The sequence below is a fragment of the Aquiflexum sp. genome (assembly GCF_041749095.1).
Lineage (GTDB): Bacteria > Bacteroidota > Bacteroidia > Cytophagales > Cyclobacteriaceae > Aquiflexum.
In genome coordinates this window covers 1-57,671 of record NZ_JBGTCA010000101.1, presented here as the reverse complement: position 1 = coordinate 57,671, position 57,671 = coordinate 1, and the positions used below count along the sequence as shown (strand labels likewise).

General features: G+C 39.3%; 56 protein-coding genes and 1 pseudogene (1 of these 57 running past the window's edge). 21 read left to right on the top strand and 36 right to left on the bottom strand.

Translation table 11 applies throughout. The features are described from left to right. A protein-coding gene (locus ACEW8O_RS05610; protein WP_373493641.1) for a DUF3127 domain-containing protein crosses the window boundary here: on the top strand, nt 1–132 show its 3' portion. The gene continues 219 nt to the left of window position 1, outside the view; 132 of the gene's 351 nt are visible here — the last part of the coding sequence; the start codon falls outside the window, past its left edge; the stop codon is at nt 130–132. Between the two features lie 97 nt (nt 133–229). Then, a complete protein-coding gene (locus ACEW8O_RS05605) occupies nt 230–685 on the top strand; it encodes a hypothetical protein (RefSeq protein ID WP_373493640.1) in 456 nt (151 codons plus the stop codon). Here the strand turns inward: ACEW8O_RS05605 and ACEW8O_RS05600 are convergent. The 5 genes from ACEW8O_RS05600 to ACEW8O_RS05580 all read right to left on the bottom strand — a co-directional run bounded on the left by ACEW8O_RS05600 (nt 682) and on the right by ACEW8O_RS05580 (nt 4,701). Continuing rightward, complete coding sequence (locus ACEW8O_RS05600) at nt 682–831, bottom strand: hypothetical protein (protein ID WP_373493639.1); 150 nt, start codon at nt 829–831, stop codon at nt 682–684. The two genes, ACEW8O_RS05605 and ACEW8O_RS05600, sit on opposite strands and share 4 nt — an antisense overlap. Before the next feature lie 127 nt (nt 832–958). Continuing rightward, nucleotides 959–1,465, bottom strand: a complete 507-nt coding sequence (gene purE / locus ACEW8O_RS05595) for a 5-(carboxyamino)imidazole ribonucleotide mutase (protein WP_373493638.1) — start codon at nt 1,463–1,465, stop codon at nt 959–961. Nucleotides 1,466–1,468: 3 nt separating this feature from the next. Continuing rightward, the gene (locus ACEW8O_RS05590) at nt 1,469–2,608 is read right to left on the bottom strand and encodes a 5-(carboxyamino)imidazole ribonucleotide synthase (protein WP_373493637.1); all 1,140 of its coding nucleotides are present in this window, start codon (nt 2,606–2,608) and stop codon (nt 1,469–1,471) included. 111 nt (nt 2,609–2,719) lie between these two features. Continuing rightward, nucleotides 2,720–2,872, bottom strand: coding sequence for a lmo0937 family membrane protein (locus ACEW8O_RS05585; protein WP_373493636.1), 153 nt, complete (start codon nt 2,870–2,872; stop codon nt 2,720–2,722). A gap of 65 nt (nt 2,873–2,937) precedes the next feature. Next, a complete protein-coding gene (locus tag ACEW8O_RS05580; RefSeq protein WP_373493635.1) occupies nt 2,938–4,701 on the bottom strand; it encodes a MutS-related protein in 1,764 nt (587 codons plus the stop codon). Between the two features lie 188 nt (nt 4,702–4,889). Between ACEW8O_RS05580 and ACEW8O_RS05575 the strand changes: the two genes are divergently transcribed. The 3 genes from ACEW8O_RS05575 (at nt 4,890) to ACEW8O_RS05565 (ending at nt 6,567) form a co-directional block, all read left to right on the top strand. After that, complete coding sequence (locus ACEW8O_RS05575; RefSeq protein ID WP_373493634.1) at nt 4,890–5,333, top strand: hypothetical protein; 444 nt, start codon at nt 4,890–4,892, stop codon at nt 5,331–5,333. Nucleotides 5,334–5,503: 170 nt separating this feature from the next. Then, nucleotides 5,504–5,668 carry a hypothetical protein gene (locus tag ACEW8O_RS05570; protein ID WP_373493633.1) on the top strand — a complete coding sequence of 55 codons (165 nt, stop codon included), beginning with the start codon at nt 5,504–5,506 and terminating at the stop codon, nt 5,666–5,668. Nucleotides 5,669–5,727: 59 nt separating this feature from the next. Continuing rightward, nucleotides 5,728–6,567: a hypothetical protein gene (locus ACEW8O_RS05565; RefSeq protein WP_373493632.1), complete on the top strand. Its 840-nt coding sequence runs from the start codon at nt 5,728–5,730 to the stop codon at nt 6,565–6,567. Between the two features lie 35 nt (nt 6,568–6,602). On the opposite strand, the gene ACEW8O_RS05560 is transcribed toward ACEW8O_RS05565, so the two are convergent. The 3 genes from ACEW8O_RS05560 to ACEW8O_RS05550 form a co-directional block, all read right to left on the bottom strand. After that, a complete protein-coding gene (locus tag ACEW8O_RS05560; RefSeq protein ID WP_373493651.1) occupies nt 6,603–7,391 on the bottom strand; it encodes a mechanosensitive ion channel family protein in 789 nt (262 codons plus the stop codon). 91 nt (nt 7,392–7,482) lie between these two features. Further along, on the bottom strand, nt 7,483–8,190 hold the full coding sequence (locus ACEW8O_RS05555) for a methyltransferase domain-containing protein (protein ID WP_373493631.1): 708 nt from the start codon (nt 8,188–8,190) through the stop codon (nt 7,483–7,485). Then, nucleotides 8,190–9,266, bottom strand: a complete 1,077-nt coding sequence (locus ACEW8O_RS05550; protein ID WP_373493630.1) for a type III polyketide synthase — start codon at nt 9,264–9,266, stop codon at nt 8,190–8,192. The genes ACEW8O_RS05555 and ACEW8O_RS05550 overlap by 1 nt, the downstream gene beginning before the upstream one ends. An 86-nt stretch (nt 9,267–9,352) precedes the next feature. On the opposite strand from ACEW8O_RS05550, the gene ACEW8O_RS05545 reads away from it, so the two are divergent. After that, complete coding sequence (locus ACEW8O_RS05545; protein WP_373493629.1) at nt 9,353–10,246, top strand: UbiA family prenyltransferase; 894 nt, start codon at nt 9,353–9,355, stop codon at nt 10,244–10,246. A 76-nt stretch (nt 10,247–10,322) separates the two neighbouring features. On the opposite strand, the gene ACEW8O_RS05540 is transcribed toward ACEW8O_RS05545, so the two are convergent. Then, nucleotides 10,323–11,435, bottom strand: a complete 1,113-nt coding sequence (locus ACEW8O_RS05540) for an NAD(P)/FAD-dependent oxidoreductase (protein WP_373493628.1) — start codon at nt 11,433–11,435, stop codon at nt 10,323–10,325. Between the two features lie 210 nt (nt 11,436–11,645). Here ACEW8O_RS05540 and ACEW8O_RS05535 point away from each other — a divergent pair, with 210 nt between their 5' ends. Next, on the top strand, nt 11,646–12,068 hold the full coding sequence (locus tag ACEW8O_RS05535; RefSeq protein ID WP_373493627.1) for a Fur family transcriptional regulator: 423 nt from the start codon (nt 11,646–11,648) through the stop codon (nt 12,066–12,068). On the opposite strand, the gene ACEW8O_RS05530 is transcribed toward ACEW8O_RS05535, so the two are convergent. Next, nucleotides 12,069–12,299, bottom strand: a complete 231-nt coding sequence (locus ACEW8O_RS05530) for a hypothetical protein (RefSeq protein WP_373493626.1) — start codon at nt 12,297–12,299, stop codon at nt 12,069–12,071. A 167-nt stretch (nt 12,300–12,466) separates the two neighbouring features. On the opposite strand from ACEW8O_RS05530, the gene ACEW8O_RS05525 reads away from it, so the two are divergent. Continuing rightward, nucleotides 12,467–12,946, top strand: coding sequence for a YcxB family protein (locus ACEW8O_RS05525; protein ID WP_373493625.1), 480 nt, complete (start codon nt 12,467–12,469; stop codon nt 12,944–12,946). Nucleotides 12,947–13,006: 60 nt separating this feature from the next. On the opposite strand, the gene ACEW8O_RS05520 is transcribed toward ACEW8O_RS05525, so the two are convergent. From ACEW8O_RS05520 to ACEW8O_RS05440, 17 genes are all read right to left on the bottom strand, one after another. Continuing rightward, a complete protein-coding gene (locus ACEW8O_RS05520) occupies nt 13,007–13,507 on the bottom strand; it encodes a fasciclin domain-containing protein (RefSeq protein WP_373493624.1) in 501 nt (166 codons plus the stop codon). A gap of 139 nt (nt 13,508–13,646) precedes the next feature. Then, the gene (locus ACEW8O_RS05515) at nt 13,647–14,549 is read right to left on the bottom strand and encodes a hypothetical protein (protein WP_373493623.1); all 903 of its coding nucleotides are present in this window, start codon (nt 14,547–14,549) and stop codon (nt 13,647–13,649) included. A gap of 527 nt (nt 14,550–15,076) precedes the next feature. Further along, complete coding sequence (locus ACEW8O_RS05510) at nt 15,077–15,241, bottom strand: hypothetical protein (protein ID WP_373493622.1); 165 nt, start codon at nt 15,239–15,241, stop codon at nt 15,077–15,079. 266 nt (nt 15,242–15,507) lie between these two features. Beyond that, entirely contained in the window at nt 15,508–15,990 is a 483-nt protein-coding gene (locus tag ACEW8O_RS05505) for a hypothetical protein (RefSeq protein WP_373493621.1), read from the bottom strand. A 48-nt stretch (nt 15,991–16,038) separates the two neighbouring features. Beyond that, nucleotides 16,039–16,818, bottom strand: coding sequence for an SDR family NAD(P)-dependent oxidoreductase (locus ACEW8O_RS05500; RefSeq protein ID WP_373493620.1), 780 nt, complete (start codon nt 16,816–16,818; stop codon nt 16,039–16,041). 11 nt (nt 16,819–16,829) lie between these two features. After that, nucleotides 16,830–18,425: an aldehyde dehydrogenase family protein gene (locus tag ACEW8O_RS05495; protein WP_373493619.1), complete on the bottom strand. Its 1,596-nt coding sequence runs from the start codon at nt 18,423–18,425 to the stop codon at nt 16,830–16,832. Nucleotides 18,426–18,516: 91 nt separating this feature from the next. Then, nucleotides 18,517–19,419: a helix-turn-helix domain-containing protein gene (locus ACEW8O_RS05490; RefSeq protein ID WP_373493618.1), complete on the bottom strand. Its 903-nt coding sequence runs from the start codon at nt 19,417–19,419 to the stop codon at nt 18,517–18,519. A 163-nt stretch (nt 19,420–19,582) separates the two neighbouring features. Next, the gene (locus ACEW8O_RS05485) at nt 19,583–20,041 is read right to left on the bottom strand and encodes a hypothetical protein (protein WP_373493617.1); all 459 of its coding nucleotides are present in this window, start codon (nt 20,039–20,041) and stop codon (nt 19,583–19,585) included. 243 nt (nt 20,042–20,284) lie between these two features. Beyond that, a complete protein-coding gene (locus ACEW8O_RS05480) occupies nt 20,285–20,455 on the bottom strand; it encodes an SDR family NAD(P)-dependent oxidoreductase (protein ID WP_373493616.1) in 171 nt (56 codons plus the stop codon). Nucleotides 20,456–20,460: 5 nt separating this feature from the next. Further along, nucleotides 20,461–21,381 carry a helix-turn-helix domain-containing protein gene (locus ACEW8O_RS05475; RefSeq protein ID WP_373493615.1) on the bottom strand — a complete coding sequence of 307 codons (921 nt, stop codon included), beginning with the start codon at nt 21,379–21,381 and terminating at the stop codon, nt 20,461–20,463. Nucleotides 21,382–21,400: 19 nt separating this feature from the next. Continuing rightward, nucleotides 21,401–21,817 carry a hypothetical protein gene (locus tag ACEW8O_RS05470; RefSeq protein ID WP_373493614.1) on the bottom strand — a complete coding sequence of 139 codons (417 nt, stop codon included), beginning with the start codon at nt 21,815–21,817 and terminating at the stop codon, nt 21,401–21,403. Next, entirely contained in the window at nt 21,814–22,851 is a 1,038-nt protein-coding gene (locus ACEW8O_RS05465; RefSeq protein WP_373493613.1) for an NAD(P)-dependent alcohol dehydrogenase, read from the bottom strand. Before ACEW8O_RS05465 ends, ACEW8O_RS05470 begins: the two co-directional genes overlap by 4 nt. 340 nt (nt 22,852–23,191) lie before the next feature. Continuing rightward, nucleotides 23,192–24,160: a zinc-binding alcohol dehydrogenase family protein gene (locus ACEW8O_RS05460; RefSeq protein WP_373493612.1), complete on the bottom strand. Its 969-nt coding sequence runs from the start codon at nt 24,158–24,160 to the stop codon at nt 23,192–23,194. 2 nt (nt 24,161–24,162) lie between these two features. Beyond that, entirely contained in the window at nt 24,163–24,708 is a 546-nt protein-coding gene (locus tag ACEW8O_RS05455) for an SgcJ/EcaC family oxidoreductase (protein ID WP_373493611.1), read from the bottom strand. 41 nt (nt 24,709–24,749) lie between these two features. Next, the gene (locus ACEW8O_RS05450; protein WP_373493610.1) at nt 24,750–25,331 is read right to left on the bottom strand and encodes a Crp/Fnr family transcriptional regulator; all 582 of its coding nucleotides are present in this window, start codon (nt 25,329–25,331) and stop codon (nt 24,750–24,752) included. Between the two features lie 158 nt (nt 25,332–25,489). Beyond that, nucleotides 25,490–25,903, bottom strand: a complete 414-nt coding sequence (locus ACEW8O_RS05445) for a VOC family protein (protein ID WP_373493609.1) — start codon at nt 25,901–25,903, stop codon at nt 25,490–25,492. Between the two features lie 381 nt (nt 25,904–26,284). Beyond that, on the bottom strand, nt 26,285–26,737 hold the full coding sequence (locus ACEW8O_RS05440; protein ID WP_373493608.1) for a hypothetical protein: 453 nt from the start codon (nt 26,735–26,737) through the stop codon (nt 26,285–26,287). A gap of 247 nt (nt 26,738–26,984) precedes the next feature. On the opposite strand from ACEW8O_RS05440, the gene rlmH reads away from it, so the two are divergent. Together rlmH and ACEW8O_RS05430 are read left to right on the top strand one after the other, a co-directional pair. After that, on the top strand, nt 26,985–27,458 hold the full coding sequence (gene rlmH, locus ACEW8O_RS05435) for a 23S rRNA (pseudouridine(1915)-N(3))-methyltransferase RlmH (RefSeq protein ID WP_373493607.1): 474 nt from the start codon (nt 26,985–26,987) through the stop codon (nt 27,456–27,458). A 552-nt stretch (nt 27,459–28,010) separates the two neighbouring features. Continuing rightward, on the top strand, nt 28,011–28,838 hold the full coding sequence (locus ACEW8O_RS05430; RefSeq protein WP_373493606.1) for a hypothetical protein: 828 nt from the start codon (nt 28,011–28,013) through the stop codon (nt 28,836–28,838). A gap of 292 nt (nt 28,839–29,130) precedes the next feature. Here ACEW8O_RS05430 and ACEW8O_RS05425 read toward each other — a convergent pair whose 3' ends face one another. The 3 genes from ACEW8O_RS05425 to ACEW8O_RS05415 are packed head-to-tail and all read right to left on the bottom strand — an operon-like array spanning nt 29,131 to nt 32,761. Continuing rightward, a complete protein-coding gene (locus ACEW8O_RS05425) occupies nt 29,131–30,321 on the bottom strand; it encodes an exo-alpha-sialidase (protein ID WP_373493605.1) in 1,191 nt (396 codons plus the stop codon). A 38-nt stretch (nt 30,322–30,359) separates the two neighbouring features. Beyond that, on the bottom strand, nt 30,360–31,052 hold the full coding sequence (locus ACEW8O_RS05420) for a response regulator transcription factor (protein ID WP_373493604.1): 693 nt from the start codon (nt 31,050–31,052) through the stop codon (nt 30,360–30,362). Further along, entirely contained in the window at nt 31,049–32,761 is a 1,713-nt protein-coding gene (locus ACEW8O_RS05415; protein ID WP_373493603.1) for a sensor histidine kinase, read from the bottom strand. Before ACEW8O_RS05415 ends, ACEW8O_RS05420 begins: the two co-directional genes overlap by 4 nt. 215 nt (nt 32,762–32,976) lie before the next feature. Here ACEW8O_RS05415 and lysA point away from each other — a divergent pair, with 215 nt between their 5' ends. From lysA to ACEW8O_RS05400, 3 genes are all read left to right on the top strand, one after another. Continuing rightward, nucleotides 32,977–34,212 carry a diaminopimelate decarboxylase gene (gene lysA / locus ACEW8O_RS05410; RefSeq protein ID WP_373493602.1) on the top strand — a complete coding sequence of 412 codons (1,236 nt, stop codon included), beginning with the start codon at nt 32,977–32,979 and terminating at the stop codon, nt 34,210–34,212. Between the two features lie 538 nt (nt 34,213–34,750). Then, nucleotides 34,751–36,634, top strand: coding sequence for a gliding motility-associated C-terminal domain-containing protein (locus ACEW8O_RS05405; protein ID WP_373493601.1), 1,884 nt, complete (start codon nt 34,751–34,753; stop codon nt 36,632–36,634). Between the two features lie 47 nt (nt 36,635–36,681). Continuing rightward, nucleotides 36,682–38,211, top strand: coding sequence for a cryptochrome/photolyase family protein (locus tag ACEW8O_RS05400; protein WP_373493600.1), 1,530 nt, complete (start codon nt 36,682–36,684; stop codon nt 38,209–38,211). Between the two features lie 9 nt (nt 38,212–38,220). Here the strand turns inward: ACEW8O_RS05400 and ACEW8O_RS05395 are convergent, their stop codons facing one another. Together ACEW8O_RS05395 and ACEW8O_RS05390 are read right to left on the bottom strand one after the other, a co-directional pair. Next, nucleotides 38,221–39,321: a P1 family peptidase gene (locus ACEW8O_RS05395; protein ID WP_373493599.1), complete on the bottom strand. Its 1,101-nt coding sequence runs from the start codon at nt 39,319–39,321 to the stop codon at nt 38,221–38,223. 246 nt (nt 39,322–39,567) lie between these two features. Then, nucleotides 39,568–40,998: an aldehyde dehydrogenase family protein gene (locus ACEW8O_RS05390; RefSeq protein ID WP_373493598.1), complete on the bottom strand. Its 1,431-nt coding sequence runs from the start codon at nt 40,996–40,998 to the stop codon at nt 39,568–39,570. Between the two features lie 610 nt (nt 40,999–41,608). Between ACEW8O_RS05390 and ACEW8O_RS05385 the strand changes: the two genes are divergently transcribed. Genes ACEW8O_RS05385 through ACEW8O_RS05370 form a run of 4 tightly spaced genes read left to right on the top strand, consistent with a single transcriptional unit; the run spans nt 41,609 to nt 49,800 of the window. Continuing rightward, complete coding sequence (locus tag ACEW8O_RS05385) at nt 41,609–42,130, top strand: hypothetical protein (protein ID WP_373493597.1); 522 nt, start codon at nt 41,609–41,611, stop codon at nt 42,128–42,130. An 18-nt stretch (nt 42,131–42,148) separates the two neighbouring features. Beyond that, nucleotides 42,149–46,447, top strand: coding sequence for a gliding motility-associated C-terminal domain-containing protein (locus tag ACEW8O_RS05380; protein WP_373493596.1), 4,299 nt, complete (start codon nt 42,149–42,151; stop codon nt 46,445–46,447). A 12-nt stretch (nt 46,448–46,459) separates the two neighbouring features. Further along, nucleotides 46,460–47,434: a type IX secretion system membrane protein PorP/SprF gene (locus ACEW8O_RS05375; RefSeq protein ID WP_373493595.1), complete on the top strand. Its 975-nt coding sequence runs from the start codon at nt 46,460–46,462 to the stop codon at nt 47,432–47,434. A 2-nt stretch (nt 47,435–47,436) separates the two neighbouring features. After that, nucleotides 47,437–49,800 (top strand): OmpA family protein, encoded by a 2,364-nt coding sequence (locus tag ACEW8O_RS05370; RefSeq protein ID WP_373493594.1) that lies wholly within the window; start codon nt 47,437–47,439, stop codon nt 49,798–49,800. A gap of 177 nt (nt 49,801–49,977) precedes the next feature. Here ACEW8O_RS05370 and ACEW8O_RS05365 read toward each other — a convergent pair whose 3' ends face one another. Beyond that, nucleotides 49,978–51,099 carry an ATP-binding protein gene (locus ACEW8O_RS05365; RefSeq protein WP_373493593.1) on the bottom strand — a complete coding sequence of 374 codons (1,122 nt, stop codon included), beginning with the start codon at nt 51,097–51,099 and terminating at the stop codon, nt 49,978–49,980. 179 nt (nt 51,100–51,278) lie between these two features. Here ACEW8O_RS05365 and ACEW8O_RS05360 point away from each other — a divergent pair. From ACEW8O_RS05360 to ACEW8O_RS05350, 3 genes and pseudogenes are all read left to right on the top strand, one after another. Then, nucleotides 51,279–51,578 (top strand): annotated as a pseudogene (locus ACEW8O_RS05360) (hypothetical protein); the annotation flags it as partial. Between the two features lie 113 nt (nt 51,579–51,691). Further along, entirely contained in the window at nt 51,692–52,033 is a 342-nt protein-coding gene (locus ACEW8O_RS05355; protein ID WP_373493592.1) for a DUF6787 family protein, read from the top strand. A gap of 185 nt (nt 52,034–52,218) precedes the next feature. Continuing rightward, complete coding sequence (locus tag ACEW8O_RS05350) at nt 52,219–54,009, top strand: ABC transporter ATP-binding protein (protein ID WP_373493591.1); 1,791 nt, start codon at nt 52,219–52,221, stop codon at nt 54,007–54,009. A 57-nt stretch (nt 54,010–54,066) separates the two neighbouring features. Here the strand turns inward: ACEW8O_RS05350 and ACEW8O_RS05345 are convergent, their stop codons facing one another. The 3 genes from ACEW8O_RS05345 to ACEW8O_RS05335 form a co-directional block, all read right to left on the bottom strand. Then, nucleotides 54,067–55,209 (bottom strand): cysteine desulfurase family protein, encoded by a 1,143-nt coding sequence (locus tag ACEW8O_RS05345; protein ID WP_373493590.1) that lies wholly within the window; start codon nt 55,207–55,209, stop codon nt 54,067–54,069. Between the two features lie 77 nt (nt 55,210–55,286). After that, complete coding sequence (gene glmM / locus ACEW8O_RS05340; protein ID WP_373493589.1) at nt 55,287–56,678, bottom strand: phosphoglucosamine mutase; 1,392 nt, start codon at nt 56,676–56,678, stop codon at nt 55,287–55,289. Nucleotides 56,679–56,736: 58 nt separating this feature from the next. Then, complete coding sequence (locus tag ACEW8O_RS05335; protein ID WP_373493588.1) at nt 56,737–56,967, bottom strand: hypothetical protein; 231 nt, start codon at nt 56,965–56,967, stop codon at nt 56,737–56,739. 71 nt (nt 56,968–57,038) lie between these two features. Between ACEW8O_RS05335 and mazG the strand changes: the two genes are divergently transcribed. Continuing rightward, on the top strand, nt 57,039–57,671 hold a 633-nt coding region (gene mazG / locus ACEW8O_RS05330; protein WP_373493587.1), incomplete at its 3' end, for a nucleoside triphosphate pyrophosphohydrolase.

Genomic DNA, 57,671 nt, shown 5'->3' with positions numbered 1-57,671 from the left:
AGGTGGTACACTGATGTCAAGGCCTGGAAAGTGGAGAAAAGTAATCAATCAAAAAGTAATTCACCTATGAGTAATGCCCCTGATGTGACTACTTTTTCTGAGGAAAGCGGGGATGATGTATTGCCCTTTTAACGGCAGTGATAAAATTAAAAAATTCAGTAGAATTGCCTCATTTATCTATCATGGGGCAGTTTTATAGTTTATATGTTTTTTTAAATCAGATATTACCATGTGGGACGACGATGATGATGAAGGTTGGGACGAAAATGATGAAGAGGATTTCCGAAAAGAAAATGAGAGGATTGACAAACATCCTTTGATGAAAAAAGGAATGGATATCTTTGAACTTACCCGGGCGTTGGTAGGCTCTTTGGATGAAGCCCGGATGGAGCTATATGGAGGATTGATGCTTGAAAGTGCGGGTGTTTTGCCGGCTAAGTTTGCCGGAGCTGAGAGTGTTGATGACTATATTCTCAAAATGGAAAATGCCGTACTCATGAAAATCCATGCAAGAAGCCTGTATTCGATGACTTATCAGTTGGCGTTGGAAGGGACACACGCAGAGGAACATCTTCAGTTGTTAAGGGATGCCATAAGGGAATTTAAATCCATGTTTGTGGATTGGGTTAAGGAATTTGATCCCAAGCAAAAAAACATCGATGGGTGGGGAATATTTGAGGATTAATTGATGTTTTGGCCAAAACGGAATCCCATGTAAGCCCCCACTATTATCATTGCCAATGATATGCCCAAAAGTAAAAGCAATATACCCAAAGGCATTTCCCAATTTTCGCTTCCGATTTTGAATCGTATATTTTTTTTGAGGTCCATTGGCCAAATATCGTATTTCTAATCATTTATATTCAACTGCAACAAAAAAAAGAAGCGAGGCATAAGTGCCTCGCTTCTCCAAGAAAATTAAAAGTAATTAAACTTTAATTTATAAGCCTAGTTGTTTTTACGTGTCCCTCCATCCCTTTGTTTCAATTTCTTTTGCAGAGATCTCAACTTTTTCTTTCAGGGATTCCTTGAAAGCGGATAATTTAGCAGAAACCTCCTCATTAAAGGCCCCTACAATTGATGCGGCAAGGATTCCGGCATTTCGTGCACCGTTCAAAGCCAAGGTAGCGACAGGAATTCCTGAAGGCATCTGAAGGATAGAAAGTACACTGTCCCAACCGTCTATGGAATTAGAGGATTTGATGGGAACGCCCAAAACGGGAAGTGTGGTTAGAGAAGCCACCATTCCCGGTAAATGGGCTGCGCCACCTGCTCCGGCTATGATTACTTTTAGCCCTCTTTTTTTGGCTGACTCTGCATATTCTATCATCCTGTGGGGAGTCCGATGTGCTGAGACTACAGACAATTCATATTCTACACCCAATTCTTCCAAAACTATTGCTGCTTCAGACATGATATGCAAATCGGATTTACTGCCCATGATGATTCCTACTTGTATGGCCATTGCTCAAGCTTTTATTTTTATGATTTCTTTGATTTCCATTGCACGGTTTTTCAATACTGAAACATCTTCATCCAAAATGGTGACATGTCCCATTTTACGAAATGGTTTGGTGATTTTTTTCCCATATAAGTGGACATAGACTCCTTTTTGGGAAATAGCTCTATCCATTCCTTCCACAAGGGCGTCACCTGTAAAACCATCTTCCCCCAGTAGGTTTACCATGGCAGCAGGACATCTTAACTCAGTATTGCCCAAAGGCATGTTCAAGACAGACCTTAGGTGTTGTTCAAATTGTGAGGTGAAATTGGCTTCAATGGTATGATGCCCACTGTTATGTGGCCTTGGAGCAATTTCATTGACAAGTATTTCTCCTGATTTGGTAACAAACATTTCGACGGCCAGTATTCCTACCATTCCCAGCTTTTCAATTACCTGAAACGCTAATGATTTTGCTTTCTCCTCAGTTTCGGTTGAGATATTGGCAGGTGCAAATAGAAATTCCACCAAATTGGCGGTGGGATGAAAGGAACATTCCACTGCCGGAAAAGCCACAGTTTCACCCTTTTTGTTTCTGGCCACAATCACTGACAATTCCTGTTCAAAGTCTATAAGTTTCTCTAAAATTCCCGGAGCATCAAATGCTTTTTCAAGATCTTCTGTGGATTTTAAAACTTGTACCCCTCTTCCATCATAACCCTCTCTTCCCAGTTTATTGACTGCAGGCAAAAAAACGGAATTTGCTTTAACTTCTTCCTTGTTGGCTGTCAGGATAAAGTCAGCTGTTGGAATATTATTGTTTTTGTAAAATTCTTTTTGGAACCGCTTGTCCTGTATCATTTTGATGATATGGGGCTGCGGAAAAACCTCTTTTCCCTCATCTGCAAGTTTTTGAAGTGCCTCTGTATTTACATTTTCAATTTCAATGGTAATGACATTACAGTTTTTTCCAAAATGATACACTGTATCAAAATCAGTTAACTTACCTTGGATAAAATTCTGACAGATATCCTTACAAGGGGCATTGGGGTCAGGATCTAAAATATGGATGTCTATATTGTAATTGATAGCGGATTGGATTACCATCCGGCCTAACTGACCGCCTCCTAAAATCCCTAAAATCTTTTGTTGATAGTTAACTTGCACCTTATCGCTTTTGATTGCCCAAAAATAAGAGAAAAATGCAGGATATCGAAAAACGGATTTTTTTAAAAATAAAGCCCTTGTAAAAAGGGCTTTAATATTCGGTTTGAAAGATTAAACGGATCTGCCGCCTATCAGTCTCAATAGCACTGCAACGACAGCCAACACAAGCAATATGTGGATTATACCGCCTGCACTGTAAACAAAGAATCCGAAGATCCATCCGATAATCAATATGACAGCGATCAAATATAATAAAGAACTCATGATATAGAGGGTTTAGTTAAAGAATTGATTATTACCCTAGAATTCCAATTATCATGCCACAAAATTTATTTACTAAATCTAATACCCATTAACTCCATGAGTTTGTGGGCATTAAAGCTTGGACAAGGTCCGGACTTTATCTTGTAATCAAAGTGGATTTCATCATCTGTAATCTCACTGTGGAAGCTTTTATTTTCAAGATAATCAAGCGAGTTTTCCAATTGGCTGAGTTCAATATCATGGGTTGAAATTATCCCTTTGCAGTTGGAGTTAGCCAATTGTCTGATTAGGGATTCGCTGCCCATGATGCGGTCCACGGTATTGGTTCCTTTGAGAATTTCATCCAAAAGGAATAAAACCGGTTCCCCATTTTCAGCCATAGTGAGCAATTGCTTGATCCTTGCCAACTCTGCATAAAATGAACTCACACTTTCACCAAGATTATCTGTATTTCTCATGCTGGTGAAAAGCTGAAAAGATCCTGTTGTGAAAGTAGTTGCTAGGGGAGACAGCCCTAAATTGGCAAGGACAAGATTGATTCCCACTGTTCTCATAAAAGTCGTTTTTCCGGACATATTGGAACCTGTCAGCAAAACGACTTTAGTTTTTTCAGTGAGGGAAAAATCATTGCCTACAGCCTCATTGGGATTTAAAAGAGGATGCACCAAATTCTTTGTTTCCAATATTTTCCCGCTTGTCCAATCCACATGGCAGTTCAGATCTTCTTCATTACTAAAGGCAGCCAAAGAAACCAAAGCCTGCCATTTATCGAAAAAGCCTTCCCAATTAGCCAAATGTCCCGCAAATCTCTCTTTCCATTTTACTGTTCTCCAAAAGAGGAAAAAATCAATCCAAAAAAGCATGTTGAAAATCAAATACATCAGGTTGAACCTGTTCTGAAGCATAAAGGATTTCTGTTCCAATGACCTTAAAATTGCAGAGGCATCAAAATTTTGGTTTTTAAAAGGCTTTTGAATATGTTTTAAAAATTCTCCATTTAATTGCATCCCTTCAATCTGTGCGGCCCATTTGCTAAAAGTCTTGATATCTCCCTGATTGGGCATGATAGAGGAAGCCTGCTGAAGATTTTTGAAAATCAGGGATAAGAAGACTATTCCGATAATTATCCAGGCACCAACCCAAGCCGGGGCTAGCAATCCAAATACCGCGGCCAGAATGATTGTGATGCCTCCAATCGGGCCTAGGATGAGAGGTATGTAGTATAAGGACTTCCAATTTTCCTGTTGTTTTAGCCAGGCATAAAATTTTGTTTTTGGTTTTTCATTTTTCATGAAAGCACGGCCATGTGCTTCAAAGGATGCCAAAAAGCTCTTATTTGTTCGAAGTTCTAGAAGAGCCTCTGCTTTCTGTTTGGCTACATCAGGATTGATTTTTTCTTTCATCCAATCAGCAAGGAGAGTTTTCCCACTTTTACTGACGGTATGGTTGATCAATTGAAAAAGTGAATGCTCGCCAAAAAGATCCAGGTCATTCGAATAGGGGTGTAGCTTATCTATAAATTCAGAACCTGAATCCAGGTCCTTTAGATTTCTTGATTTCCTTTTGGCTTTCTCTAAATCCATTTCAATCAATTGCGTAAAAAAATCAATCCAATCTTTATTGGTATTGTATTGAATGATAAGGTAAATGAAGAAAACCGAAGAAATCAGGAAAGAAAGGATAAAGACCGGCTTATCAGTTAGGCCAATAATCAGGGAAGCTATCATGAATAAAAAAAGGAAAAACCTGCCCGTGGCAAGTCCAAATCCTTTTCTTTTACATCTTTTGAGAGCATCTTTTATGTCGGTGGTTCCGTATTCAAATTCCATGGATCAAAGATATTAAAAGATTCAGGAGACGACACTAAAATTATAAATGCAATATTGTTTCATTATGTATTTATTAAGACATTTGAATTATCTCATTCTTATAGTGTACTCTTCATTAGAATGATGGTGGTTGACAGCAAGACTCCGGTTCGTCCGGAGTCTTCATTCATTATTAGAGAACGACATATATGAAAAGATTAACATTGGTGTTTTTACTGGCATTTTCCTTAGGATCAGGAGCGACGGTACAGAGTCCTGACATATGGGCTTTATTATCAAAGACAAGGTTTATTGAAAAGTTGAACAGAGAGCATGGGATGTATTTTCTCTACCCCATTTTCCCGGATGAACTTAAGGAACTGGAAGGGAAGTCAGTTCAGGTCACGGGGTTTTATATTCCTTTGGATGTAAGTACCTCTGACTTTGCAGTACTCAGCAAATTCCCCAATGCGGAATGTTTCTTTTGTGGAGGTGCCGGTCCGGAAAGTATTGTGGTGGCCTACCTCAAGAAAAAACCTTCCAAGAGAATCAAAGTGGATGAAATCATCACCATCAAAGGAAAACTTAAACTCAACGATACAGATATCGATGATTTGAATTTCATCCTATTGGATGCAGAAATAGTGGATTAACCTGTATGTTTATCCGCCTGTCTCCAAGTAGTGTAAGTTTTCTATAAAATTGGCTGGAAGACAGAAGACGGAAGACGGATCTTGATAGCTATCGGGATTAATTTTAGAGTTTAACAAACTATCCGTGGGGTTCTAACGGTTAACTGTTAATAGCAAATAATTATATTGATATGGGGAAAAAAACAGAGAAAAAAGGCCTTGAAGAGAAGATGGTTTCAGAAATTGATTTTTCTGAAGGATTCGGTGGTATATCCGAAAATGTATCTCTTACCAAGAATATTGGATGTGCCTCAGATTCAAAGCCTAAGGAGAAAAAAAATCAAAAAAATGAGTAACTAACTTTATGCTTAATCCGATTTTTTTCTTTTACTTTCGTGGATAAAACTTAATCCATATGAAAGTAAATCACCCACAAAACCCTACTTTCCTGTTTGCATTAGGACTCCTGATTTTTATGGTTTCCTGTGAAAAAACAGATGAACAATTGCCCCAACAAGACAGTGTGGTCTTGCAGGAGCAAGCTCAGGTAAATGACTCATTTGAAGATGCAGATTTTCTCACATTTTCTGCCATGCAAAGCAATGGACTTAGTTCCAGAACAAATCTGGATGTCGGCACTGATTTATGTGAAAACACCAAAGTTGATTTTTTCCCAAACAACAAATCAATTGTTATCAATTTTGGGGAAGGCTGTACAAGTCCAAAAGGAATCACCAGAAAAGGAAAAATCATGATTTTTTACTCAGGATTTACTTTTGATGCCAATTCTGAAATCACCATTTCTTTTGATGCCTATGAGGTAAATGGTCTGAAAATTGAAGGACGGCGAAAATTAATCCACAGAGGATTTAATGCGGAAGGAAAATATTTTCTATTCGAGACAGTGATTTCTGCCGGTAAAGTGACTTGGTCAGATGGAACATTTGCCACCATTGAAGGAGAATTTGAAAAGAAGTTTTTTCTTTCAACCAATTCAGAAGGAATTAAATTGAAAGTGACCGGGGGATCCGGAGGAAAAACAAGATTGGGGATTCCATATATGTCATTGATAGGAGAAGATCTGCTATTTATCCAATCATGTACAGACAAGGGAAATTGGATTCCCTCTTCAGGGAAAGTTGAGATAACCCTTGATTCAAGTCAGAAGTTTTTGATTGATTACGGTAATGGTGCCTGTGACAAATTGGCCTCAGTTTCTCATAATGGAAAAACGGTTCCTATCAAATTTGATTAATAAAAAAAGGCCGGATATAAATTCCGGCCTTTTTTTTATTCTTTTTTCTCTTCGGGGTAATAATGATGAACATCTCTTTGAGGGAATGGAACCTCGATTTCATGTTCTTCAAGAGCCTCTTTGATGTTTTCCATGTTGTCCCAAAAAACTGGCCAAAGATTTCCAGCATCTGTCCAGGCTCTAACTGTTAGGTCAAGAGAACTGTCTCCAAAGCTGGTGAATAAAACAACTGGTGCAGGTTCCTCGTGAATTCTTTCATCCAGTTTAAGCACGTCCAGAATTACTTTTCGGGTTTTCTTCAAGTCAGTTCCATAAGCTACCCCAACGTTGATATCAACTCGCCGTGTAGGTTTCTGTGAAAAATTGGTAATTGAATTATTGGCAAGTGCACCATTTGGAACGGTAACGACTTTATTGTCGAAATTCCTGATTTTGGTATATAAAATATCGATGGTTTCCACTGAACCTAGGGTTCCTTGGGCTTCAATAGTATCACCTATACGGAAGGGTTTGAAAATTAAAATCAGGACTCCTCCGGCAAAGTTGGATAAAGAACCCTGCAATGCAAGACCCACTGCAAGACCTGCGGCACCTATGATGGCAATAAATGAGGTCATTTCCAGTCCCAGGGTAGTGGCTACACTGATTATCAGCAACACCCACAATATGGCGTTTAAAAAACTCTTTAAGAAAGTAGCCAAAGATGGGTCTATCTCATATTTTTCAAGTGTTTTGCCAAATACTCTCAAAATTAGCCTGATGACATATCGACCAACCAAAAGTAGGATAATCGACTTCAACAGCACAGGGCCAAGCTGAAACATCAGGTCAACGGCTCTTGCTTTAAAATCGGCAATAGTTTCTAAATCAAAATTGAAATCCATAAATAAATTTTTGAAGTTAAAGAATACAAAACTAAAGTATATAACCAATTACTCTCCATCGGAAAGCCCATTTCCATTTGATTTCGTATTGGGTAATACCAGAGGATTTTAAGATGTTTGCCAGTTCGGATTTATGGAAACTTCTTAATACTGATAATGGGCCATCATTTTTGACCATGGTAGATTTGGAAAAAAGACCGGTCAAAATCTTGATGCTATAATATGCAATCGGGTGGCGATGCAGGTCATTGATGACTACTCCCAGTTTTGCTTTCTTTTTAAAAGAGGATAACAGTAAAAATAGTTCCTCATCTGTAAAATGATGAGTAAAAAGTGTGCAGGTAACGATATCCACTTTTTCGTCCAAAAATGCTTCATCAAAAACGTTCCGGGTTTCAAGAGCAACATTGCTGATATCTGCAAGATTTATTTTCGCCAAATTGATAATATTTGGGTTGGCATCTATTCCTGTAAACCGACAATTAAGTTTGTTTTTTTTGGCCCAATCTGACATTACCCGTATCATATCCCCACCTCCACAGCCAATGTCTGCTATAGAATAGTTATCCTGTGGATATTTTGTCATGATCTGCTTCAGGCTTGATGTGGTCACATGATTTCCCCCCAAAAGTTTATTGATGATTTTGAGCTCCTTTAAGGTCACCTCCATCAATTCCCCCCCGGCATCAAGGTCGTCCATTATTTCTTTTTGATAGCTTCTTTGGCTGAATTTCCCCATTATTTTTCAAGTAGCAGAGTTTCCAATGTTAATCCTGGTCCAAACCCCATAGCCAATAAGTCCCCTTTTGGATGAGGGTCAAGCAACCATTTTTTCAAAACAAAAAGGATGGTGGCCGAAGACATATTGCCGAAGCCTTGTAAGATTTCATGAGAGGGAAGATTCTGCGATTTTCCAATTCCAAAAGCCTCTTCTACTTTTTGAAGAATCTGTTTCCCTCCTGGATGGATGGCAAAATATTTGATTTTTGACAATTGAAATTTTTCTTCAAGATAATCATGGATTTCAAAAAGGCCTTTGCTGAGCAATTCAGGCACATATTTACTCAACCGCATTTCAAAACCAAAATCTCCGATCGACCAGGCCATGTCTTTTTCTCCTTCTTTGAATACCCTGCTGTGATATTTCTTGATGGCAAGACCTCCCTCCTCCCTACTGACCAATGCAGCAGCCGCACCATCTCCAAATAGCGCATTTGCCAAAAGATTGTCTTCAGTATATTTTTTCTGAAAGTGAATGGTACATAGTTCCACAGATAGTATAAGAACTTTGGCATTTGGATCACTGTCACATATTCTATCCGCCAATTTAATACCATTGAATGCAGCATAGCATCCCATGAAATGTATGGCATATCGTTCAATATCTTTCCGAAAATCCATGGCATGCATGATTTCCAGCTCTAGTCCCGGTGCAAACATGCCTGTGCAGGAAACCAAAATCAGATGTGTAATATCTGAGGCTTTATATTTGGTTTTCCTTAAACACTCAAGAATTGCAGTTTTTGCCAATGCAAATCCTGATTTTTCAAAAAGTCCCATTCTCTTTTTCGTGCCGGGAAACGGCTCCAATGCTTTATTGGAAGGGAAAAAGCTGAATTTTTCAGGATTTTCATACCTAAAATCTTCAATGACACTGTACCGGTTTTCTATTCCTGTATGTCGGTAAACAAAATTTAGCTTTCGCGCTTCCTGCGAATCCAGTCCATGTGCCATTTTCATAAACTCACCGATTTGGGTCTGTAAAATGGGTTTTCCCGGATTGGCAGTACCAATACTAACAATATGGTTGTTCATCTACTTAAGTTAAGCTTATTTTTTCTAACTTCGATACTGAAGGTAAAACATCTCCCGATGTTAAAAGTTAAAAACAAAATCGATTTATGTTCAAGCTGTCTAATTGGAAGCATTTAAGAATCCTATTCTCTTTTTATTTGCTGCCTATTTTCATTTTTGCATTGGCTTTTACTCCCAACCTAAATGGAGATAGATTACTGATAGTCTTTATTTCTCTTCATCTTTTTTTGTATCCTTCGAGCAACGGTTATAACAGCTACTTCGATAAAGATGAAAAAAGCATAGGAGGATTGCGTAATCCGCCGAAAGTTACTAAAGGATTGTATTATCTTTCCTTGATTTTTTTTGCAATTTCACTGATTTTGGGATTCAGGATCAACTGGCAGTTCAGCAGCATGCTGCTGGTCTATAGTCTGGTATCCATGGCCTATAGTCATCCCTCAATAAGATTGAAAAAATACCCCTACCTCAGTTGGATTACAGCAGGGTTTTTTCAGGGATGTTTTACTTTTGGGATGGCGTATGCGGGATTGAGTGTTTTTGGTTGGGAAGTATTTACCAAGATTCATGTCCTGATTCCCGGGTTATTGACCAGTCTGATGCTTTGGGGCTCATATCCGCTGACCCAGGTTTATCAACATGAAGAAGATGCCAAAAGAGGAGATATTACCTTAAGTCTGAAGTTGGGTAAAAAAGGAACCTTTTTGTTTTCAAGTATCTGGTTTTTGGTAACAGGGATTTGCTTTAGTTGGTTTTTCCTTGACAGAAATCAGGAAAGTGCCTTTTTCGGCTTTTTGCTTACAATGCTGCCTGTTGTCCTCTACTTTCTTATCTGGTTTTCATTTGTACGAAAAGATGAGGAAAAATATACCAGCTACACATGGGCGATGTGGATGAACAGAATTTCAGCCATTGCATTGAATATTTTCTTTGTGTGGTATTTTCTGGAAAACACCCAAGTGATGCAGGTTTTCGGTTGATATCTAAACCAAGGTATCGGGACTATAAACTTTTCCGAGCTTTCGAGATTTAAATCTAAAATCTGAAATCTAAAATTTAAAACATCTCTCCATGAGTCCTTTTCATAATCTGAGTAGCGGCAAAATTTGAATTTTTGATAAGTCCCACTGAGAATTCTGAAATCGCTTTTGAACCAAAAAGCCACTGTACTTTTCTACCAATCCAAAGACGGTTTTTGAAAAGATGACCCCATTGGGAAGTATATTGTTTTTCAATAGAAGTTCGATCCTTGTTTTGGAGAATGGCATCTGCGGCCAATTTTCCGGTATGAATTGCTATGGCCATCCCGTTTCCGCATAATGGTGTAATCAGACCTGCTGCATCTCCGACCATCAGAATACGGTTTTCCACAGGTTTTTTTGGGGAAAAGTTGATTTCGTTGATTACCTCAGGTTTTTCAAAAATAAATTCACTGTTTTGAAAGAGATTTTTAAGATGGGGATTTTTTTGAAGCACCGCTTTCTCCATTTCAGGAATGTTCCCGTAGTGACGAAGCTGCTCCTTTGAACCCAAATAGCAAAGGTTAGAAATACCGTTTTCCACCTGGATGATACCACAGTAGCCTCCTTCGAAATTATGCAGGGCAATAGTCTGCGGGTCAAAATCCGTTTTGATGTGGTATTTGACTCCAATAAATTGACTTCTCTGTTGCATAAAAGATCGGTTCATGGATTTGTCCACTTTGGATCTTTTGCCAAAAGCACCGATGACATGATCAGCAGTAAATGAATTTCCCTTATTTATTTTGAGTACAAACTTGTTTTCGTTGGATTCATATTCCACCTCTTCCACTTGGGATTGCAGTAAAAATTTCACTCCTATTGCTTCTGCTTTTTGATATAGAAAATAATCATAGGCATACCTGCTGATACCAAAGCCTCCCAAATCCAAAGCCATTTTTGCTTCATTTCCTTTGATGGATGTCAGGAGGAATTTGGTGATTTGAGAGGGTCCGATTTCGTCGGGGTATAATTCTTCTTTGTTCAGAAATTCTTTGACTTCATTGGAAATGTATTCCCCACAAACACGGTGAAAAGGGTAAGTTTTTTTTTCAATAAGCAAAACTTCCTTTCCGTTTTTTGATAATTGATGCGCAGCAATAAGGCCCGCAAGCCCACCTCCGATGATAATGATGTTCACATGCTTCATGGATTGGAGTTGATTAAAAAAGGTGAATTGTTTTATTTGTGAGAATTTTGATAGATGCCTATGTTTATGCGATCTTAAACAATCAAACTACAAAATTTGTGAATAGGTTTTCGGTAATACCTGATTTTATTTAGTTGTTTCGGCTGTTTTTGTCTTTTTTTGTGTTATTGCTTTATATCCCTAATTTTACTTTGATCGAACGGAAAAGAAATGTCAGTAAATCCATTACAAATACTTCAGGAACACAACTTAAGAATTACAAATTGTAGAAAAGAAGTGTTAAAACTTTTTTTGGTCAGGCAGTCTGCATTATCCCATTCAGATTTGGAAGGAGAGCTTGACCGGGATTTTGACCGTGTCACACTTTACAGGACACTTAAGACATTTTTGGACAATGACCTTATTCACAAGGTGCTAGATGACAGTGGTGCTGCTAAATATGCCTTATGTTCTCATAATGGACATGAAAGTAAACAGAGTCATGACCATGAACATGTACATTTCAAATGTGAAAAATGTGGAAAAACCATTTGCATAGAAGAAGTAAGTCTGCCAAAAATCAATCTTCCTGCAGGATATATAAACAAAGAAATAAGTTTGCTGGTGCAGGGGGTTTGTGACAAATGTAATTGATCAGGCTTCTACGGGGTCTTTTGGAGATTTACTTTTCGGACCGGCGGAAGGCCATATCACTCCCGGTGGCAGATCAATTTTTGGTGGAGTAAAATCCTCGATCCCACCATCTCCATCGTCGTCATTGTTTTGACTTCTACCCATTTTTGATTTTGTCATTGTAGCAACAAAATAAATCAAGACCACATAGGCTATTCCACACAACATTAAATCAACGGCTAAGCTACTCATAACAAAGAAATTTTGTATAATTTACTACAAAAGGATGTAGAAGTCAATTAATTAACACTTCTGTAACGATTTTGATTAAATAAAATCTGAAAATATTAACAGTATTTCCGATTAGCTTGTGAAATAAGCCATATCATTAGATATTTGCGCTCTGAAAAATAAAGGTAATGATAGTAAAAACAAAAAAATATAAATTAGAGACCGGTACTTATATCAAAGCAGGCTTGGCAAATATTTTAAGAGAGCAATGGTGGGTGGTATTGATTGCAATAGCAATTGGCTGTGGCTATTTTTGGATTGCATCTTGGTGGTGGATCAGCATGGCGATTTTAGCTTATGCATTATACTGGCTTTTTTGGGTCATCCAATTTGCAGGTGTTACCCAAATGGAACAGAATAAAGTGATTTTTGAAAAAATGTCCTATGAAATTGATAGCAGACAGATTTTGATGAAATTAAATGCCAAGCAAGGCATGCCCATCAAATGGGATATGATCAAAAAGGCAGAGATAAAGAAAGATGCTTTTATACTTACCATGTCAAAAGCGCAGTTTATACACCTCCCTTTCAAGATTTTTAATTCCGAAAATGATAAAAAATTCGTGGAGTCGATTCTCAAAAGAAAGAATTATCTACAGAAGAACTAGCTACAACAAAAAGCCCCATCATATTTGAAGGGGCTTTTTAGTAACTAAAGTCAGATAAAATTACATTGTAGGTAGAATCACAGTATCGATCACGTGTACTACACCATTGGAAGCTTCAATATCTGCCGTAGATACAGTGGCATTATTTACCATTGCTTTTCCATCTTTTAGTGAGATGGTTACATCAGAACCTTGAACAGTTTTTGCCTTCATTCCATTTTTCAGATCTTTGGAATAAACTTTTCCGGGCACAACATGGTAGGTCAGTACTGCTACCAATTGCGCTTTGTTTTCTGGCTTCAAAAGGTTTTCAACAGTTCCGGCAGGTAACTTTGCAAATGCCTCATTGGTTGGGGCAAAGACAGTGAAGGGACCATCACCTTTCAATACATCGACCAAATCTCCAGCCTTTACAGCAGCTACCAAAGTGGACAGAAATTCTGTCTGTACAGCCAGGTCTACAATGTCTGCATCAGGATTGATTGTAGCGTTTTTGTTTACAGTGAATGCGGAGGTTACAAAAAATGCAACCAGGACCGCAAAAGTCAATAATTTTTTCATTGTTATAATAGTTTTGGTTTGTATGGGAATAAGTCCAAAACCTATTGTATTGTTTATCAAAAAGTTATAAATATTTTTAGTATGATTTTTGTTTACAGTATCAGCCCATTGATACCCACCTATGAAAGGTTTCCTTTAATTAATAACAATCCGGACCATTCCCATTTGGATCATTGAGACCAATATTAAAGTATCTTTCCCCGTTCAAAATTGTATTGCCTTTATCATTGATCCCAAGACTATACTCCCATACCCTGCCATCCTGAAAGCGAAGTACAAGTTTGGCCCCTGCCGGGCCATCATTTTCAACATTCCAAGATCCGGAACCGGAATCTTTGCTGGAAGAGTTGCCAAATGCTCCTCCTACATCAATATTGATACTTGAGCTGGAAGAATAGGAAAATTGGCCATTGCCGCAAAGACTTATTTTTCTCCTTGCGGAGGTACCACCATAACCCCTCGAATCATTGCTGTTGTAGGAACTCATGTAATTGAGGGCCCGATTATTCAATTTTTGTTTCCACTCCTCCAACAGGGAAGAGGTGTCAATTTCTGAAAATTTTAAACTATTGGCAATTTGATGGGAAATTTTCCTGTATTCCTCCGAATAATTTTCCGGGTTGGTTGCAGCCATGATAGTTACCCCATATCCTTTTGGATTTAGAATTCCTATTACATAGGCTTTTGCATCATATCCCTCAAGTTTGCCGGCATACGGCAAGCCTATAATATGGCTGTCAATTTCTTCGATGTCTCCTGCAGGTCTGAGTTCTGTGCCTGAATTATCAGAAAAACCAATAGTAGCTTCGGATTTCATCTCTCCTACAGTCTTATATTCATGAAGTGAAAGTATAATCATTCCTGGTACGGTGTGGCTCCCTAGTAATATGACCCCATTATTCTCCTGTCCTACCCAACCTTCCGGTATTGAAAATTCCAATCCGAGGTCTTTTTTGATAACAGTACCTGTCAATTGAGCCATAGATGTATTGACGGAAATCAAAAAGAAACCCAAAAACCCTAAAAGTAAACTAACTTTCATCTTAATTTTATTTAAGTAGTTAAATATTCATAGTCAGTAAGTTACATAAAATCAGATTATTTTCGGTATGGATTGAAAAATTATAGGTAGAATGCGTGATTTTTTTAAAAGATAAGCGCCTCCCGGAGGACAGGAAAGCGATGCTACAAAATCCGGTACTGACGAACAGTGCATGCCCCGATTAATCGGGGAACCATATACGGAGGCCATTATGGAGGGTGAGTAAGCACGACTTGTCCCGGAAAGCGGGATCTTTGCGAAGCCCCTGACCAACATCTCTATCTGGTGGATGCCGCAGGAATCAGGGTTTAGCACCGAAGTGCGAAAGAGTCAGGTTGTGCAGTGGCAAATTTATCCTTATCCCGTTGTCACGGGACAGGCCCTGGGGAGATCCTACGAGTGAAGACTGAAAAGTCAGCAGAGGCCATAGTAGCCAATTGGCTCAGGTCGGGCTACTCGAATTTCGGTTCGGGTTACTTTTACTTTACTGGAAATTCAGTTATTTTGAATTTCATTTTTTCTGTTAGTCAGGCGAAGTAGTCAATAAAATATTTGTTTTTAAACAACAATGCCAAAATCACTATGTATGTCACAAGTTCTGTAATCATAGCAAGATACCTTGTTTGACTTGTCATAATTCCAAAAGTCTCGATGACGCAGATTGTGAACAGCATAGTATATGATGCAAGCATAAACTCAGGGGTTTTGCTCCACCCGGTAAAATAGCCAATTAAGAATCCTGTAAAAGTGATTATTAATGAACCCCAATGAATTGGAAGTAACCATTTTGGAAAATCAAGGTTTGTATATGGGGTCCAAGGTACTTTAGAAGAAAAGAATTCTATCATCCCTCCTGTCGACCAAAAGAGTAAAAAAATGTGGATTTAAACTAAAACGTATCCAAAGTATACCATTTTTTTTTTAGTTTATTGCAAGGTTAGCGATACGTGTTTTTAGCTTAAAGAGAGTTCAGAAATTCAAAATAAATTTTCCCCCTTGATTGTGCAAAATGGTCAAAGCCGTATAGCATTATGCCCTGTATAATAAGCCCAAATCCAATACCTTTTAGGAGGTCATTTTTCCACATCACAAGTAATAGTAAGATCCCCACAATGATAATCCCAATCTCTACTTTTTTAACTACAGGAAAGGTTTTCATTACTTTCTCCATACGAGGTATTTCTTCCGTTTGTATTTTGTTTGGTTCACTTTCATAATAGCTACTCACTCTTTTTATATCTTTTGGTGTACGTATTACGACTCCCACGCAAATAGCTAGTAGCAATAGCGAAAGTGGAATAAAGGCAAAAGCAATTCCTTTATAAACCTCTTTATTTAGATAAACAAAATAAATAGAGAGCGCCAGGCCAGTTATCCCAATTAATATTCCAATGCTGCACTGCAGTTTTTCACCAGAAAAGTATTTTACGATATTGTCCATAATTATTTCTTTGTTTACATTATCATAGGTTTTTTGTTGAATTTTAAACTACTTCAACTCCTGCATCTTCCTGATTTGTTGAAGAATCATTTTTTTAGGCATGAAGGGCATCAATGCAGTTGAAATCCTTTGAGATAAGGGAAAACCAGAGATTACATTTAATTTCCCTTTTATCATGGCTTTGTAGCCATCCTGCGCTACACTCCTTGGATTTACTGTACTTTTAAATAAATCTGTGCCTTCCAAGCCCGATGTTTTAGCAAATTCTGTTTTGGTAGCTCCTGGCATCAAAGCGGTTACAGTAATATTCGTATCGTGTAATTCTTCAGCCACGGCATTGCTAATTGATGTCACATAAGATTTGGTGGCAAAATATACCGCTTGTAGCGGGCCAGGCATCAAGGAAGCCGTTGACGAAATGTTCAGGATTTTACCACTATTTCTATTGACCATTTCTGGTAAAAACAAATACATCAACTCCGTTAAAGCAATCATATTGAGATTGATCATTTCTATTTGGCGCTCCCAAGGTAATTCGTGGAATTTACCTCTGAGCCCAAAACCCGCATTATTGATGAGATAATCTACCTGAATGTTTTTGATTTTTATCTCATCAAAAAGCTCTTTGGCAGCCCCCGACACGCCTAAGTCTTTATCAATTGGTACGACCTGAATCTTATGTATACCTTCAAGTTCTTTTTGGAGTTCTTCAAGTTTTTCCAGTCTTCTGGCCACAATGATTAAGTTGTCACCTTTTTCTGCGTGTATGTGGGCAAACTCTTTGCCAATGCCACTGCTTGCTCCTGTGATTAATGCCGTTTTTTTCATAATTATTTTTATTAAAAATCTTTACTTTTAAAATTGTCGATAGTCATTTGTCCTGCCAGTTTTGCAAAGTGAGCCCAACTCTGATCAATGGTGAAATAAGACAAATTTTCAAGTAGATGTTCTACTCGTTTTTTATGGGTCAATTCAAAGCTGGTTGAATAGAAATCATTAATGATCACAGATTTCTTCACGTTTTCGTAGCTAAATGGATTACCAAAATTTCCCACTCCTGATACAAAATCAGATTTTTTCTCATTACAGCCACCCCAGGTCAGATAACCATTAAGCCAGATATTGGGAGGAATATCATTTACAGAAATACCACCATAATTGAGTTCTCTGATCGCTTGCATGATGCGTGTCTCCTTATGCTTTAAGGTATCATTATCTACTAAAATCATACACCCTAAAGTGCCCAATAACTTGGTATTACAGAATTCCGTTGCTTTTGTGAGGAATTCATCCGTATCGGTCGTTGTATCCAGTGGAATTTCGCTGAAAACCTGACAGAAAGCTTCGTTTGTTACCGCGAAATCATCTTCAGAAACATTGGGAATCAGAATGAAGTCACTTTTAACCTGTTTACTTGATTTCGGTCTTAGAATTTCCGCCGTTGGCTGATTTTCAAGAAATGCCTTCTTTGTCTCATGTACCCCGGGATAATGCTCTGAGACTGCAAATGTTTCTTCTGCAATGGCCTTTCGCAGTGCAGATAGGAATTGATCCCGTTGTTTCCACTTTTTCGACGTTACAATTGTTTGGGGGCGCCCGCATGCGGCTCCACCATTTAATTTTCCAGCTGAGGCTAATTGTATCGCTTGCCTCTTAATGTCATTATCTGTCCACTCTCCTGGTACAATGATACAAGGGTTATTGCCTCCACATTCTGAAACTACCGGGGCACTTGCTGCATCTTGTATAGCGTGCGCAACACCGGTTGAACCTGTGAAATAAATAGCATAAAGCCCTTTAAGTTGAGACAATTCACGGCCCTGGTCCGCATCACAAAAAGCAACCGCTTTAAGGTCGATCAATGGGGCAAATATTTTTTCCCAAACAAGGTCGGTAGCCTCATTCAATTGGTGGGGTTTGTGCACCACTGCTTTATTTTCCAGAAATAAGGCCATCGCCATTTCTAAGGAAGAGCTGTAATTACCGGCGCCTGATATGGCAATGATCCCGGAAGGTTTATCCAAAGGGTTGCTTTGTCTCGGGCTTCCTTCCACGTGCAGATATCCTTTTTGTTTGCCGGCTACCAATTTGTCCATTTTATAGATAGGAAATACCTGAATCTCATATAGTTCATCACTGGTTTCCTTTACAGATAGTGGCTCAGGCATTTTTCCTTTTGCCAGCGCTTCATAAAGGTTTTTTATCCCCATCAGTGTATTAGCCATGGGTATGACCGATCCGGCTATTCCATCAGCTATACTCACCACTTCTTTCCCAATCAACTCGTTTTTCATTTTAGCATCAGCCTCACCGAGTGATTTGGCATATGTTTGTAAGTTTTTTTGAATTTGTTTTAAAAGGCTTAATCGCTCTTTAACATTAGTATTTACCCACTTTTTTGGGTCTAGGTGATTGTATGCTTCTTGTGCGGTCATGATTTTATTTCAGTTTGTACATTACAAAAGTGAATAATATCAATGATCTACAATCGCACGAATTGCAGGATGAACAACACAAAATGCAGAATTAATTCAGCTTGCGATATGCTACGGGAGTATGTCCCACCTTTGATTTAAATAGGCGGGTGAAATAATGTGGGTAGTTGAAACCTAATTGGTAAGCGATCTCACTCACGGATTGCTCTGATCCCACCAATAGATTTTTAGCCAGATCAATTACAAAATCATTGATGTGGTCTTTGGGAGTCCTACCGGTTTCTTTCTTGACCAGATCGCCAAAATAGTGAGGAGAAAGATGGACGATCTCAGCAAAGTACTGAATGCCGGGCATACCTAAATCAAGGTTTTTTTCTGTATTAAAGTAATTTTTAAGCTCTTTTTCAAACAGGGCAATGATATCTCTACTTTGACTAGCCCGGGTGTTAAACTGCCTTTCATAATACCTTAGGCTATAATTTAAAAGAAGTTCAAGATTCGAAACAAGTACACGCTGACTGTGATTGTCAATACGCTGTTGATATTCCTCCATTATATTGGCGACTGTGGCATTCATGGTTTTTTCTTCATCTGCAGACAAATGCAGGGCTTCAAAAACCTCATAGTTAAAGAAAGAGTACTCATTTATTTGTTTACCTAAATGGGTATTTCGAATCAAATCGGGATGGAAGAAGAGCATCCAGCCGCTTATTTCCCCGGGTTTGAAAGCTTTGGTAAAGGTGTACACCTGTCCAGGAGCTGTAAAGATCATCACGCCTTCATCAAAGTCGAAAGTGTTTCTGCCATATTCGATTCCACAGCTTTTATCCTTTAGCGACACCATGTAAAAGTCGAAAATCACCTTGACATTAACCTGTTCTTCCGTCACCTGGATTTTTGACACATCTACCAATGAAATAAGGGGGTGTTGCGGTTTTGGCAAACCCATTAACTGATGTAATTGGCTGATGGAAGCTACTTTGAGAAAGGACATTTTTACACGCTGTTAAAAATCAATCATAAAGATCAGTAATATAAAATGCTTTGTCTAACACAAAACGCAGAATGCTTAGCATAAAATATGGTTTGTAATATTTGGTTATCGTTACGCTTTCTAGCTTGCAGAGAACGTTCAAGTATAAGCTTGTAAAGAATTTTTATTCCCAATTCTGTTTCAGTCGATAAACTTTCCCTGATTCTTCCAGTTCAGCGTCCAAATTGTCATCATATTTGAAATTCTGAACTTGCCATTTGTCCTTAGGTTTGTAGAAAACAAGGGTAAATCGAACAGGTTGTCGGTCATACCTCATCATATAACTTATGAGCTTAAAACTTTCACCAATACTTTTTTCAGTTATTTTTTCATAGCCATAATAGTCGCCAACTAATCCAAGAAAGCTTTGCAATTGAGTTTTTACATTTTCAATTCCATCTTTATTTCTTTCCATCATCCATTTGTTTGTGCTGAAAATAAAGTCAACAGCGTTTTGAGGTGATTCTTCATAAGTTATAAAAAATTCATCCGTAATTTCCTTAACTGTCGATTGTGCTTTTAATTCATTAGTCGAAAAGAGGACTAAGAATGATAGGGTAATTCGTTGGGTATATCTATTCATCATTTTGGTTTGTTTAAATTACTTACAACGTCGTGTGCGCCCAGCATGGGCATCAGGTATCGAAGATAATAAATTATTCCAGAGGGATAAATAGTGAGAGCCTCAAAATGAGCCAATTGGCTTAGGTCGGGCTATTCGATTGTACCACGTCATTCTTTCAATCGGTTGTATTTTTTTAAAGTCTCAATGAGCAAATCGTGTGGTAGAGCATGAGCTTTATTTCCATTAATTCCTTCCATTGTTTCAGCAGCAACCATTGGTGCGATTGGCTTTATCCATGCTTCGGCAAGCCAAGATTACTTTTGCCCCTTTCCTGGCTAATGCTAAGGTTGTTTCGTAACCAAGCCCCGAGTTGGCACCTGTTACAACTATGTTTCGTCCTTCCTGATTTGGCAGGTTGTTTATGTTTTCCATTTTTTTTAATTGTGGTTTCTAAATTCACTTGGACTGTAACCTGTTTTTGATTTGAAAAGATTGCTAAAATGTTGCGGATACTCAAAGCCTAATTCATACCCAATCTCACTAATCGATTTAGCCGAATTGAGTAAGCTGTTTTTGGCTTTGTTAATGATGAATAAATGTATTTGTTCCTTGGCTGTCATGCCTGTTTCTTTCTTGAGCAGGTCACTTAGATAATGGGGCGATACGTTCATTGCCTTACCAAAATAACCCACAGTGGGCATGCCATGTTCTTTAAGGCTATCTGACTGATAATGCGAAATGAGTAATTTTTCAAACTTCGAAACAATATCGCTATTGAAATTGGTTCGGGTGTAAAACTGTCTATCGTAAAATCGCAAGCAATAATCCAGAAGTAGCTCTATATTCGAAATGATTAGATGCTGACTGTGCTGATCCAGGTTTTGACTGTACTCTACTACAACTTTCTCTATGAGCTCCTCTATAATCCTTCGCTCATTATCAGAAAGATGCAGCGCTTCGGTGACATCATAATTGAAAAACGAGTATTGACTGATTTTTTTAGATAACGGATGCTTTCTAATCAAGTCAGGATGAAATGCCAAAGTCCATCCTTTGATGGCATCTACAGGTTCAGGTTCAGTCTCAGATCCATATTCCATCACCTGCCCCGGGGCAGAAAAAATTAAAGTGCCTTCCTCATAATCGTATGAGTTTCTGCCGTACTTTATATACCCTTTGTAGTTTGATGATTTCAAGGTAATTCGGTACATATCCATCACTACCTTAATCTCTTTGAAAACTGGCTGCCCCTCATAAGCTTGGGCATCTATAACAGTAACCAAAGGATGCTTAGGTGCAGCCAGGCCCAATAATTTATGAGTCTGAGTTACGGACTTTATTTCCAAAGTTTTCTGCATGACTGATTGTTTGTTTCGGCTATCTATTAAGTAGTATACTCAAAAATGGTTTATTCAATGCCCGCTGAACCAATACAATGGTAATTATACCAATTACCAGGTCAGCAATGGCAAGCTGAACAGCAAAAGAGCCCACGGTATCGCCATATCCTTTGGCAAAACAGAAAATCGTAAAGGTGAACCTCAGTACACTGTTCCACATTGGGATAATGGCAAATTTCTCAATATCGAGTGCGGAGATCCACAGCGTGAGATTTGCATAGATGGCCAAGAGAAGGGGCAACTCTCTCCAAAAAGTGGAATATGGTTCCTGAACGCCCAGAGATTCCATCACTCCGGGAATCAGAAAGATAACCAGGACAGAACCATTAATTGCAGCTACAACCTTTAAAAAGGTGCTTGCCGTTGATACTCTTTTGTTTTTGCTAGAATTCATAATTTACTAGAATATTTTTGGTTAATTTTCATGACTAGTTTTCCTTTGCTTCGATTAGACATGCTGGCCTCCATCATGGCATGCAATGACTCGGTAGTCAGCTCAAATGAGCGCGGAACGATAACGGGTTTGACTTGTTCTGCTTCTACCAATTCCGTAAGTATTTTCATGTCTTGAGCTACATCTGGCGGAGATGTTTTGACCCTAAAAAAAGTATAATGTATCCCCAGCCCCAACTTGTATTTGAGGTAACGCCAGCCCCAGTTTTTAATTAAATTAAAGATACTATGGTCACAGTCTCCGGCAGTTGTGACATATTTCCCACCTTTTTTGAGACCTCCTTCCTGCGCAGCTTTCCATTGGTCTATGCCACCCACCGTATCAAAAATAATATCGAATTGTTTGCCTTTAAGTGCATCAAAAACAGACTCTTCTTTGTAATTAATCACATAGTCTGCGCCCAGCGCCTTGATAAATTCCACCGAGCTGCCTGTGGCCCAAATTTCTGATGCTCCCATGGTTTTTGCCACCTGAATGGCTATGGATCCAACACCCCCTGAACCCCCGGTAATGCAGACTTTGTGTCCAGGCTTTAACTTGCCACTCTTTAATAGACCCTGAATGGCACTTAAGCCCACCGCGGGCAGGGAAGCGGCTTGCACAAAGTTCAGGTTTCTCGGAATTCTAGCAGCATTATCTGCCCGTATGCGCATGTACTCTGCAAAACTACCCGGGTTTGTTTCACCCGGATCGCCATACACTTTATCGCCTACTTTTAGATCAGTTTTGGTACCTTCTGCAATTTTTTCCACTGTGCCACTCGCATCAACACCCACCAGCCCGGACTTACGCAAAGGAAAAATTCCGAGAATTACTTTCCAGTCCAAGGGATTGATAGCAGATGCGGCAACCTTGATTAGAATTTCACCCTTGCGAAGCGTTGGGATCGGAACATCATCTTTTACCAACAACACCTTATCAGAGGTTGGAGAGCCTTTCCTAAGCTGAACAGCTGCTTTCATTTTATCCTTCACCGTATTTCTTTTTTAAGTTTGATCAAATCAAAACATAAAAGTAATGCTGTGCAAATAGGGTTATTAATGGATTTTAGCGAAAGACTAAAGGATATTGCTGAAGAAAGCTTCCATTAAAAGACGCTTTACTGATATAGTTCTACTTGGGGCATCATGAAGCTTTTCGTTTTGATTCATCTTTTGGCGTAGTTTTTTAAGCTGCTGCAACGGTCAAGTATTAGAGCAATAGCGGATTAAATGCACTTACTTTTCAAATGGCAGGATACTTAATTCACACAAAAACAGTTTACGTTCGCACCCAAACCGATACTGCTTTTATACAGTTTTGTAGCGGTTTTTTTTAAACCTTGACTACTAATTTCCCTTTTGCTTTATTGTTTTCCATGTACTCATGAGCTTTTGCAAGCTGATCCAAATGAAAGACTTTGTCAATATTTAATTTGACACTTCCATTTTCTACTTCAACAATAAATTCCTGAAGCAATTCTTTAGAGAGATTGTTTGATTCCCCCATATATACAGTGAGTCTGCCTAATGATGGAATGTCTCCCATAGGGGTGAACGCTTTCATTGTCCATTCGCTCCCTAATATTCCTGTCATGCAGACCATCCCTTTTAGGGCAATACATTTCAAAGAATCCTTTAACGTCCTGGTTCCTATCAATTCAAGAACCTTATTCACTCCCATTGGGTATATTTTCCTGACTTCTTCTTTTACAGTTCCATTATCGATAATAACATGGTCGGCTCCATTATCAAGTAACGCTTGTGTCTTCTCTGAATTTCTGGTAGTTGAAAGCACGGTCAATCCTTTAGCTTTGGCAAGTTGACAAGACAACATTCCTATTGAAGAAGTGCCTCCCCTTATTAACAATGTTTCATCCTTTTCAATTTCCAATGCCTGATAGATTGAGCCAGACACAGTTTGAAACATTTCTGGAATTGCTCCAAGTATCTCCCAATCTAAAGTGCTTTCAAAAGGAAATATGATCTCTAAGGGCGCCAAAGTGTATTCCGCATAACCACCATCAAAGAATCTCCCCATTCCGCCCATTATAGCTGCTACTTGCTGTCCTTTCTTATAAGTGTTTGATGGGTCTTCTTCCACAATCCCAACGCATTCAATGCCTTGTATTCTAGGAAACTCAACACCTGGAGAATCCCCTTTCCTGGTGAAAAGCTCCGATCTGTTGAGTCCGAATGCTTTGACCTTTATTAGCACCCAATCTGATTCAACAATTGGTATGGGCACTTCCTGAAATTTTATGACATCAGGATTGCCTGTATGAACTGTTACAGCTGCTTTCATAGTTATTGCTTCGGTTCAGTCTTGTTGAACATGTACCGGGCAATATTCCATTCTCCGTTTACTTTTTCGAATACGAAAAGTTCTCTGTTTGCTTCTGGTGCTTCAACACCGTTTGCAAGGATTTTAACCGTTCCCTTTGAACTGGTTACTGCAAAAGCCATGTTTCCTTCTACTTCAATTTCTTCAATGAAAAATTCTATATTCAATTGAATTTGAGAAAATACGAATTCATAAGACTTAAGAATGCCTTCAGAACCTATACCCGAAGGAGCCTCGGTTGGCATGAATACCCCATCCTTGGTGTAGAGGCTTTGGGCAAGTTTCGCATCTGATGTATTCAATGATTTTTTGTACTCACCCAATAATGCTTCTATTTTTTGCTTTTCTATTTTTTGCATGACTTCTGTTTTTTCAGTTAAACTTTGATTTGACTCTTGATTGCTATTTTGACCACATGATGTCATTAGAAAAATGGCAACTATGGGCATTAAACATTTCTTCATTTCTTTTCGATTTTGTTTGAAACAAAGGTCAAGAAATAGAATCATGCGTACCTATAAGATACATTAAGAAATAAACCTAAAGTAGATTAAGATTTGACTAACCTTTTGCGAATGGTGCTCAGGAATTCAGGAGTTACTCCAAGGTAAGATGCAATTTGAACGTTGGAAATGCGATTAAAGAAATGGGGATAACGTTCCATAAAATCAAGATAGCGTTCTTCGGCTGTAGAACTGATATTCTGCAAAACTCTACGTTGGGTACTTACCAAAGCATTTTCGGTTAACACTCTAAAAATTCGATTGAATTTAGGGTACTCAACAAACAATTTCAGTTGGTCTTCTTTGTTGATTTGAAGAATCACTGAATTTTCGATGGCTTCAATATATAGTTTGCTCGGCTGTTCAGTATGAAAGCTACCTACATCACCTATCCACCAATTTTCTATCGCAAATTGAAGATTATGTTCTTTACCGTTTGTATCAACCATGTACATCTTGAAGCACCCTTCAACCACAAAAGTGTTGATTTTACTGACATCACCTTCCTGCAGAATAAATTGCCTCCGTTTTATCTTACGTTCTTTGAAAAAAGCTTCCACAGCGAACTTTTCCTCTTTGTCTAATGGAAGAAGTTTGTTGAAATAGTCTATTAACGGTTCTGTCGTCATTTTTTAATTCGCTACAACGGTCCTTGGCTATGGCAAGTGTGGGATTTCGGAGCTGCCTTCTTTTCTGCCTACCGTGATTTTATTTAGTTGCAATATCTTCATTTTTAAGCAGTCAACCCGCATTTGCTATAGCCTGTTGGTAATAGTTTGGTTCTTTGTTATTTATTGTATTCACTTATCTCAAATAAATGACCATCCGGATCTCGAAAAAAACATCTAGTCTCTGACCCTCTTTCAAATGGTGGTGTAATAAATTCAGCTCCCTTCTCTATTAATATTCCGTAAGACTTAATGCAGTCTCTTACTCTAATGGTAAAAGCATGGCTAACTTTATTCTTCACTACTGGAACAACAAAATGAGTATCAGGCTTGTCTTCTGTTGGGCCTCCTGGGGTAACCAAGAGAAGCCAATTTCCCATAAACTGCAAAACCAATGAGTCACCGCCATATTCGCGAAATATTTTTGCTCCTAGGACGTCAGTATAAAACGTTTTGGATTTAGCCATATCTGACACCACCAATATTGTAGTTAATGCTGAGTCTTCAAATGGGTTGTTTTGATTGTCTTTCATATCTGTAAATTATTTTGTGTGTGCCCAGCATGGGCATCTGGTATCGAAGATACCAAATTATTCCAGAGGGTGAAATGCCTGTGCCGACGAATGACGGCATCCCTTGCAGGCGAGTTGGTGAAGGGCCGAACCCCGAAGAAGTCGGGGCAGGCTGTATTGTGAATTGAAAACCTGCCTGACGGCAAGGCAGGTTCGATAAGGAGTGCCGATAGCTATCGGCATAGCCTTATCTTAAAAGTAACGGAAAGAGGTTGTTGGTGTAAAGAGCGGCGGCCTAATGCTTTACGAACCGCTGTATACGAGACCCGTACGTATAGTGGTGTGAGAGGCGAACCGTGAGCTTATGGCTCACGGCCGTCTACTCGATTGGTGGCTGTGCTTTCACTCCTCTTTATAATAGGAGTCCCAAAATGTCATTATAGTTTTTGCTACGTCCTCAAAGTCCATTATTTGTCCGTCTTTCATTTCAACTTTTAAAAGGGAGATGTTAAATGCTTTTGAAAAACCTCTACTAAATGTTCCGCCTTTTAATTTAGTGTTCTCCGTCTTTGGATTATGTTTCCATAATTTATAATGTTTTCCTCCTGTTGCAATGTCATGCACAATTTGCATTTCGGGGCATTTGTCCTTTATCTCTTGTCTAAAGTCGTTTAATGTCTTTGGTTTAGTTTCATTGTCGTCATGGTAAATCCATTCAATTAAATGATATGCTGTCATTGAGAAATTAATTGCATGTCTTGACGAGAGAGGTTGATTTAAGAAGTCCTTATATTCTTCAATTAGTTTTTTATAGAAGTCCTTATGAGTCTGTATTTCAAATGTCAGTTTGTTCATTTTATTTGTCAGTCTACGTCTATGTAATTGTCAACTGTCTTTTTTTTAAAGCAATACCACCAACAGCTATTTGTTCCATATGGCATACATAGCGCAATAGTTGCGGATATATTTGAATTATCTAAACTTAGAACCAAAATCCTAAATATCCAATCTGTCTTTCATCCAAATCAAACGATACAATTTTTTTCCTAATAAAATCCACCTTATCAAGATTTTTTCGGAGAAGCTTTAATTATTTTGCAGGATGCAGATCAGACTTATCGCCGTCGGCAAAACAGACCATGCTGCCATTCAGTCCCTTTTGGATGAGTATATCAAGCGTTTGGGGTTTTATATCAAGTTTGAAATGGAAATCATTCCGGATCTCAAAAATGCCAAAAACCTTTCAGAGACAGCCCAAAAGGAAAAGGAAGGTGAGCTGATTCTGAAAAAAGTACAGACCTCAGATGAATTGGTTTTGCTTGATGAACAGGGAAAGCAATATTCCTCCGTGGATTTTTCGGACTATCTCCAAAAGAAAATGAATGCAGGCTTGAAGCAATTGATTTTTGTAATTGGGGGACCTTACGGATTTTCTGAAGGTGTGTACCAAAGGGCAAATGGTAAGATGTCCCTGTCCAGAATGACTTTTTCACATCAGATGGTAAGGGTATTTTTTACCGAGCAATTGTATAGGGCTTTTACCATTTTGAAAAACGAGCCCTATCATCATCAGTGAATATTTGCGATTTTTTTAAGGTAGGAGCCTTAATTTGAGATTCCTGGATTATCCGTAACCGATGACAAAATCTTTGGAGTCGAATTTGGAATATTGAACCTTTTGGTAGAAGTATACTTTGACGCTGATTCTGGCGATAGACATCTCTCCCGTACTGCTGTCGGGATACCAATGACGTAATTCGGAGCAGCCGTCACCCTGATCCCGATGGCTATCGGGAGAAGAGTCTCATAAGGATCCGAAAATGCAAATTATAAACATAAATTGATCCTCAGGAGATTCCTCGTACCTCGGAATGACGCCTGCCTGCCGTAGGTAGGAGTAACCTGATTTCATTACCAATTCTGAACATTTCCAAAAATGTTATTATTCGGGATGACGATTAACCTGATGTCATCTCCTTTGTAAAACACAATTTTCATTACTCAGGGAGACATTTTTTTTCATTCCCAATGTTAACTTAATATTAACATTTTCATGAAATGTTTTGTCAATGTTAATTTAATGTTAACTTTGGGTTAACCAAAAGTTATCATATGCCTTCTGTCAGTCATGAAAAAGTTATTGAGCATTCTGATATTGATCTTATTTTTGGGCTTTCATGCAAAGTCGCAGGATGATTATGTGGAGATTAAACTGACACTTTTTGATACAAATCTGGAAAAGAAATATTTCACCCAACACCAAAATGATCCCTTTCTGCTGCTTCAGGCCCTTCAACCTGAAGAAGATCCGGATTTCAGGAATTGGGAAAAACTTTTGAAAGTATTGGATAAAAGAGCTCAAAGGAAAAATGTAGATGTTCAATTGCTGTCGGATATCTTTTATAAAACCCAAAAAAAACTATTAAAGACTTATGCCCCACATTCCTTTTTTTCGGGAACTCTGAAAAATGGTGTCTTTGATTGCGTTACGGGTTCAGGTGCTTACGCACTGCTTTTAGAGCGATACGGTATTCCTTACATCTTGATTGAAACAGATGAGCATATTTATCTGAAAGGTCAATTTGAAGGAATACCTTTTATTATTGAAAGTACATTTGCCCTGAACGGACTTATTCTTGGAGCAAATGATATCAAACAGTTTGAAGAGAAATTTATTTCTTCTGTAAAGTCTACAAATCCGGATCAGCCTCTGGTTTTGGGTAGAAACGTTAACACTATAAAACAGAACAGGACATTTGAGCTTATTGGGCTAAAAGAATTGGCGGGATTGCAATATTATAATAACGCCATTAAAAAGTTTGACGAACAAGACTACCAAGGCAGTTTTGTTCAGTTGATCAAAGCGGAAGTTCTTTACCCATCCTCTAGAATAGTTGATCTGAAAGAAAAAATGGAAATTCTATTGGGGATTGTGGATAATGTGGAGATTCAATAAGATGCTCTCCTTAGGATATTGATATAGAAAATCCCTACTTTTTTGTATAGTCGAGTATTCCTGATTTAATTTTCCAAAACCCAAAATAAATTGTACTCCATGTCCCTTTAGGGACAAAATATGGGTAGAACAGATTTTATAAATTAGGTTACCGTGCCTTTAGGTACGGAATGTATTTTGTACCTAAAGGCACAACAACCAATCAAAATTTGAATTTTTCTACCAATATAATGTCCCTAAAAGGACAGAAAATTTGGTTAACCTTTTATTGATTTATTTAATCAAAAAGCTTTTAAAGTATCATTTTAGAGACTTTTATTTTTTTCCTTTCAGAAGTATCATCAGTCCATGCAACCCAAACTTCATCTCCGTTGACGGTCATTTGAGGGAATCCACTTGATCGCTTTTCGGTAGTTTCTGCAATAAGAATCGGTTGACCCAATTTTCCATCAAGGGTAACTGTCCTTGCCAATATCTTCCCTTCTTCCATCCAAGTGACCATTGCCAGACCCTCTTTGATCCAATCGATATCAACTCTTCCTATGGTTTTGCCCAAATCTATCCGTGACGTTAAGTCAAATGTTTTTCCTGCATTACCCGAAATTGCGACTTTTACTTCAGGGCTGTCTTTTGCAGCAGTGTACCATGCAACAGCTACCTGATTTTCTTTGGCAGAAACCCTTGGCCCGTTTACAGGACAGGCGGCTATTTGCCATAGATCCATATTAACCGGATTCGTTTCTGACCATTTTTCGCCAAGCCACCTGATGATTCCCAAATCCCTGATTTCAGTTTCGGAGCGGTCCCTGAATACGATGACCGGTCCATTGGACGACATGGAAATATTCGTTTGGCAACAATCACATACCCTGTCATCCAGTTCCCATTCGTCCAGTTTATTTCCTTTTGAATCTAAAAGGGCAGCCCTCAATGTCATCTGACCTTGGTGGCCATGATGATGGTCATCATGGCCGCTATTCCCTGTATTTCTTCCGTCAAGCCATGCGATAAGCATATTCTCCCCCCAGGCTGCCATAGAAACAAAACCATGTTCGGTTTGGGTATTGTCATCATGAAGTACAAAAGGAGAAGACCAATAAACCCCATCCGCAGATAAAGTTACTTTGACGTCATAGGCAAAAGTGCCCTGACCGCTTTTTTCCAAAAAGAAGGCAATCAATGTCCCGTCTTCAAATGACGCCATTTGCGGATAATCTGCCCAATTGACAAACCAGTTTGATCCTTCAGCAATCAGTTTGGGATCTGACCAAGCATTGTCATTCAAAACGGAGTACTTAAAATAGTTTAGGTCATCCGACTTTTCTATCCAGGATAGGTATGTCTGACCTTTGCTAGAGGTATATAAAAAAGGCTCTTCAAAATGGTAGTCCTCTGACTCCAGTATTTCTACCAGCTCAATGTTTGGCAGATTACTTTCGATGGTTTTTTCAGAACAAGTAAAAAAGCCCGTTACAATTAACATAGTGATGGACAGGGGCCTTATTTTTTCAAAAATGGGAATCATTCTGCTACGACCATCTTGAAGCCTTCACCGTGAATAGTGATGATCTGAACCTTTGGATCCTCCTTGAGTATTTTTCGGATTTTGCTGAGGTAAACATCCATGCTCCGGGCATTGAAATAGGAATCATCTCCCCAGATCTGTTTCAGCGCATGGCTTCTGTTGACCAATTTGTTCATTTCAGAAGCTAAAAGCCTGATCAGTTCATTTTCTTTGGAAGTCAACTTGTGCGTACCGGAAGGACTGATTATATACTGTTCATCATAATGAAGTTCAAAAGCACCAAAATTGTAAACCTTGAGAGTATTGACCTCTTCTGATTTTTGGGTCCTTCGGAGAATGGCCGCGATTCTCAAAAGTAGTTCCTCCATGCTGAAAGGTTTGGTGATATAATCATCTGCGCCGATTTTAAGCCCTTCGATGATATCCTCTTTGAGATTTTTTGCGGTGAGGTATATGATTGGAAGGTCTTCCTGAACTTTTTTGATTTCTTTGCCCAAGGTGAATCCATCTTTTTTGGGCATCATGATATCCAGAATGGCGAGTCCAAACTTATCTTTCTTAAACTTTGACCATCCTTCTTCACCATCTCTGCACAGGGTGGTTTCATATCCTTTCATGGTCAGGTATTCCTGCAGGATGTCTCCCAAGTTGGGATCGTCTTCTACTACCAATAGTTTGGCTTTGCTCATTGTGTTTTGGGGAGTTTAAGGGTGAATATACTTCCTTTTCCTGGTTCACTGCTCACTTTTATTTCTCCTTTGTGGGCTTCTGTCATGGTTTTGACATACGCCAAACCCAATCCAAATCCTTTTACATCATGGAGGTTTCCTGTGGGAACCCGATAAAATTTATCAAATATTTTTTTTATAGACTCTTTCGACATGCCGATTCCATGGTCTTGGACCGAAACAAAGATGCTTCCGTTTTCATCCCATGACCTGATTTTGATGTCCGGTTTGTCTTTTGAATACTTGATGGCATTGTCCAGGAGGTTGTTGAAGATATGCGAAAGATGGAAAGTGTCTGCTTCGAGATATGGCTCTTGCATTCTGTTTTCCAATTCAATTTTGCCTCCTTTATTTTCTATCTGAAGATCAATTTGTTTTTTGGCACTTTTAAGAATTTCGGTAATGTCCAGCTTTTCAAATTTGAGCTTGAATTCTTTTTTGTCCAATGCAGCGGACTGAAGAACCTTTTCCACTTGGCCTCCCAACCGCTTGTTTTCATCCTTAATGATACTCAGGTACCTGTTGCGAAAGGAATCCTGACTCATCAAATCAGGATCCTGCAAAGCCTCTATCGCCAAACTGACCGTTGCAATTGGTGTTTTAAATTCATGGGTCATGTTATTGATGAAGTCATTTTTGATATCCGAAAGGTTTTTTTGTCGGATGATAACCCTAATGGCGTACACAAAACAGAAAATAACGATCCCGATAAAAAGCAAAGAACTCAGTACGGGCAGCCAGATTTGTCTGAATATATAGGCGTTCTTGCTGGGAAAATGTACCACAAGGTAATTTTCTTTGCCTAATATATCGCTTGGGAAAAGTCTGGCCTGAAGATCACTTGCAGCAATCTTGGTTGAATCAAAAATCCCTGAGATGGGGAAAAGGGCTCCTCTGTCGTCCCGGATACCGAGATCAAACGGTTCCGCTATACCCCTTTCTTTTAGGTTGTTTTTGAAAATCCCCTTCACCTGTTCTGTATCTATTCTGGACATGACATCCTTTTGACCTTCCAAAAGTTCCTGCCAAGCCCTGTTCATGAATTCTATTTTAAGATTGGCACTCCTGATTTTATCCAGGGCATCTCCCGGAATATTGTATTCCTCTATAAAATCAATATCTCTGCTGATTCCATACCTTCTCCGGAATTGGGTTTCGGCCTGATTAAGGTATTGGTACTGTCTTTGCCGCTCCTCCAAAAGGATTTCCATTTCATCGGGAGTGAAAAGACTTGAAGCTATTTCCGGGGTCAGATTTGTGAAAAAATTATCAAGATCAGCAAACAACGACAGATCCATTCCTCTTGATTCAATCAGTCTTTTGAAGCTTTGGCTGATCTGGGGAATTGGCTGCAGCAACAAAGAATCCATGACAGACGGCCTCCTCCTTTCTGTGGGTCTTTGCCTGACCTGTACAACGATAGGTTCAATCCTTTGGAACAATGACTGCTGCAACAAGGTATCTTTGGCAAGATAGCTGAGAAAAATATCACTTGTTTCACCCTTTTCAATCTGTGTCACTGTGGCAGAGAGAGATTGGTAAACTGTTTGTTCAAATCTTTCCTCATTGATCCTAAGGGCATTGCTTACCCAATAGTACTGAAATCCGATCAAGCCTAAGCTTGCTATGGACATCAGCATGATGATCAATTTCATTTTAGACTTGGACATGCTGCAAATTTATACCTTATTGAACGGGATGGTAAATACTTAACGTTTTTTAACCGAACTAGAATTCTCAATTCTCAAGTTTTTGATCTGAAATTGAGAATATTCTGATCGGTTGAGTTCATTAGAGGAAATAAAAGTACACAAAACAAGACCGAAGTTCCACCCTTTTTTATTGTGGGTCAATCCTTATCTTTGCGGTTCAAAATTTTAAATTCATGAATATCGAAGATCAGCAATTTAGGATTCAGGGCGTTTCTCTGATTGATTTGGCCAAGACCTATGGTACACCATTATATGTATATGATGGACAAAAAATTCTGGAAAAAGTTTCGGTTCTACAGAAAGCGTTTTCAAGTGTTAAATTGAAAATCAAATACGCAACCAAGGCCCTCTCCAATATCAATATCCTTAAGCTGATGAAAAAAGCCGGGACAGGCGTTGATGCGGTGTCCATTGAAGAAGTTCACCTTTGTTTGCATGCAGGGTTTGAACCACAAGAAATCATGTACACCCCAAATTCTGTTTCTTTTGAGGAAATCAAAGCAGCGGTGGATCTTGGCGTAATGATCAATATTGACAATATCCCGATGCTGGAGCACTTTGGAACATATTATGGCAATCAGCTACCCATTTGTATTCGACTCAATCCACATATTCTCGCGGGAGGCAATGCAAAGATCTCAGTGGGGCATATTGACAGTAAATTCGGGATATCCATTCTTCAATTGAAACATGTGCTGAAAGTAATACATGCCTATGACCTCAATGTCATCGGGCTTCATATACACACCGGATCAGATATATTGGATGCGGAGGTATTCCTGAAGGGTGCAGAAATCCTTTTTGATGCGGCAAGGGAATTTAAAGGGTTGAAGTTTCTGGATTTTGGAGGTGGTTTTAAGGTAGCATACAAGCTGGGAGATATTTCCACTGATATGATGGAAGTAGGGGAAAAAGTTTCTGCTGCTTTTAAGAAATTTTGCAAGGAATATGGGACCGACCTTGAAATATGGTTTGAACCAGGGAAATTTCTCGTTTCTGAATCCGGTCACTTGTTGGTTAAAGTGAATGTGGTGAAATCAACTCCCGCATCCACATTCGTTGGAGTGGATTCCGGTCTAAACCATCTTATCCGTCCCATGATGTATGATGCCTATCATGATGTCGTTAACATCTCAAAGCTTGAAGGTCCTGAAAGGGTTTATACCATAGTAGGTTACATATGTGAGACAGACACAATCGCCGCTGACCGAAAGTTGAAAGAAATTAAGGAAGGGGATATCCTGGCCATAAAAAATGCCGGAGCTTATGGTTTCAGCATGTCTTCCAATTATAACTCAAGATTGAAGCCTGCTGAGATTTTGATTTTGGACGGGAAAGCGCATTTGATCCGTGAAAGAGAAACCTTCGCCGACATTCTAAAAAATCAAGTGGATATTGGTATCAATTGAACTCAACAGAATTTAAAAATCCCGGCCTAAAATGTCGGGATTTTTTTATTTAATTTTTGACAATAAAGGATTCTCTTGGCCTAAAAAATTTTCTTAAAATAGACAAATCGATTTTATCCTCCAGTCGAATTACAAACCAACATCATTCTCAAATATTGAATGAGTTTTCTCATTTAATCTTAAATTAACCAACATTATCAAAAAATATTTTAATTTTTTTTTCATCCACCGGAAGCATCCATTTTTTCTTTCATATCACAAAAAAAGCAAATCCTCTTCCCGAATTTGAAATTGGAATTAAAACACCTCCATGCGTGGGTTTTTTGGGCGTTTTCAGGTAAAAAATCTTTTGTACCAGTTTTTGTTTTTTTGGTATAAAATTTCTTTTATTAATCATTCACCCGATTATTTAGAAATATCATTTTGATGAATACCAATTACATAAAATAATATTTCTATTTACCAAAAGCAAAATTTTGCTTTTCAATGACAGATTTTCCTAGAGCAACAAGGCTATTGTTTAAAAATAGTTTTTAAAATGAAAAGGCACATTTTTACATTAAAAGTACTGGTTTTCCTGATTCTGAGTCAGGGGTTACAGGCTATTGTTTACTCCCAAAGTACCGGATTTTTTGACCTTTCTTTTGCTTCCAAAATAGAATCTGTAAAAGATAAGAACCTTGATACCCATGCAAGGGTAAATGCCGGACCTGGCGAAGCCATCATGAGTATCAATGTGAGTGGCCAATTGGCTTTATGTTCACATTCAGATATGGGGCACATTATATTGGACATCAATGGTGGCGTTGCACCATACACTTTTAGATGGAACAACTTGGAAACAGTTCAGAACAGGTATAATCTTTTGGCGGGCACATATACAGTATGGGTCAAAGATAGTTTGGGCTATGAAATCCAGGAAAGAATCGTTGTTCAGCCTCCTTTTCCGCTCGTAATAGAAATGGCCAATACAAAAGATGCAAGTTGTATCAGCAGCAATGATGGAGAGGCAAAAATAAATATCAAAAAAGGAAGAGGAGAGCCTTATAAAGTTGAATGGAGCAATGGCTTGAGAAATCAGCTTCATGCAAAAGGCCTGACACCGGGTACCTATTCAGTTAAGGTATCAGATCAGTTTGATTGCAATCAGACGATTTATTTTGAAATCAAATCAAGCCATGCTGAAATGCAGATTTCTGAAGAGCTTAAAAATGTGTCCTGCTCAAATGGTGATGATGGTTCAATTTCGGTTCAGGTCACAGGTGGCAAATTACCTTACAAATATCAGTGGTCAAACGGAGTGACAACAAAATCGAATAAAGGGCTTAAAGCGGGAGATTACGATGTGTTGGTAACGGATGCATCCGGCTGTTCGATCTCCAAAACATTCCAAGTGACCGCCTCAAGTCCAATTGAAATCTCCGGAGAGGTCAAATCAGACTTGTTGTGTTTTCATTCCGAAGAGGGATTCATTTCTTTAAAAGTAGAGGGTGGCAAATCACCATATACTTACTTGTGGTCCAATGGAGGCAAGACAAATAAAATCCAGAATCTTGGTCCCGGAGATTACGAAGTGAAAGTCACTGATGCCAATGGATGTTCAGTTGAAAGACAGTTTAAAATTGTCGGTCCTGAGAAACTGACTGCAAAAATCGAAACAGCCCTTGATATCAACTGTGAGCTTGGAGAGGCAAAAGGCGTGGCATGGGTAACCATAAAAGGAGGAAAGGCTCCTTACAAGGTAAATTGGCAAAACAGGTCAGATGATGTCAGGGAAATCCAAATAGCCGATGAGAAAGAGATTGCTGTAGAGGTAACTGATGCTTTTGGATGTTCAGTAATAGAAACCATGAGAGTGGATTTCTCAAATATAGCTGCAGAGGACAGATTGGAGTTCAACTATAGAAAACTTGATCTGGACTTTGAGGAGGAGATATTGGTGGATGACGCTTTGCTTTTCGAAAGTGCCATTGCAGAAGATTTTATTGCATGGGAATGGGATTTTGGGGATGGTACAAAATCACATGAAAAAGACCCCATTCACGTATTTAAAAATCCCGGTGAGTTCGAAGTTGTTTTAAGGGCATTTGATATGTTTGGATGTTCTTCTGTACTGACTGAAGAAGTCAGGATAAAACAGCATGAGGAGTTTTTTGTGATGCCAAATGCTTTTTCACCAAACGCTGATGGACTTAACGATAGATTTCATCCGGTGATGAAGGGTGTGGCAGATTATAATATGGATATTTTTAACAGTTGGGGTGAGCATTTGTACTCGAGTGCAGGAAGAGGCGCTGAAGGATGGGATGGATTTTTGAACGGTCAGTTGCTGCCCAATGGCAATTATGTTTATAAGGTAAATTATACTACCTCCAAAGGAGAACAAATTCAAAAAACAGGGACAGTTACCTTGATCAGGTAAAACAAATTGTCTATAATAAGCTTTTCAATAGGAGATAACAGATTCTTATGGGAAAGACTTTAAGGCTTTTATTGGGAGACCAATTAAACCTACAACATTCATGGTTTGAAAATTCAGATTCGGATATACTATATCTGATGATGGAAATGAAGCAGGAGACAGGCTATGTGAGGCACCATATCCAAAAAGTGGTGGGATTCTTTCTGGCCATGAGAAATTTTTCGGAGGAGCTCCAAAACTTGGGCCATGAGGTCTTGTATTGGAACCTTGATCACGAAAACAACACCCAAAATCTATCCGATAACCTCTCTTTCATAATCAAGGAAAATCAGATCACCCATTTTGAATATCAACTTCCGGACGAGTATAGGCTTGATGTCCAATTGGAAGATTTTTGTAAGAATCTTGATATCTCATTCAAAGTGTTTGATTCTGAGCATTTTTTAACTGAAAGGGAATTTCTGGCTGATTTTTTCAAGGGAAAAAAAACCTATCTCATGGAGACTTTTTACAGAGAAATGAGAAAGAAATATAAGATACTGATGGATGGGCAGGAGCCGTTGACCGGAAAATGGAACTATGACCAAGAGAATAGAAACAAACTCAAAGATCCATCATTGCTGAAAAGCCCAAAGGTTTTTCCAAAAAATGTTTCTTCAATTTTAAAATTGTTGGAGAAAATGGAGGTTGAAACGATTGGATCCATTGATGAGAGCAAATTCGACTGGCCTGTGTCGAGAGAAGATAGTCTTGAAGTGCTCGACTATTTCTGTGAGCATTTGCTTTCCAAATTTGGGGAATACCAGGATGCAATGTACAGCGGGGATGAATTCTTATTTCATAGCAGACTTAGTTTTAGCCTTAATACCAAAATGCTTTCACCATTAGAAGTGGTAAGTGAAGTAGAAAAATATTTTGAATCCCATCAGGATTCGGTTTCGATTGCGCAGGTGGAGGGATTTATCCGGCAGATAATAGGTTGGAGGGAATACATGCGTGGGATTTACTGGGCAAAAATGCCGGACTTTGCTTCCTTGAATTATTTCGGGCATGATCGGAAACTCCCATGGTTCTTTTGGACAGGCAAAACCAAAATGAACTGCCTCAAACACAGTATAGGACAATCCCTCAAATCGGCCTACGCCCATCACATTCAAAGATTGATGGTTATTGGTAATTTCGCTTTGTTGGCAGGCATAGACCCGGATGAAGTGGATCAATGGTATTTGGGAATATACATTGATGCCATTGAATGGGTGGAAATCACAAATACCCGGGGCATGAGTCAATTTGCAGATGGTGGGATAGTTGGGACGAAACCCTATGTGTCCTCTGCCAATTATATTGATAAAATGAGCGATTACTGTCAGGGATGTCACTATGACAAAAAACTAAAAGTAGGTGAAAAGGCCTGTCCTTTCAATAGCCTATATTGGCATTTTTATAGTAGAAACACAGATTTATTATCCAAAAACCCGAGGATAGGAATGATGTACAGAACCTGGGAAAAAATGAAAGGAAAATCTGATATATTAGACCAAGCGGAGTATTATTTGGAACACTTGGACGAACTCTAGGAATTCAGATCATTGGATTTTTACCTTGTTATATTTTTTCATAATGGAGATCACTTCTTCTACAGGTATTGCTTTAATTTGGTTTCCATCTTTGCCAATCATATCATTTGCAGCAAACAATGAATTGATGATAGCTTCCTCAGTCGCTTCGATGGTTGCCAAAAACAGGGGGCTCATGTCGTCGTTTCTGAGGTAATTTTTTTGCTCCATATATAAAGGAGGTCTTTGATGTTTGATCCTGTTTTCGGAATTAGTCGAAAAAGCGATGACATAATCCCCAGATCCATTGGATGCAATTCCTCCTGTTTTGGCAAGTCCCATCATTGCCCTTTGTGCCATTCTTTTGAGGTTCCTCTCATTCATTGGTGCATCTGTGGCCACTACAATCATGCAGGAACCGTCCACCGAAGCCAAGTGGTTCATATAACTGTATTTTCCCAGTTCAACACCAACAGGCACACCGTCAATCTGTAAAATTCCGCCAAAATTTGATTGGACCAAAACCCCCACCGTATATCCTCCAAGGGATTCGGGCAGTTTTCTGGAAGATGTTCCGATTCCGCCTTTGAATCCAAAACATACTGTCCCCGTCCCGGCACCAACATTTCCTTCCTCAACCATTCCCTCCTTTGCATTTTCTAGGGCAAAAAGCACCTCTTCCTTGCTGATATGCTGTCCCCTGATATGATTCAAAGTTCCATCGTTGGTTTCTCCCACAATCCCATTGACAGATTGCACTTTTTCATTCCCAGGTTGATTTAGGGTAAATTCAATGATTCCCTGCAAACCGGCAGCCACACTAAGAGTATTGGTTAGAACAATCGGGCTTTCAATGTTGCCGAGTTCTTCTATTTGGGTGCTTCCGGCCAGTTTTCCAAAACCATTCCCAACAAACACCGCAGCAGGTACTTTTTCCTGAAACAGATTTCCCTGATGGGGAAGTATTGCCGTGACTCCTGTTCTTATTGACGGACCTTCATTTTTTGTAAATTGACCTACACTTACTCCTTCCACATCTGTAATGGCATTGTTTTCTCCAACTTGAAGTACCCCAATGTTAATTCCTAAATCTCTTGCTCTATTCTGTGCGTGAGTTGAATTTGTAGTCATTATAAACAAGATTGCAGTTAAATGGATAAATTTGGATTTGATCATCTTTTAAAGGATAATAGGGTGTGTTTGAATTCTGGTGACTATTACTTTATTCATGCCATGATGCCAATAAAATAGTATTTTAAATTAATTTTTGGTTCGAGACTGAAATGAGTCAACATCGGTCATCCGTCATCGGACATTTTAGGAGAATTTTAGGTTGCTGGCAAGGAATAAATGACCAAATTAATTCATGTCAAACCTCTAAAACCATTTCAGCAATCCATCAATGATTTTTCTTCCCATGATGCCATAGGGTGGATGTAAAGGCTTGGTCAAAGTCTTACCGATTCTTTGCTTCATAACAGATTTTTCATTGCTGAATGCCAAAAAGCCATGATAGCCATGTGCTTTGCCAATCCCACTTGAGTTGACCCCGCCAAATGGCAATTCATTTTGGAGAAAATGGAGGGCACAGTCATTGATGACTGCACTGCCGGAAGAGGTTTCCTTTAATACCCTTTTTTGGGCATCCTTGTCAGTTGTGAAGAGATATAGTGCCAATGGTTTTGGCTTTAAATTGATATAGGTGATTGCCTCTTCAAGATCGGAAAACCCAAGCACCGGTAGGATGGGTCCGAATATCTCCTCCTGCATAATATCCATATCTTCTTTCAGATCGGTAATGATGGTGGGCTCAAAATATTCTTCAGGCCCATTATCTCCACCCGAATAAAGTACTGCCCCCTTCATTTCTGCGTCAGAAAGTAAATTTTTGATTTTTTTGAGGTGTTTCGCATTGACCAATCTGGCGTAATCTTTTGAATGTTCAATCCCCTTTTTTTTGGGATCATACATTTTCCCGATTTGTTCTTTGAGTAAGCCTAAAAAGTATTCTTTGACCGATTCATGCACCAGCACATAGTCAGGGGCAATGCAGGTTTGTCCACAATTCAGGAATTTGGCATAGATGACCTTTTCGGCAGCATCTTTTAGATCCGCTTTTTTGTCAATGATCGTTGGTGATTTTCCTCCCAGTTCCAGGGTAACTGAACTGAGGTTTTCTGCAGCAGCTTTCATGATTATTTTCCCAACGGCCGGACTGCCCGTAAAAAAAATATGGTCAAAGGGTTTTGAGAGCAACATCTGCGAAACTTCTTTTTCTCCTTCAAATACCGCTACCAAGCTTTTGTCAAATGTCTCCACGACAAGCCTTCTTACCAAAGCCGAGCTATGTGGAGTCATTTCTGATGGTTTGATGATGGCGGTACATCCTGCAGCTAAAGCAGACACCAATGGACCAATGGCTAGATTGAAAGGGTAATTCCAGGGTGCAATAATCAGTGTGGTCCCTTTGGGTTCAAATTGAATATGGGATTTGGCCCCGAGCATTGTCATAGGGGTAGGAACTTTCTTTGGTTTCATCCAGCCTTCCAAATGCTTGATGGCATGGTTGATTTCACTGTTTACCGCATAAATTTCGCTGATATTAATTTCAGGGTATGGCTTTTTGAAATCAGCATGCACAGCCCTTCTGATATCCTCTTGATTGAGTTTGATCCAATCAAGTAGTTTTTTCAAAAGTGCGATTCTCAATAATGAAGTACTGTTTCGCATTTTTAAAGCCTGGATTTTTTGGGCTGAAAAAACCTCATCAATTTGTTCTTGGATTTTGGAATTACTTGGGTTTTGCATAATGTAATGTAGTATTTTTTGTAGTAGGAATTATCACTATAATATTTGTAACCAAATTTAATACTGAATTCCGTTTATTCAGATACTGGGATTATCTGGCAGCCATGTCTGATTGGATAGTTATTGATATGTAAACTTATGAAATATAAAAATTTCAATGTCATCGGCATGATAGCGGGTAATCATAAAAAACAATTGGTTTGAATTCACGTTCTTCCTCTATTCACCTTAACAAAATAATTTTATGAATTGGAGTTTGGAAAGGATTATTCCCCAAAGATTATTGGGAGATAATCAAAGATTGAGATTAATTAAAGAATATCTCAAACAATTAAAGAAAGAAAATGTAAGAAAAATCAAAAAGGCTTGAGAAAGCCTTTTTTTATTTCAAAAACACTCATATATTACGTGGTTTTGCGTTGACAAAAATCAAGATAAATGCATAAAAATGCATTTTATATAAAATTTTTTGATAAATGTTTGGAAATGAAAAACATTTAAATGTATTTTTACACCTGATAATTGTATTTCACCTTTCAATCATCACCCAGTAGAAATTTAAGGCCTTTATCTATCTCACCCGCCTTAATAACATTTTAATAATTTTGATATGACTAACTATCTACTCCTCGCTGATAGAAAAATCTGTAACAGATTGTTTCTAAGATTAATGTTTATTTGTGCAGTCCTCGGTCTTTCATTGACCAAACTACAGGCCCAAAATCCCATACTTCTTGAAAAGTATTTATTAGAAGAGGGAATGGAAAATACCGAATACCTTCAGACATTATTGTATGATAATGTTCCTGCCATTGTTATAAGCGGTGAGGGTATTCAGGAAGTAAGATCCGGATATCCGCAAAGGGCTACAATAGACGCTTCACAAATTGGTTCTGTTTCCAATCCTGATGATCTTTTTCGGACTGTCAAACTCTTACAGGTCAATCTTACCAAGGAGCAGGACAAAGCTGCACTGAGATTGAATCCTGAATTGCTCAGGAATTTCTTCAACTTATACTATGTACTCATCAATTCCACAGTTCCTTTGACCCAGGCAGAAGTTTCTTCCATTGTCTCGGGATTTGAAGAAGGTCAGTACATATTTCTTTTTACAGTTAACTCGATCATGTAATTTTTAAACAGAAGAAAAATGAAAAAGCTACAGATCAATTTCATCAACAGCGCATTTATTACCCACCTTTTTTTAGTAATAGCCTTATTATTTGCAAGTACGGTTTCTTTTGCGCAAAGTGACAACAGGGTGCCATTTACTCACAGAGTTGGAAATCCTGCACCCCAGAACAATATCTTTAAGATCAGAGGAGATTTCGCAATCATAGGAAATACCAACCTGACCTTACTTGACATTAGTCAGGTGAACAACTCCAATAATGAGATGATATATGTGGATATTGACGGAGATGAGTCCACGCTGAATTCGTCTGCTGCCACATTGGTTTTATCGCAGGAGAATGGTGCAGACCCAAACTGTTCTGAAATCATTTATGCCGGATTATACTGGTCAGGAAGGGCCAAGCCAAGAGTTGGATTACAGTTTGACGTAATCACCAGTTCAGAACCCGGCAACCAATCGGAGACTGTTTCTGATCAGGAACAAATTGTTTATCATTTAGAGGATGTGAATTTTTCCTCATACTCCATGTCAATTTCAAGAGCTGGTTCTGAAAACAATAGGTTTCCTAGGTTCAATTTTGTTTCAAATGCCGGCGGAGATTCTTTTTCTTTTGAATTCAGAAACCTTGAAACAAACCCGGGAAGGTATAGAATTGGAAACGGTAATTGGATAACCCTTACCAATCAGGCAGTAGAAACTTTTGCAGAATATTCAATAGTAACTTTTGATCCTGTAACCATTACTGATGGTGACATCACCTTGACCATTGATAAAATGAGGAAAATCAATGAAACAAATGCTTTTGTTGAATTTTACAGAAGATCAAATAATAATATCAGATTAACTGCAAATGGAGTCCATATTCCGGACATTGTCACTACGGTAAGTTTTGATAAAAGAAAAGTGAAATTGAAAGGTCCTGCTTCTTCTACATATACAGAAGTAATAGCCTCAACCAATAATATTTTATATCCTTTCAATGAATTGGAGGATATGTACGCCGGGTATGCCGATGTAACCCAGTATGTAAAAGAAAATGGAATAGGAGAATATACAGTGGCTGACATTGCACTGACAGAGGGTAATGGTGGTCCTGTCGGGTTTTTTGGTCATTGGGGAATAATTGTTGTTTACGAAAATTCCAAGATGAATTGGAGAGATGTAACTGTCTTTGATGGATATTCATTCAATCTTTCTCCCAATAATATAGATACAGTTACCGGCGAGTTGCTTATTGAAGGATTTAATGCTGTTCAGAATGGAGATGTAAACTTGAAGTTGGGGGTGATGGCCGGTGAAGGAGATAGGGGTGTAAATGGTGATTTTCTTGAAATCAGAAATGCCATAGATACAGAATGGGTAAGGTTAAGTCATCCATTGAATTCTGCCAATAACTTTTTCAATTCCTCCATTTATACACCTGTGAGAAACAGTTTGGGAGAATTGGTAGCAAATCCCCGAAACCCCAATATTTTAAATAATACAGGTATTGACATTGCCATGTGGGATGTATCAAACCCCAATAACTCTATTATCGCAAATGGACAGATATCTACGGCATTTAGGTATGGAACCAACCGGGATGTATATAATATTTATGCTTTTGCTTTTTCAGTGGACTCTCATGTTCCTGAAATACAAGGATTCAATGAAATTGCAACTATAGGAGGAGAAAATCCAGGTGAAAACGCAACGGTTCGCCCGGCTGAAGAAATAGGATATTCATTGGAAATCAAAAATTTGGGCACAGAAGCCATTGTAGATGGTAAGGTAGTCATTCCAATTCCGTTTACTACTACTTTTGTAAGTGCTGATTTTGAGGTGTTTTTCAACCCAAACACAGCAACTGCACCTTATTTTGATCCTGAATTGGGACCTAATGGTTCCATTGTTTGGGAGATTGGAGATATACCATTATTGGAAAATATCAATGATGTTTTTGCCAAGCTTACTTATATACTAAAAGGTACTGAAGACTGTTTCATTTTAACAAATGATGACTGTGAACCTTTTGTTTCAGTAAACGGTAGTCTGTCAGGTAAGGGTCAAATTTCAGAAACCGAATTCAGTGGAATTCAATTGACGCAAGGGTTTTTGGATGGAGATTGTGAAGGCGAACCTATTCAGGAGGCATTAATTTTGAATTTCTCTGGAGTAGCAGAGTTTGTTCAGGCCAATTGCGGCGACTTCGATCTCTTTTTGGATTTCGCATTTTGCAATATAGATGTGGAAAATGGTGTGGCCGTTTCTGAAATCAGGGATTCATTTCCATCAGGCATCAGATTTTTTGATGGGCCCGATGCTACCAAGGACAGGGAATTTGATGATAATAATCCTTTTCCCGCTGTTTCAGGTACATACTATGCCATTCCTGCAAATTCCAGTGATTGCATTTACGTATTCAACATTGAGGTTTCTATCATAACCACTAGTCCAATCCAAGTTGGGGCTGACCTGTTTGAATTTTGTCTTGGTGCTGATATTCCAAACCTGAATACCCTGATTTTGCCAAGCAATCTAGGTGAAGAGGGAGAATACACAGTATTTTTCTTTACAGAAGAAGATGGAGAAAATGCGCTATCAGGATTTGAAATTGATGCTAATTCCTCCGGAACTTATACTATTTGGGTGGCCGAAGGATTGACATCTGATTGTACAGGTCCATTGGTTCCGGTTACCATAACAGTTAACAATTGCAGTTTCGAATTTGAAAAATCAGGTACACTTGTAGATGAAGATGGAAACGGAATAACCAATGCCGGTGATAAGATTGTTTACACCTTTACAATCACCAATACCGGTGATGTGACTTTGACAAATATTACCATAGATGATCCTTTGGTTGAGATCATCGGAGGTCCATTGGAAACCTTGGCCCCCGGAGAAAGTGATAATACCACTTTCTCAGCAGAATATGTACTTACTCAGGAAGACATAGATGCCGGATCATTTACAAATATTGCTACTGTCAAAGGAGATTTTAATGATAAAGAAGTTGAAGAAACTGATGAGGATATTCAGGTATTTGCCCAAGTCAGCGGTATCAGCATCATCAAAGAAGCGGTAGAAGACACCTATGCAATTGTCGGTGATGTGCTGAATTACACCATCACTGTCACCAATACCGGAAACATTACGCTGACGAATGTAACAATCACAGATCCCTTGACCGGTCTTGAAGAAACCATACCAAGTCTAGTTCCCGGACAGACTGTAATTTTTGAGACATCTTACGAGATTCAGCTTGATGACCTGACTACAGGAAGCGTCGTTAACGCAGTTTTTGTGACCGCCGAAGATCCGCAAGGAAACGAAGTCACCGCTGGGGATGAAGCCACTGTAGGAGCTACAGCAAATCAGATTATCGCCAATGATGATGAATTTGGAGAGTTCCCGGCTGATTATGGTGGAGTTTTGGGCATGATATTAGAAAATGACCTGCTCAATGGATCAAGGGTCAATTTCGAAGAAGTGAACTTTGAATTCGTTGAGTTGGATGGAATCATTGGTCTTCTTACCAATGAACAGGGTGAATTAAGTATTCTTCCGGGAGTTAACGAAGTGAGAGAATACAGGTTAAAGTATATTCTAAGAGAAAGTCTGAACCCGACTAATTCCGATGAAGCATTTGTCACCTTTAGATTGGTGGAATCTGATGTGAATCTTAGTGTTACCAAAACCTCCAATAACGCAGAGATTTTTGAAGGGGATGAATTTGAGTATGAGATTACAGTGACGAACCTCGGAAGTAGTGATGCCACAGAAGTGGAAATCATCGATGACCTTCCAAACAGTGTGACTTATGTCAGCTCAAGATTTACTACTAGCGCAGTAGGAATCAATGTAGATACTGAAGTCAGTGGGTCACGTGTAAGTTTCTTGATCCCGGTACTTCCTGCAGGTACCAATATTGTGATCCACATCAGGGTCAAAGCCAGTGCGATCAATGCAGAGAATCCTTTGAATATCACCAATAGGGTCACAGTTGCCTCAGCAGAGGAAGACACTAACCCATTGGATAATGTAGCAGAGGATCAAAATCAGATCAACCCATTCTTTATACCTAATGTCATCACACCAAACGGTGACGGAAAGAATGACAGATTTGTGATCAAAGGCCTACAAAAATTCAGTCGAACAGAGATAGTGATCTTCAACAGATACGGTGACCATGTGTATGAAAATCAAAACTATGAGAATGATTGGAGTGCGCAGGGTCAGGTAGCAGGTACTTATTTCTATGTACTGAAAGGTACAGATAGTGAAGGAAGGGTTCATGAATTTAAAGGGTGGATACAGGTAATCAAAAAGTAAATCTCGCAGTTTATGAAAAGGAATTTAAATTTAATTGGAGTTTGCCTGATGGTCGCCTTTTTGGTCTCCGGGCAGGCAATGGGGCAGCAACTGCCACAGTTCAGCCAATACATATTCAATGGCTTGCATATCAATCCGGGATATGCAGGTTATAAAAACCAGGGCTATATCCAAAGTACCTACAGAAATCAATGGATGGATTTTCCAGGTGCACCCCGGACATTCACTGTAACTGCAGACCTCAGCGCCAATGAAGGTATGATGGGCTTCGGAGCATCAGTTCTGAGTGACCAAATGGGTCCAACCAGGACAACAACCGGTTTGCTTACCTATTCCTACAGGATTCAAACCGGGAAGGAGTCATTTCTTGGACTTGGTGTCAGTGCCGGCGCTTCAGAGTATCAGATCAATGGAGATCTTTTGGACCCTTTGGATTCGGACGATTTGGAGATTCCCGGAGGGATCAACAACATGTTCAGTCCAAATATGAACGTGGGCTTATTTTTTCACAACAACAGGTTTTATGCGGGATTAAGCAGCTACAATATGATAGGAAGAAGGGCCTTGGAACGTGAAGATATTGCGCTTTCATTCCATGACCTACATTTCTTTCTAACCGCAGGAATGTTGGTTCCAATCACTGACAACATTCAATTCAAACCTTCTTTTCTCATGAAAGAGGTAAAAGGCGCTCCGACTAACCTGGATTTAAATGGAATGGTGTTGTTTATGGAAAGGCTTTGGTTAGGGGCCTCTTATAGGTCAAATCTGCATGTGTGGAATGACAACCTTGAAAGCAACCTGAGCAGAAGAAATGCGGTTGCCTTTATTTTTGAAGTATTTGCCACCGAAAATTTAAGGATAGGATATGCTTATGACGCAAATATGAATGTCCTCCAAAATAACCGAAATAATTCCCATGAATTTTCTGTCGGTTACTATCTATCTCCCCGAAAAGTTACAATGAAAAACCCCAGATGGTTCTGATCATGAAAAAACTATTTTGTCTATTATTCTTAGTCGTTTTAATGGGACTAAGCCCTCATTTTGTAGCAGCCCAAAACCGACAGTTACGCTACGCTGACAAGCAATTGGAACTGGAAAATTATCAGCATGCAGCTGAAACTTACGAAAAGGCTTATCAAAGTAGGGCCAGATATACCACTGCAAAAAAAGCAGCAGAGACTTATCAATTGATTCAAAATTACGAGAAGTCATTCCAGTGGTGGGAAACAGTAGTAAGCAGCGAGGAAGCGGAAAGATCGGATTATTACAATTACCTGGTTGCGGCAATTAAAGTTGGTAAAGGTGATCAGATCGGTGAAATATTGAATGCTACTTCTTTTGAAGAGTATGATTTTCCTGAAATTGATTTTCAAATGGTAAGGCAGATGTCTGACATAAAGCCAAAAGTCAAATTGGTTCCTGTAGATGGGATCAACAGCGATGGGTCGGACTTTGGAATCCAAACAGACAATGAGGGTATCAAATATTTTTCAAGTGACAGAGGTCCTGTAACACCAACAGAAAAAAAAGCCATCAGATTAGATGCAAAAAGTAAGTTATACAGCACAGAAAAAAGCAGTTTCAACAATAGGGAGTTTTTCAGCATCTATAAATCGGATCAGGACGGAAATATTTCCAAAGTTATTTCAGACTTACCGGATGCACTTCACGTCAGCGGTCCAAGCCTGATGGAAAGTAAAGGCATTATTTTTTACACCGTATTCAGGGACATCGATAGGATCAAAGGAAACCGTGAGTACGAAATCAATTCTGAAATCTATTTCAGTAAAGTGTCTGAAACGGGAAACCTATTGGATAGCAAAGCATTTCCCTTGAATGATTTTGTGAATTATGGTGTTCAAAATCCTTTTGTAGATGAAGGATCAAAAAGGATATATTTCGCTTCTGACATGCCTGGAGGATTTGGCGGATTTGACCTGTATTATGTTACCTATGATGAAGATTTGAATTTTGGGGAGCCGGTCAATTTAGGCAGTGTAGTGAATACCTCCCAAAATGAAAGCCATCCTACAGTTCATGAAAACACCCTTTATTTTTCTTCAAGAGGACATGCCGGAATTGGCGGAATGGATATTTTCAGTGCAAATATTTCGGAAAATGAATTCCAGAATGTCCGGAATTTGGGTGTTCCTTACAATTCACCAAGAGATGATTTTGGATATTATGTAAGTACTGAGGGAAAAAGATATTTGAGCTCTGATAGAATTGGAGGACTTGGCTTGGATGACATTTATCTTGTTGAGGATCTTTTCAAAATGCTGATCGCTAGGGTTATCGATTGTGATGGTAATATCATCAGTGAGGCATTCGAGTCTTCATTGAGTATTGTTGATGACATGGCCATGATACCCACGATGAGGAATGAGAAAGGAGAACTGACTGCTGAATTGGAACCTGAAAGGAAATTCCAGTTGAACATCAGCAAAAAGGGGTATTTCAGTATTTCAGATAGTACATTGAGTACAGTGGGATTTGAAGGAGATGTGCTGGAAAGGGAATACAGGTTAGCCAAGATACCTTACAACCTCCCAGTGGTAGTCGACATTGTTTATTATGACTTGGATAAATCGAAAATTAGAAATGACTCCGAGCCTGTTTTGGACAAGATGGCGGAATTGATGAATAAGTATGACTTTCTGGACCTAGCAGTTGCTTCCCATACAGATTCAAGGGCATCGGATGCCTACAATAAGGCCTTAAGTCAAAGAAGGGCTGATGCTGTGAAAGAGTATCTTTCCAAATTCGGAATACCCGGGAATAGGGTGAGGGTTGATTGGTTCGGTGAGGAAAAACTTATCAATGACTGTGGAGATGGCGTTCCATGTCCTGAGACCAAACATCAATTGAACAGAAGAAGTGAACTTGTCCTGGAGGCTTTCACGGACAAGGATAGGGAATATGATTTTCCAAAAGAACTCATCGGAAAGGATGTATGTGATGAATCAGAGCTTTTTGAAGCCTTACAAAGAGAATTCAATTCTGTACCAACTGTCTATTTCGATTTTGATAAATCAACGATCAGGTCTGTTCATCAAAAAGACCTGGAAAGGGTTGGAATCATGCTCAACAAAATGAAAAACCTTCAATTATACCTGGCAGGTCATACTGACCAAAGAGGCAATGAAGAATATAATATGAAACTGGCTGAAAGAAGGGCCAAGGCAGTGATGGAATACCTGGTCAACAGGGGTGTGGATGCTGCCAGAATGCAGTACGAATGGTTCGGGAAATCCCAGCCGATCAATGATTGTGGATCTGTTCCCTGCACTGAAGCGATGCATCAGGAAAACAGGAGAACTGAACTTCACCTAAAAGGAGGAAAATAGCCACCAAGAATATATTTTTTAAACTTGCGAGATAGATAAGTAAAAATGGCCTCCTTCTGGGAGGTCCTTTTTTTTAAAGCCTTTTGGTCCATTTAAGGGAAGCTTTTTTCTTTTATCAATCTGATGCCGGCATATTTCATCAAGCCTCCAAATTGAACTTTGGAGGACCATTCTTTTTTACAACCTCGCCATCCATCTGGCAAGCAAAACCTCATGCACCAGATACGCCTCATCATCCACTACTACCAATTCTGATTTTTGCAGTGATTTGAGGGCGGTGTTTACCGTGCTTGCTGCACCTAACCTATGTTTTTGGATAAAGTCTTTGCTTAAGGGATTGTATAATGGCTCTTCTTTAGCGATGGCCTTAAATACATTCCATTGGGTTCGGGTCAGCATCTTGGAGAAATTTGCGAAAATTCCTTGCTGTTGTTCCAATATGTCCTGATAGATTTTTTGGATGTGTTCATCCTTGATTTGGGTATATTGTGAATAAAGGTAATTGCACACCAACTGTATGGTATAGGTCTGCCCCCTGGCCCAGGTATAAATCATTTCGATTTGTTCACTCGTTATACTTTTCCCTTTTGCCTTGAAGTGCCCTTTTATAAATGGAATATACTTTTCCAATGGTATGGGCAAGAGTGACATCAATTGCGCACTTTGATAAAATGGTCGGCTCTTATCAGCAAACATTTCTACCATCATGGTCCGATGACTACCGCTGAAAATGAACCGTATGTCAGGAAACTGCTGAGTCCATGCTCGGAATATGGCCTCGGCATTATCCTGCTCGTAATGGGCTACTTGTTGGAATTCATCAATGGTGATAACGATCTTTTTTTTTCTTTCCCTGAGAAAATCTCCCAATGCATTTAGAGAATGTTCTTCAGTTCCAGGCTGTCTCAACCCCAAGCTCAACTCAGGGGCACCACTGTAAGGGTCAAAACTGATAGTCGCCCCCATCATGGACAACAGTTTCTGCATGGCAGCCGAAAAACCTGTTTTGGTTTTTCCATATTTATCATAGATCCCTGATGTGATGGTCTTCACGGCATCTTCAATGGTATGTGTCGCCAAAAAGTCCACATACAATGCTTCATACTTCCCTGTGTCCTCCAATTCTTCAAAAAACCGCTGGATTAATGCAGACTTCCCAAGCCTCCTCCAAGCATATAACACGACATTTCGGTCATTATCTATGTGGCTTTGGAGCTTATCCAGATCATCTTCCCTGTCACAGAAATATTTTTTTCCATGATAGGTGTTGAGTACAAATGGGTTTCCGGGTGGTTTCATTGACATCTAATTTAACCTGATCAAATATAACTATTTCGCAAATTACGTTACGTATTTTACGTAACGTAAATTACGTAACGCAATGTACGCAACAAATTTAGAATTACAAATTCGGAAAGTATAATCTCTTTTAGTTTTTAAACCTCTTTTTCCTCAAATTCGGGCATGAAAAAATCTCAGAAGCCAACCGCTATATCATGGAAGTTTTGGAACCTCAATCGGAGGACAGTTTCTTCAACTGGAATTTCTTTGATACCATCCTACAGGCCAAAGAAGGTTACTCTGCCTATGTATTTGAAGACTTGGCTTCGGAATACCTCAAACAAATCCCGGAGGTGAAAAAAGAATTGGAAGAAGACAAGTCCAAAGACGAGGAACTGGCAAAAAGTGCACCCGCCCAATTGAGATGGGTTTACGAACATTCTCCATGGAAGGAAAAGGAACATAACAGGTACCCGGTGTATAGGGTGGAAAAATGATGGTCTTAATTCATTAAGGGTTACTATTCAATAAAATTAGATCATAGGCTTAGAAGATATTTATGGATATTTGATATTTGTTGATATTTGTGACCCTACATATTTTAATTCTCATGGCCAATTCAACCAATCAATCCTTCCTCCAAAAACTTCAATCCAAATGGAACCTGAAAAGTCTCCGGCAGGTGGTATTGGTATTGATCGTTTTTGCATTGACAGGATTTACCATTCTATTTATCAAAAAACCGATTTTTGACTTATTGGGAATTAGTATGGAAAGGGGAGGGTTTTGGAAAACCGTACTTTACCTACTACTTGTCCTTCCTCTTTACCAGATTATACTTTTGATGTGGGGCTTTGTCTTCGGACAATTTACTTTTTTTTGGGAGAAGGAAAAACAATTTCTGAGAAGGATTACAGGTCGAAAAAAGCAGATAGAAAAAAAAGAAAACTGAATGAGTTACATGAACAGATGTTCCAAATTTATGTACACGGCTTTTCTTACATCTTTTCAATCCCAAAACATTTCCTGGAGTCCTCTGTTTTTCCCTTACAGATCGGACAAAAAAAGATGCTTTGTCTTCTACCTCCCATCTTATTGTTTAGATTTGCAGGTTAAATAATTCAATAGAAATTTTCCATGGCAAAGAAGAGAGGTACTGCTCTTGAAGAACACGAAAAGCGAAAGCTGAACAAACAGAATCTGAGTAAACTTGGTGGCATTTTCAGATTTGTTCTGCCTTATAAGGTCAACTTTTTGTTGGGGATGGCATTTCTCCTTTTTTCAAGCCTGACCTTACTGACATTTCCCTTTGTTGCGGGAAAACTGATTGATACCGCTTCAGGAGAGACTTGGTTGGTAAATGACATCAATGGTATTGCATTTATCCTTTTGGGGATTTTGTTGATCCAAAGCATATTTTCTTTTTTCAGGGTGTGGTTGTTCGCAAAGGTTTCTGAGCGCAGTATGCGGGATATCAGGATCGCATTGTACAGTCAACTGGTACAATTGCCCATGACATTTTTTGACAAAAGAAGGACCGGTGAATTGATTTCAAGAATCACAGCCGACGTCAGCATGCTTCAGGATACGTTCTCTGTGACCTTGGCAGAATTGTTCAGACAGATCATCACCTTACTTGCAGGGGTAGTCTTTTTGATGGTGACGACACCAAAGTTGACTTTATTTATGTTGGCCACCTTTCCTGTATTGGTCATCATCGCCATGGTGTTTGGGAAATTTATCAGAAAACTTTCCAAACAGGCTCAAGATGAATTGGCTGCAGCCAATGTCATTGTGGAAGAAACTTTGCAATCCATCATGACGGTAAAATCTTTTGCAGGGGAGGAATACGAATCCAACCGGTACAGAAAAGGCCTAAACCGGGTGGTGGATGTGGCTTTGAAGGCGGCTGGTTTCAGAGGAGCATTTATTTCGTTTATCATTTTTGCCCTGTTCGGTGGGATTGTGGCAGTGATGTGGTACGGGGCAACACTTGTCGCATCGGGTGAGATGACTGTTGGAGACCTGGTTTCCTTTGTCCTGTACACCACTTTTATTGGGGGTTCCATTGCGGGGTTGGGAGATATTTATGGACAGATCCAAAAGGCAATTGGTTCTTCTGAAAGGGTTTTGGAGATTTTGGATGAGGTACCGGAAATATCAACCGCTGACTTCCAAAAAGTCCGTATGTCAGGGGATATTCAATTTGAGCAGGTCGGCTTTAATTATCCAACCAGGCCTGAATTGGAGGTGCTTAAAAACATCAATTTACATATCCCCGCTGGAGAAAAAGTGGCACTTGCCGGACAGAGTGGTGCCGGTAAATCTACCATCATTCAGTTGCTGCTCAAGTTTTATCCTGTAGAAAAAGGTACTATTCTGGTGGATGGAAAAAAGATCTCCGATTGGAATCTGAAACAGTTGCGGTCGAATATCGGCATTGTTCCGCAGGAGGTTTTGCTTTTTGGTGGCAGTATCAAGGAAAATATCGCCTATGCCAAGCCTGATGCCACAGAAGAAGAAATTATCGAAGCAGCCAAAAAAGCCAATGCATGGCAATTTATCAGCAGATTTCCGGAAGGTTTGGAAACCACTGTGGGTGAACGGGGCATCAAACTATCCGGCGGACAAAGGCAAAGGGTGGCGATTGCGAGAGCCATTTTGAAAGACCCTGCCATTTTGATTTTGGATGAGGCAACCTCTTCCCTGGATGCCGAATCAGAGGCTTTAGTACAGGAGGCATTGGATGAACTGATGAAAAACAGGACCACCATCATCATCGCCCACAGACTGGCCACCATCCGTAAAGTCGACAGAATATATGTACTCAAAGACGGTGAAATAGTAGAAGAAGGCACTCATGAAACTTTGGCTTTGCAGGAAGATGGCTTTTATGCCAATCTTGTAAGATTACAGTTTGCGGAGTGAAAAAGTTAACCCTCCAAGGGTTTTGAAACCCTTGAAGGGTTAGACGAATAGCATGGCCTAGACCGCAACCCCATACAATTCCTTCAACTTCTCAACAGTAAAATCAATCTCTTCCTTAGTATTGAACCTGCTAAAAGAAAACCTCACGGATTCCCGCTCATAGTCATGGTTCAATGCCCTTAGGACATGAGAACCTACCGTCGCTCCACTGCTGCAAGCGGAACCACCTGATGCCGATATACCATGCAAGTCCAGATTGAACAACAACATACCTCTGTTTTCTTCCGAAGGAGGCAAACTTACATTTAGTACAGTGTAAAGACTCTTATCTAAATGTTCCGAAAGTCCATTGAATTCGACTCCGGGGATATCGCTTTTCAATAATTCGATAAAATACTTTTTCAAGTCTTCGATGTGGGATTGATGTCCTGACATATCCTCATAGGCCAATTCCAAGGCTTTGGATATTCCGACTATTCCAATGACATTTTCTGTACCTCCACGCATATTGCGTTCTTGTGCACCGCCATAGATAAAGGGATGGATTTTCCTGTCTTTTTTGACATACAAAAATCCTGAACCTTTTGGGCCATGAAACTTATGCCCACCGGCCACTATGGAATCTACAGGGAGATTTTTCAGATCATGGACATAATGGCCCATGGCCTGAACCGTATCTGAATGAAAAAACCCTTCGTATTCTTTAACCAAATTTCCTATGGCACTCAGGTCATTGATATTTCCTATTTCATTGTTGGCATGCATCAGGGAGACCAAAGACTTGGGATTGGATTTCAATATCTCCTGAAGATGGTCCAGATTGATTTCTCCTTTATCATTCACCTCGACCAAGCTGAGTTTCACTTTCCCTTTTTTGGCACATTCTTCCAAAGTATGCAAAACCGCATGATGTTCTATTGGTGAAGTAATGGCATGCATAATCCCATGTGTCTCAATGCCACAAACAATAGCAGTATTATCCGCTTCTGTACCTCCTGATGTAAAAAATATCTCTGCCGGTGAAGCATTCAGTAATTCCGCTACTCTTTTCCTTGCCTTTTCAATGGCGGACCTTACCTGTCTTCCATGACTGTGAACAGAGGAAGGATTTCCATAATGCTCTTTCATATAAGGAATCATGGCTTCCACTACCCTGTCGTCTATGGCTGTGGTGGCGGCATTGTCTAAATACACTCTCATTTTAAGTTTAATTTGGGCTGGGCATACTATTTAAACCTACCAGGTTTTCAAAACCTGGTAGGTTTTTATCCAATTAATCAATTTGAACCTTTGACCACTTCCCGGATATCCAAGATGATTTTGTTGGCCAAGTGGTCAGCAGTTGCTTGGGATTCTGATTCTGAATATATCCTGATAATGGGCTCCGTATTTGATTTTCTCAAATGCACCCATTCTTTGTCGAATTCTATTTTTACCCCATCGATGTCATTGATAGGCTGTTTGCTGTATTTTTTCTTGATGGCGTCCAAGACCTTGTCCACATCGATTTCAAGTGTGAGTTCAATTTTGTTTTTGGAAATATGGTAATTGGGATAGCTTGCCCTCAACCTGGAAATGGTCTTGCCAAATTTGGCCAAATGAGTCAAAAACAATCCGATACCAACCAAAGCGTCCCTTCCATAGTGTGACTCAGGATAAATTACTCCTCCGTTTCCTTCCCCTCCTATAATGGCATTGGTCTCTTTCATTTTGTTGACCACATTTACCTCTCCGACTGCAGCAGCTTGGTATTTTCCGCCTCTTTTCTCGGTCACATCTCGCAATGCCCTGGTTGAACTCAGGTTTGACACCGTATTGCCAGGAGTCTTTGAAAGGACATAATCTGCAACTGCAACCAAAGTATATTCCTCACCAAAAGGACTGCCATCTTCATTCATAAAGCAAAGTCTGTCAACATCCGGATCGACCACAATTCCCAAATCAAACTTTCCTTTCTTCAATTTCTCAGAAATATCCCTTAGGTTTTCAGGAAGTGGTTCAGGGTTGTGAGGGAAATTACCATCAGGCGTACAATACATCTCCTCTATATCCTCCACACCAAGTGCTCTCAATAATTTTGGCAGTGCTATTCCCCCTGTGGAATTTACACAATCAATGACCACTTTAAATTTTTTTGCTGCAATAGCCTCTTTATCGACTAATTTCAAACCCAAAACATGGGCAACATGTCGGTCAATGTAATCATCAATCTGGGTGTATTTACCAAGTTTTCTTACCTCAGCAAATGAAAAATCTTCATTTTCGGCACTTTCAAGAATAGCCTTGCCTTCTAAGTCAGAAATAAATTCCCCTTTATCATTTAAGAGCTTCAGGGCATTCCATTGTATCGGATTATGGCTTGCTGTCAGAATTATCCCTCCACCTGCTTTTTCCAACGGCACGGCCAATTCCACCGTTGGGGTTGTACTCAGACCTAGGTCGATGACATCAATACCAAGCCCTTGCAGGGTTGCAGAGACAAGCTTTGACACCATTTCTCCTGAGATCCTGGCATCCCTGCCGATGACCACCTTTGGATTTTTAGTATGATTGATCACCCAAGATCCATAGGCTGAGGTGAATTTGACAACGTCCAATGGAGTAAGTCCTTCACCCGGCTTGCCGCCAATAGTGCCACGAATGCCTGAAATAGATTTAATTAATGCCACAAGAAAACGGTTAAGTTAAAATAGAAAAATCCTGACACCGTCAGGAGTAAAAAACTGGTTATTTGAATTTGGCCATGACCTTGTCCACTTCATTATCGGGGTTTCCACATGAACTGTCAGGACCCACTGTTTTACCACAATAGCCACAGGATCCGCCGTCTTTGTTAAGGTAGGGATTCTGTGAAGCACAGGTGCCTTTGAATTCACCGTTTTTAAGGAATATCAGCCTTACGGACATCAAAATGAAGAATAATGCCAGAAAGCCTAAAGTCAAGTACAAGGTTGCCATATCAATTTAATTTGCGCAAATTTACGTAATACTTTGAAAACGTCCACACCTTACGATTAGTTTCCCCTTATATGTCTGAATTAACCTCCAGAAAATCCCAACTTGAAGCATTTGATAGACTTTTGACCATAATGGATGAACTACGGGAGCAGTGCCCTTGGGACCGAAAACAAACTCTGGAAAGCCTCAGGCACCTCACTATCGAAGAAACCTTTGAACTTTCGGATGCGATTATAGAAAATGACCTTGATGAGATAAAAAAAGAATTGGGGGATATTCTGTTGCACATTGTTTTTTATGCCAGAATAGGATCTGAAAAAAATTCCTTTGATATAGGGACAGTAATTGATAGCCTCTGTGAGAAACTGATCCGCAGACATCCACATATTTATGGGGATACCAAAGCCGAAGATGAGGAAACAGTCAAACAGAATTGGGAGAAAATCAAATTGCAGGAAAAAGGGAATGTGTCCGTTCTTAGTGGAGTTCCAAAATCCCTCCCTGCCCTGATCAAAGCCATGCGGATACAGGAAAAAGCCCGTGGAGTAGGGTTTGACTGGGAAGAAAAACATCAGGTCTGGGAAAAGGTGGAAGAAGAAATGCAGGAATTCAAAGAAGCCTTTAATGCTGTCGAAGATGCTGAAATCAACAAGGAACAGGCCTCCGGTGAATTTGGTGATTTGCTTTTTTCTCTGATCAATTAC

Coding starts and splice junctions, on each gene's coding strand:
- ACEW8O_RS05605 (WP_373493640.1), top strand. CDS start 230: ATGTGGGACGACGATGATGATGAAGGTTGGGACGAAAATGATGAAGAG.
- ACEW8O_RS05600 (WP_373493639.1), bottom strand. CDS start 831: ATGGACCTCAAAAAAAATATACGATTCAAAATCGGAAGCGAAAATTGG.
- purE (WP_373493638.1), bottom strand. CDS start 1,465: ATGGCCATACAAGTAGGAATCATCATGGGCAGTAAATCCGATTTGCAT.
- ACEW8O_RS05585 (WP_373493636.1), bottom strand. CDS start 2,872: ATGAGTTCTTTATTATATTTGATCGCTGTCATATTGATTATCGGATGG.
- ACEW8O_RS05580 (WP_373493635.1), bottom strand. CDS start 4,701: ATGGAATTTGAATACGGAACCACCGACATAAAAGATGCTCTCAAAAGA.
- ACEW8O_RS05575 (WP_373493634.1), top strand. CDS start 4,890: ATGAAAAGATTAACATTGGTGTTTTTACTGGCATTTTCCTTAGGATCA.
- ACEW8O_RS05570 (WP_373493633.1), top strand. CDS start 5,504: ATGGGGAAAAAAACAGAGAAAAAAGGCCTTGAAGAGAAGATGGTTTCA.
- ACEW8O_RS05565 (WP_373493632.1), top strand. CDS start 5,728: ATGAAAGTAAATCACCCACAAAACCCTACTTTCCTGTTTGCATTAGGA.
- ACEW8O_RS05560 (WP_373493651.1), bottom strand. CDS start 7,391: ATGTTTCAGCTTGGCCCTGTGCTGTTGAAGTCGATTATCCTACTTTTG.
- ACEW8O_RS05555 (WP_373493631.1), bottom strand. CDS start 8,190: ATGGGGAAATTCAGCCAAAGAAGCTATCAAAAAGAAATAATGGACGAC.
- ACEW8O_RS05550 (WP_373493630.1), bottom strand. CDS start 9,266: ATGAACAACCATATTGTTAGTATTGGTACTGCCAATCCGGGAAAACCC.
- ACEW8O_RS05545 (WP_373493629.1), top strand. CDS start 9,353: ATGTTCAAGCTGTCTAATTGGAAGCATTTAAGAATCCTATTCTCTTTT.
- ACEW8O_RS05540 (WP_373493628.1), bottom strand. CDS start 11,435: ATGAAGCATGTGAACATCATTATCATCGGAGGTGGGCTTGCGGGCCTT.
- ACEW8O_RS05535 (WP_373493627.1), top strand. CDS start 11,646: ATGTCAGTAAATCCATTACAAATACTTCAGGAACACAACTTAAGAATT.
- ACEW8O_RS05530 (WP_373493626.1), bottom strand. CDS start 12,299: ATGAGTAGCTTAGCCGTTGATTTAATGTTGTGTGGAATAGCCTATGTG.
- ACEW8O_RS05525 (WP_373493625.1), top strand. CDS start 12,467: ATGATAGTAAAAACAAAAAAATATAAATTAGAGACCGGTACTTATATC.
- ACEW8O_RS05520 (WP_373493624.1), bottom strand. CDS start 13,507: ATGAAAAAATTATTGACTTTTGCGGTCCTGGTTGCATTTTTTGTAACC.
- ACEW8O_RS05515 (WP_373493623.1), bottom strand. CDS start 14,549: ATGAAAGTTAGTTTACTTTTAGGGTTTTTGGGTTTCTTTTTGATTTCC.
- ACEW8O_RS05510 (WP_373493622.1), bottom strand. CDS start 15,241: ATGCTTGCATCATATACTATGCTGTTCACAATCTGCGTCATCGAGACT.
- ACEW8O_RS05505 (WP_373493621.1), bottom strand. CDS start 15,990: ATGGACAATATCGTAAAATACTTTTCTGGTGAAAAACTGCAGTGCAGC.
- ACEW8O_RS05500 (WP_373493620.1), bottom strand. CDS start 16,818: ATGAAAAAAACGGCATTAATCACAGGAGCAAGCAGTGGCATTGGCAAA.
- ACEW8O_RS05495 (WP_373493619.1), bottom strand. CDS start 18,425: ATGACCGCACAAGAAGCATACAATCACCTAGACCCAAAAAAGTGGGTA.
- ACEW8O_RS05490 (WP_373493618.1), bottom strand. CDS start 19,419: ATGTCCTTTCTCAAAGTAGCTTCCATCAGCCAATTACATCAGTTAATG.
- ACEW8O_RS05485 (WP_373493617.1), bottom strand. CDS start 20,041: ATGAATAGATATACCCAACGAATTACCCTATCATTCTTAGTCCTCTTT.
- ACEW8O_RS05480 (WP_373493616.1), bottom strand. CDS start 20,455: ATGGAAAACATAAACAACCTGCCAAATCAGGAAGGACGAAACATAGTT.
- ACEW8O_RS05475 (WP_373493615.1), bottom strand. CDS start 21,381: ATGCAGAAAACTTTGGAAATAAAGTCCGTAACTCAGACTCATAAATTA.
- ACEW8O_RS05470 (WP_373493614.1), bottom strand. CDS start 21,817: ATGAATTCTAGCAAAAACAAAAGAGTATCAACGGCAAGCACCTTTTTA.
- ACEW8O_RS05460 (WP_373493612.1), bottom strand. CDS start 24,160: ATGAAAGCAGCTGTAACAGTTCATACAGGCAATCCTGATGTCATAAAA.
- ACEW8O_RS05455 (WP_373493611.1), bottom strand. CDS start 24,708: ATGATTCTATTTCTTGACCTTTGTTTCAAACAAAATCGAAAAGAAATG.
- ACEW8O_RS05450 (WP_373493610.1), bottom strand. CDS start 25,331: ATGACGACAGAACCGTTAATAGACTATTTCAACAAACTTCTTCCATTA.
- ACEW8O_RS05445 (WP_373493609.1), bottom strand. CDS start 25,903: ATGAAAGACAATCAAAACAACCCATTTGAAGACTCAGCATTAACTACA.
- ACEW8O_RS05440 (WP_373493608.1), bottom strand. CDS start 26,737: ATGAACAAACTGACATTTGAAATACAGACTCATAAGGACTTCTATAAA.
- rlmH (WP_373493607.1), top strand. CDS start 26,985: ATGCAGATCAGACTTATCGCCGTCGGCAAAACAGACCATGCTGCCATT.
- ACEW8O_RS05430 (WP_373493606.1), top strand. CDS start 28,011: ATGAAAAAGTTATTGAGCATTCTGATATTGATCTTATTTTTGGGCTTT.
- ACEW8O_RS05425 (WP_373493605.1), bottom strand. CDS start 30,321: ATGTTAATTGTAACGGGCTTTTTTACTTGTTCTGAAAAAACCATCGAA.
- ACEW8O_RS05420 (WP_373493604.1), bottom strand. CDS start 31,052: ATGAGCAAAGCCAAACTATTGGTAGTAGAAGACGATCCCAACTTGGGA.
- ACEW8O_RS05415 (WP_373493603.1), bottom strand. CDS start 32,761: ATGTCCAAGTCTAAAATGAAATTGATCATCATGCTGATGTCCATAGCA.
- lysA (WP_373493602.1), top strand. CDS start 32,977: ATGAATATCGAAGATCAGCAATTTAGGATTCAGGGCGTTTCTCTGATT.
- ACEW8O_RS05405 (WP_373493601.1), top strand. CDS start 34,751: ATGAAAAGGCACATTTTTACATTAAAAGTACTGGTTTTCCTGATTCTG.
- ACEW8O_RS05400 (WP_373493600.1), top strand. CDS start 36,682: ATGGGAAAGACTTTAAGGCTTTTATTGGGAGACCAATTAAACCTACAA.
- ACEW8O_RS05395 (WP_373493599.1), bottom strand. CDS start 39,321: ATGACTACAAATTCAACTCACGCACAGAATAGAGCAAGAGATTTAGGA.
- ACEW8O_RS05390 (WP_373493598.1), bottom strand. CDS start 40,998: ATGCAAAACCCAAGTAATTCCAAAATCCAAGAACAAATTGATGAGGTT.
- ACEW8O_RS05385 (WP_373493597.1), top strand. CDS start 41,609: ATGACTAACTATCTACTCCTCGCTGATAGAAAAATCTGTAACAGATTG.
- ACEW8O_RS05380 (WP_373493596.1), top strand. CDS start 42,149: ATGAAAAAGCTACAGATCAATTTCATCAACAGCGCATTTATTACCCAC.
- ACEW8O_RS05375 (WP_373493595.1), top strand. CDS start 46,460: ATGAAAAGGAATTTAAATTTAATTGGAGTTTGCCTGATGGTCGCCTTT.
- ACEW8O_RS05370 (WP_373493594.1), top strand. CDS start 47,437: ATGAAAAAACTATTTTGTCTATTATTCTTAGTCGTTTTAATGGGACTA.
- ACEW8O_RS05365 (WP_373493593.1), bottom strand. CDS start 51,099: ATGAAACCACCCGGAAACCCATTTGTACTCAACACCTATCATGGAAAA.
- ACEW8O_RS05355 (WP_373493592.1), top strand. CDS start 51,692: ATGGCCAATTCAACCAATCAATCCTTCCTCCAAAAACTTCAATCCAAA.
- ACEW8O_RS05350 (WP_373493591.1), top strand. CDS start 52,219: ATGGCAAAGAAGAGAGGTACTGCTCTTGAAGAACACGAAAAGCGAAAG.
- ACEW8O_RS05345 (WP_373493590.1), bottom strand. CDS start 55,209: ATGAGAGTGTATTTAGACAATGCCGCCACCACAGCCATAGACGACAGG.
- ACEW8O_RS05335 (WP_373493588.1), bottom strand. CDS start 56,967: ATGGCAACCTTGTACTTGACTTTAGGCTTTCTGGCATTATTCTTCATT.